The following is a 54,644-nucleotide window of genomic DNA, read 5'->3' on the forward strand; positions in this document are numbered from 1 at the left end:
GAGACGGACACGCGGAAGAACGTCAAGCGCCTGATCGCCCTGGTCGAGCCTGGCATCATCTTGGTCATGGGGCTCGTCGTGGGCTTCATCGTCGTGGCCATGCTCATGGCCATCGTCTCGATCACCGACATCCCGATCTAGCGCGCGGGCGTTGCGGGCGCCTGTCGTGTGTCGCGGTGGAATTGCGGCGTAACTTCGCCGCCGAATGCTAGAGGTAGTATCGCTGCGGCCCACCCACCCCAAGCCCTAGCGGTCGCACGTCGCGTTTCTCCTTACTCGATTGCGAGAATTCCGAAGTAAGCTAAACAGACATTTGTAACCTTAGTATCCTCGCCAACAGGAGGCTCATCACGCACCCGCCACACGGCTGTCCGCGGCCGTCCCGCGATATCCTAGCGAGTCTTGCGGACTGTGAGAGAATCAGTGTTCGAGCGCATCAAGCGAGCCATGATCGCCATGCGACTACGGCTGCCTGCGCGGATCGGGCGGTCTATCTGCGATTTTGGCGCGATGGCTCATGACGGTCCAACAATATCCATGCACGGTAATCATCGCGTCACCATGAGGCGCCTCGCCGGCACAGGGCAATCCCTGAGGTCGAGCCTCCGGGCAATCGGCAGTTCGCGCGGCTTTTCCCTGATCGAGCTGCTCGTGGTGATCATCATCCTGGGCCTGCTGGCCGGCCTCGTGGGCCCGCGCCTCTTTTCCCGCGTGGGCCAGTCCAAGCAGGCCGCCGCCCGCGCGCAGATCGAGCTCTTCAGCGCCGCGCTGGACCAGTACCGACTCGACGTCGGATCATATCCGCCCGCAGGTGCCGGCCTCGAGGCGCTCGTGAGCAACCAGAACGTCCCCAACTGGAACGGTCCTTACCTCAAGAAGAACGTGGTCCCGGTGGACCCCTGGGGCAAGCCCTACCTGTACAAGTGCTGCCCGGGCGATCACGGCGACTTCGACATCTGGAGCCTCGGGGCCGACGGCGCCCCGGGCGGCGACGGGGAAAACGCCGACGTAACCTTGTGGTCGGTGAAATGAAGCGCGGCTTCACCCTCATCGAACTGGCCGTGACGCTTTTCGTCCTGGCTCTCGGGGTCGCCGTGGCCGCCCCTTCGCTTGCGCGCGGCGTGGACACGGTGAGGGCGAGGGCGGAGACGGCGGGGATCGCGACCTTCCTCCGAGCCGCGCGCGAGCAGGCCATCACGCACAACCGCCCCTACGAGGTGCGGGTGAAGACGGAGGAAGGCATCATCGAGTTGCGCACCGGCGAGACAGTGCTGGCGAGCCGACGCCTCGCGCTCGGGGTCCGGGTGATTGCCGACCCGCCGACGAGTCGCACCGTCACCTTCCTGCCCCAGGGTCTCTCGAGCGGCGCCCGGCTCCGCGTGGAGGGGCCTGGGCGCAGGGCGTACCTCGTCACCGTGGATGCGCTGACCGGGCGGGTCGCCACCCGGAGAATCGATACATGAGCCGCCGCGCGGACGCGGGCTTCACGCTCCTCGAGGTGCTGGTGGCCGTGGTCATCTTGAGCGTCACGGTGGTCACGTTGGTCCAGCTCGCCTCGCAGGGGCTCAGGCTGTTGAAACTCTCGAGCGACTACCAGGAGGCCGTGCTCCTGGCCGACCGCGTGACCCGGGCCGGCGATGCGTCCATCGAAGGTGTCGAGACCGGGCAGGAAGGCCGGTTCAACTGGGAGCGCCGGACCAGGGTCGTGGCGGTGCCGGATGACCTGGCGCCGGTTGGGAGCGCGTCCCCTCGCCTCCTCGCTCTCTCAGTGGCCGTGCGCTGGGGCACCGGGCGGACCCTGGAAGTGGCGACGCTGCGCCTGGCACCCGCCACCGTGACGACGCGATGACGCCCTCACGGCAGCGGGGCTTCACCCTGGTGGAGGTGGTCATCGCGCTCACCATAGTGGCCACGCTGCTCGTCGTCATGTTCGGAAGCCTGCGGGTAGGGCTGGCGGCCTGGCAGCGCGGGGACGAGCGCGCCGAGGTCCTCGAGCGCGCGCGGAGCATCACCCAGATCGTCACGCGTACATTGGGAGCCGCGCATCCGTATATGACCGCGCCGCAGGGACGGGAGGCGCCCCGCCTCCTCTTCGAGGGAGCGCCGGATCGAGTGGCCTTCGTCACCGCGGTGCCGCCCTTCCCGACGGCCGCGCCCATTGCCTTCACCGCTGTGACGCTGTCCCAAGATGCCGGGCCGGTGCCGGGGCTTGCCGTGCGTCAGAAGCCGCTGCCGAACGAGGAGCCTTTTGACCGCGGCCTCCAGCCCGCCCTCGTGGACGGGACCGTCAGCGATGTCCGTTTCCGCTATCTGAGAGAATCGGACCGCGTGTGGACAGAACGCTGGGACGCCGCTCAGGAGAAGGCGCTCCCCCTGGCGGTCGAGATAACGCTCACCATCGTCCAGGCGGGGCGGAGCGCCCCGCAGCCGCCGCTCATCGTCTCGCTCCCCGTGAGGACTCCGTGAAGAACGAGCGCGGCTTCGCCCTCCTGGCGGTGATGTTGGTGATGACGCTCCTCGCCATCGTCGTCACCGAGCTCGCCATGTCCATGCGCCTCGAAGCGTCCATGGTCCGCTCCTTCAAGGACGTGACGCTCGCCACCCACCTGGCCGAGGCGGCCGTCCAGCAGGCGATGAGGGAGATCCTGGGGCCGGGCACCATCCAGGGTCTCGACGAGGACGGGACATTGTCATTCTTCCGGATCGTGGGCACCTCCGTCCTGCTGGTCAAGCAGAGCAGGCTGCCGCGCCGGCGCGTGGCGCTGGGGGCCGGCGAGTTCTCCTACCGGATCTCGGACGAGGAGGCGCGGCTGAACCTCAACGCGGCACCTCCAGATCGCGTGGACCGGCTGCTCACCGCCCTCGGCCTCGACAAGCAGGCGCGCGACATCATCAACGACTCGCTGCAGGACTGGAAGGACGCCGACGACCTCTCCCGCATCAACGGCGCCGAGAGCGAGGACTTCTACCTCAAGCTCCCGGTCCCGTACAGGGCGAGGAACGGCGCGCTCCAGGACACGGCCGAGCTGCTCCAGATCCGCGGCATCACGCGAGAGATCTACCGAGGGGAGAAGGGCCACCCCGGCCTCGCCGACCTCGTCACCGTGGTGGGTCGCAACACCGTCAACATGAACACGGCGCCCGGCCCTGTGCTAAAGGCGCTCGGCCTGTCGGACGCCGAGGTCATCGAGATCACCCAGACGCGCACCACGACGCCGTACACGAGCGTGCCCGAGCGCTTCGGGGGGAAGGGGGTCGGCGTCGGCAGCGCGACCTTCCGCATCGAGGCGGAGGGGCTGATCGCGGGCGAGCCGCGGGCGCGCATCGTCGCCATCGTCCAGCGCCGGAGCGGCCCGCCGACGGGCGCCGCGACGCCGCCCCTCGGCGTGACGACGCTCTCCTGGCGCCTGGCTGAGCCATGAAAGCGCGCGCCGGGCTCTTCGTGGACGAGAACAGGCTTGCGCTGGCCGTCCTGTCCGGCCGCGGGACGGTGGAGTGCGTCGCGTTCGACGCGGGCGAGAACCTCGGGCCGCTCGTCGCGGGCGAGCTCGACAGCCGCGGCTACAAGCGGCGCCGGCTGCGCGTGGGCCTCGACCGCGGCCTCGCCGTTGTCAAGGTGCTCGAGCTGCCGCGCGCGGAGGGCAGCAACCTCGGCGAGATGGTTCGCTTCGAGTTGGACCGGCATGTCCCCTTTCCGGCCGAGGACGTCGCCTGGGACTGGCGCCTCAATCCCGGCAGGGCCGACGGCCCGATCCGCGTGCTGGTCGGGGCCTGCGAGCGGCGCCGGGTGGACCAGGCGCTCGGCCTCGTGCGAGAGGCCCGGCGTCGGCCCGCGACGCTCTCGGTGGCCTGCCACGATCTCTGCGGGCTGCTCCCGCGCAAGATCGAGGCCAAGCGCGCCGTCTGGGCGCATCGCCACGACGGCCGTACCGACCTCGTCTTCCTCAGTCGCGGCGTCGTACGCCTGAGCCGGACGGTGCCCGCCGAGACGCCCCACGAGCTCGTGCGCGAGATCCAGCGAAGCCTGGCGCTGCTCCAGTGGCGCGACTGCGAGGCGCTGTGGATCTCGGGCGACGAGACCGAGCGCTTCCTGTCCGCCCCCTCGCTGGCAGAGCTCGGAGCCGCCGTCTCGGCGCCTCCGTATTCGGCGGACGCCCGCGCGCTCGTTGAGTCGCTGCCCGGGGAGCGGCACGGCGCCGCCGTCCTGGCTCTCGCCGTCGCCTTCAGCTCGCGCAGGCCGCGCATCGACTTCCTCCCGCCCGCGCTCAGGCCGCGGCGCGCCTCACCCGGCCAGCTCGTCACCGCCGCGATGCTCGCCATCACGGCGCTCCTCGGCCTGGGAGTCCTGGGCGCCCAGGTCTGGCAGCGCGAGCGCTACGTGACCCGGCTCTCTCAGGAGATCAGGCGGCTCGACCCGGAGGTCAAGGCCGTGGAGCGGCTCGCCGCAGAGGTGGCGCAGAAGAAGCGGCTCGTGGCGGCGCTCCAAGGGGTCCCGGCCCGCGGGCTGCGCCCGCTGCCGTTCATGCGCGATCTGACGGCGCTCGTCCCGCAGGACTCCTGGCTCCAGGCGCTCAACATGGACACCCAGGGCGTGGAGATCATCGGCCAGGCCGGGACGGCGAGCGCGCTGATCCCCACCCTCGAGGCCTCGCCCTGGCTCGAGCGCGTCGAGTTCACCTCGCCCGTGACCAAGGGCCAGGGCAAGGAGCAATTCCGCCTCCGCGCCAGCTGGGAGCGGCACTAGCATGCTGATCCTGAGGCGTCGCGAGCGCACCCTGATCGGGCTGGCCCTGGCCGGGCTTCTGCTTGTCGCCCTGTATCTCTACGTCGTCGAGCCGCTGGTCAACCGGGCCCGCGATCTGACCGAGCTGGCCCCGGCACGCGAGGCCACGCTCGAGTCGCGCCGGCGCCTCGTCGCGCAGCGCGCGCGGCTCACCGAGGAGCTGGCCGAGGCGACGCTGGCCGTCGAGAAGCAGGCGGCGCGACTCCTGCCCGGGCCGACGGCGCCGCTGGCGGCCTCGGAGCTTCAGAAGGTGGTCAAGGAAGTGGCCGCGGGGGCCAACGTGGAGGTGCGCAGCGAGCGCGTCATGCCGCCCGCCGACATGGCCGGGCTCCAGGAAGTGCCGATCGAGCTGACCGTGGCCGGGAGCATCCGCGAGACCGTGGCTCTCCTCTACCAGATCGAGCACACGCCAAGGCTGCTGACCGTCAAGGACGTCAAGGTGCGCGTGGTGGGCATCGGCCAGCCGCGCGGACTGCTGACCACCCTCACCGTCGCGGGCTATCTGCTGCCTGCGCCGGCCGCTGGGAGCAACTAGAGTGTCGCGGCGACTGCTCGTGATCAACGTGGCGCTCGGGATCGTGAGCGTCGTGCTGGCCGTGGGCATATTCCGGACGCTCCTCGCGAAGCGGCCCCTGCCGCCGCCGTCGGCGCCGAGGGCCGTGAGCGCGCCGGCGCCCGCGGTGGCCGCCCAGGCCGGCGACGCCGGGCCGGGCGCGTACTCGGTCGTCGCGGCACGGAACCTCTTCAATCCAAGCCGGAGCGAGACCGCGGCGGTGGCGGCGGCGCCCGTCTCGAAGCCCATCCTCCACGGCGTCGTGATGAACGGGTCCAAGAGCCGGGCCTTCCTCGAGGATCCGACGTTCAAGCGCGTGGCCGGCTACTCGGTGGGCGACACGGTGGGAGGCGGCACGCTCGACAAGATCGCCGACGACCGCGTGGTGATCACGCGCCCCGAGGGCCCGCTCGAGATCCTGCTCCAGGACCCCGCCAAACCGAGGGCAACGCCCACGGCGGCCGCAGCGCCGGCCCAGGTCGGGCCGGCCCAGGTCGGGCCGGCCCAGGTCGGATCGCCGCCGAGCCTGGTTCCTCCCGCTATCCCACAGATGAGGCAGGGCATTCCGCCCCAGAGGCAGCCGGGCCAATGAGCAGTCCAAGACTGACGGCCTCGGTCCTGCTGGCGGCCCTCTTGCTTGCCGCGTGCAACACCGCGACACCAAGCCGTGGGGCGAGCCCGCCCGGCACGGTCGCTTCGTCCCCCACGCGGGTCGAGGTCGGGACGGAGCCGGTCACGCCGCCTGTGGCACCAGCCCCGACGCCTCCGGAGGCTGTGGCGCCGACGCCTGCGCCGACCCCAGGCCCGGCCCCGCTGTCGGTCGGCCCCGTGCGTCCGCCTGAGCCAGCTCCGGAGCCGCGGCCCCCGGCGACCCCGCAACCCCCGGCGCCGCCGACACCGGGCACCCCGGCCGCCGCCAACATCGTCTTCAACTTCGACAGTGCCGACGTCGAGGTGGTGATCCAGGCGGCGGCCGAGATCGTGGGCTTCAACTACGTGCTGGCGCCAGCCGTGCGGGGGCGGAAGGTCACCGTCCAGACCATCGGACGCATCGCCAGCGACGACGTCTTCAACGTGCTCCTGACCATCCTCGACGTCAACGGGCTGGCCGCCGTGCGCTCGGGCAACCTCTACCGCATCATCCCCCGCGAGGGCGCGCCGCAGTCGTCCGTGAGGATCGTGGTCGGACGGGACGTCAGCCCGTTGCGTGCGAGCGACGAGATCGTGACCCAGATCGTGCCGCTCAAGTACATCAGCGCGGCGGACGCGGTCAATCTGCTCCGCCCCTTCGTGGCGCTCCAGGGCGCCGTGACGTCGCACCGCGAGACCAATCTCCTGATCATCACCGACACGGCCTCCAACATCCGGCGCCTGCTCGACATCCTGAAACTGGCCGACGTGCAGGTGGCGCTGGACGAGCTGCAGGTCATCCCGATCAAGAACGCCGATGCCCAGGAGCTGTCCGTGCTCCTCAACCAGATGTTCTCGACGGGCCGCCTGCGCACGGGCGCGGCAGCGCTCGGGCTGCCGGTGGCGGCGCCGGGACCGACCGGGGCGCCCGCGACGCCGCGGCCGGCCGGGACCGATGGGGGCCAGGGCGCCGATCGCGCGCCGCTCATCGTCGCCGAGCGCCGTTCCAATTCGCTCGTGATCCACGCGCGGAAGCAGGAAATAGAGACCATCCTTCAGTTGATCGCCAAGCTTGACGTAGACATCTACGGCGGCCAGCGCGTCTTCATCTACTTTGTCGAGTACAGCAAGGCGAAGGACCTGGCCGCCACGCTCGAGGCCGTCTACGGGCGCGCCGCGGCGCAGGGCACCCGGTCCCCCGGCGCGCCGCCCGGCTCTCTCCCCCTGGGCACCCGGTCGCCGCTGACCTCACAGGCTCCGCCTGCTTTGCCGACTACGACCCCAGGTCTGGGGGGGGTCGGCGGGCTCGAGGGGGAGGGCGGCCAGGCACAGGCCGATCTCCGTTTCATCTCCGACGAAATCACCAACGCCATCATCGTCACGACGCATCCGCGGCGCTGGAAGGAGATCGGGGAGACGATCAAGACACTCGACCGCCTGGCGCGGCAGGTGCTGATCGAGGTACTGGTCGCCGAGGTCGTGCTCAAGGACGATACCAAGCTCGGCATCGAGTGGGCGGTGCGCAACGGTCGCTTCGTGTTCACCGACACCGCGAAAGGCGTGGTGGCGAGCCGCCCGCCGCAGGACCTCATCCCGGGCCCGGGCAGCCTGGGCGGCGGGAACGTGCTCGCCGGCTTCAACATGTTCACCTTCGCGGCCAACGAGTTCATCGCCGCGCTGAACGCGCTCGCCACCGAGAACAGGGTCAATATATTGTCGAACCCGTCCATCATGACCAGCGAGAACAAGAAGGCGGTCATCAACGTCTCGACCTCCGTGCCCATCGTCACCGCCCAGCAGGTGCCCGTGGCGACGGGCGGCACCACCGGATTCTCCATCACGCAGACGGTCGAGTACAAGGACGTGGGCATCATCCTGACGGTCACCCCGCGCATCGGCGAGCACGGCACGGTCTCGCTCGACGTCAAGCAGGAGGTCAACGACGTCCTTCCGCTCACCGGCGTTGGGCCGAACAACTCGCCGAGCTTCAGCAAGCGCGAGGCGGAAACCTCCGTGGTCCTGCTGAACAACCAGACGCTCGTGCTGGGCGGCCTCATCCAGAGCAAGCGCTCCTTCATCCGGAACGGCATCCCCTTCCTCAGCCGAATCCCGGTGCTGGGCTACCTCTTCGGCTCCACCGAGGAGATCATCGATAAGACCGAGCTGCTGCTCCTGATCACCCCCCGCGTGATCGGCACGGCCCTTGACGCAGCCCGTGTGACGGAGCAGATGCGCAAGGTCACGCCGGAGCTCGGGCAGTCCTTCAAGCTGGCCCCCCCGCGGCCGCCGGCGACCGCCACCCCGCCGCCCATACCGCCCCCGTCCCGCTAGAGGCGCGCCGCCCTCCCCCCGCGCCCAACTGATCACAGGCATCTCCGGGTTCGTCGGGAACCACATGGCTGAATACGCGAACTCACAGCTCAACCTTCTCGAGGCGATCCGCGGGCTCACGCTCACAGCGGAGCGCTGTCCGAAGGTTCCCGGCATGAGAGTGGCGCCGGTCCAGGCCGGCTCACCGGATTGTAGTCTTCTCGCTCGGATGGGACCGACGAGCGGCCGGCGCTGATGCGGCGCTTGGCCGACTGACCCTCCGGCGCCATGCCTCGCATCCTGGACCGCTATGTCCTCCGCGAGCTGATCGCGCCCTTGGGGATCAGCGTCGGCGTCTTCACCTTCTTTCTCGTCATCGACCGGGTCTATCAATTGACCGACCTGGTAATCACGAAGCAGGTCCCGTTGCGGCTCGTGCTCCTCTTGCTCGCGTTCCTGCTCCCACCGCTGTTGGCCCTGACGCTGCCCGTCGCGTTGCTCCTCGCCGTCCTGATCTCGTGCGGACGGCTCGCCGGCGACTTCGAAGTCGCCGCGCTCAAGGCGTCGGGCGTGAGCCCCCGCAGGCTGCTTCTGCCGTTTCTGGCCGCGGGTCTCACGGTGAGCCTCCTCGTAGCCTGGTTGACGCTGGTCGTGAACCCGTGGGCGGCCGCGGCATTCCAGAATAACCTCTTCGAGATCTTGCAGAGCCGCGCAGTGACGGGCATACAGGAGCGGACGTTCAACACCGCGTTTGCGCCGATCGTGCTGTATGTCCAAGAGGTGAGTCCATCGCAGGTCGCGCTCCGTGGTGTGCTCGCGTCGGACGAACGAGACCTGGCGCTGTCGCGCGTCATCGTGGCGCGAGAGGGGCGGGTCCTGGCCGACCAGCGGACCCGTCGAGTGACACTCCGCTTCATCGACGGCTCCATCAACGAAACCGACGCGGCAGACCCACGACGGTTCCGGCACACCACATTCGCCCTCTACGACATGAACGTGGAGTTGAGGCCGCCCGGCGCTTCGTCCAAGCAGGACACAAAGCCGGAAACGGAAATGTCGCTCGGTCAGCTCATGGCGGCCGCGAGCCTCCACGCGCGTGACGGAATGATGGCGGCGCCGTATCGCATCGAGATCCACAAGCGTTTTGCCTTGCCGGTCGCAGCGCTCATCTTCGTGCTTGTCGCGTTCCCCCTGGGCATCCACTCCCAACGAGGCGGACGCGGGGTGGCGCTCGCGTCGGGCTTCGCCATCATGATGTCCTACTACACGCTGTCGTCCTCGCTGGACGAGCTGCCCCTCAGCGGGAAGCTGCCGGCCGCGGTCGCGATCTGGCTGCCGAACGCGCTGTTCGGCCTACTCGGCCTGGTGCTGCTCCGCGCAGAGACAGTCGGCATGCCCAAGGGCTGGCTCGAGCTCGCACGGAGCGTGGCGACGCGACTGCGCTGGTCCGCTGTCGGCCGAGCGAGAAAGGCGACCGTGGCGCGGCAGCCGGCCCGGCTCCGCGGGCCCCGAGCGTCGACCTTTGTCGTCGACCGGTATCTCCTGCGCGAGTACCTCCTGCTTCTCGGCATCAGCGTCCTAATCGGGAGCGTCTTGACGGTGGTCGTCGACCTGCTCCAAAGCCTGGACCGCTTCCTCCGGAGCAAGCCGCCGTGGGCCTATATCGCCCAACACTTCCTCTACCTGCTCCCTCGGGAGCTCTACAAGGGCCTCCCGCTGATCGTGCTGGTGTCCACGGTCTTCCTGTTCCTCTCGCTCACCCGCCAGCGCGAACTGGACGCCCTCAAGGCGGCCGGGGTCAGTCTGTACCGGACCTGCGTGCCTGTCCTGGCAATGGCGCTGCTCATCAGCCTGGCGGCCCTCGTATTTCAGGAAATGGCCCTGCCGGAGATCACCGTGAGGGCCGAAGAGGTGGATCGCGTCAAGATCCGCGGCTTCCCCCCGCGCCACCTCCTGCGGCAGGGTCAGATCTGGTACCGATCGTCAGACACGCGTTTTTTGCGGATCGCGCTCCTCGATCCCGCATCAAAGACCCTGGACGGCCTCGTGCTGCTGGATGTCGATGGGGAGTTTCACCTGCTGGACCGGCTGGATGTCGCCAGGGCGCAATGGACTCCGGAGGGCTGGCAGATGTGGGGCGGGATCCTGCGACGGATTAACCCTGCCGGTCGAGTCACGTCGACGACCTTCCAGCACGAGCTGGTCGACATGCCGGAGCACGTCGACGACTTCATCCGGGTCCAGAGACTGCCGGACACGATGAGCTTCCTCGAGCTGCGCGCCTACGTGGCGAAGCTCCGCTCGGGAGGGTACCAGGTGGGCGCCTACCTCGTGCAGCTCCACTCGAAGCTGTCATTCCCGCTCGTCCATGTCATCATGGCGCTCATCGCGATCCCTTTCGCGCTGAGCTCCCCGAGGCGCGGTGGCCGGGCGGTGGGTATCGGCGTGGCTCTCGTCATAGCGGTAGGCTACTGGATGGTCGACGCCGTGGCAGTGGCCTTTGGGCGGGCGGATCTTCTTCCCCCGGTTCTGGCGGCGTGGACGGCGAATATCATCTTTGCCGGGGTTGGGACCGTCCTGCTGCTCAAGGCCAGGACGTAAGGTCGTCGTGCTCGCCGGCAAGGGGATGGCCACCGCTCGTCGCGTGCTCCTGGCGGCGTTTGTCCTGGGTCTCGGGTTCTCCATCACCCTCGCCCAGACTGCGCTCGCCATCCTGACGCTGCTCTGGCTCGGCAGGCTGTGCGGTCGCGAGACTCGCGATGCCGTGCGCTGGCCCCTCTGGCGCCCCGTGCTGGCTTTCGGCGCGGTCAGCGTGATGTCGGCTCTTTTCGCAGCGCATCCGGCCGAAGGCCTGGTCGCCTGCAAGAAGCTCCTGCTCGTTGCGACTCTCTATGTCTCAACTGACGAGCTCGACTCCGCCGAGCGTGCCGAGCGCCTTCTGTCAGCCCTCGCGCTCGTCGTCGCGGCGGCGGCCATGGTAGGACTTCTCCAGGTGAGCTTCTGCCCGGGCCACGAGGCTGACTACGGCTCCCCGGCCTGGCTCTACCACCGCTGCGCCCGTGCCCGCGGATTCTTCAGCAGCTACATGACGCTGGCGGGGGTGCTGAACCTGACGCTGCTGGTGAGCCTGCCGCGGCTGCTTCTGGATACGACGTTTCGCCCGTGGCTCGCGACCGCTTGGTTTGCGAGCCTCGGGGGGCTTGCGGCGACATATACGCGGGGCGCCTGGATCGGCTTCGCCTCCGGCGTCCTTGCCCTCTGGCCTCCGATCCGGCGGCGGCGCTGGCTCCTGGTGGTCGGGTTCCTGGCGATGGGCGTGGCGGTCCTGGCCGGTCCCCAGCACCTACGCGAGCGGGTCCTGACGATGACGGATCCCGACGATGTCACCGTCAAGGAGCGGACCTACATGTGGCGCAGCGGGATCGCCATGTGGCGGGAGCACCCGTGGCTGGGGGTGGGGCCGGGCGGCGTCAAGCGCGAATACCGTAACTACGCGCTGGCCGAGGCCTCGATGAAGCGCACGGGTCACGTGCATAACTCTGCGCTCCAGATCCTCGTGGAGACGGGCGTGGCCGGCTTGCTGGCGTGGCTGTGGCTATGGGCCGCGTTCTACACCGAGGCGGTGCGTCTGTTTCGGCGGCTGCCGGTGGCGGCCATCAGAGAGCGCGCCCTGGTAGCTGGAAGCATCGCGGCCATCACGGGCTTTCTGGTCGCGGGGATGTCGGAGCACAACTTCGGCGATTCCGAGGTGGTCATGCTCGCGTGGATGATCATGGCGCTGCCGTTCACGGTGCGAGGCGCGCGAACGGGCGGCAAGCCCGAAACGCCTTGACGGCGCTGCGGGAAGCCGGCGGACGCGAGCAGCCGGCGCTCATGAGCCGCCTCCCGGGTGGGACTGGTCTTGGGCCTGGGCCAGGCGGGCGAATTCGGCGAGCGAAAGCGTCTCGGCCCGGCGGCGCGCATCGATGCCCGCGGCGTCACACATCGCCCGCGCGCGCTCGGCCCCCAGCCCCAGGCCCGAGGCCAGGGCGTTCGCGAGGCTTTTCCTGCGCTGGCCGAAGGCCGCGAGGACGACAGCGCGCAACCGCGCCGGATCGTCCACCGGGACAGGCGGCGCGCGCCGGACCCGGAGATGTATCACCGCGGAGTCCACCTGGGGCGGCGGGCGGAAAGCGCCGGGCGGCACCGTGAAGGCGAGCCGCGCCTCGCAGGACAGCTGCGTCAGCACCGAGAGGCTTCCGTACGTTTTGCCGCCGGGCCCGGCCGCCACGCGCTCGGCGACTTCCTTCTGGAGCATCAGCGCCATCTCGTCCACGACCGGTCCGGCCTCGACGAGGGCCTGGAGGATAGGCTTGCCCACGCTGTACGGGAGATTCCCCACGACGAGCACGCGCCCGGCCGGATCGGGCTTGAGCGCGGACAGCCCCGTGTAGTTGAAGGAGCAGGCGTCGGCCACGAAGACCTCGACGTGGGGCGCATCCGCGAAGCGCTCGACGAGCGCGGCGGCCATCACCGGGTCCACCTCGAGCGCCAGGAGCCTGCCCGCCGCGCGCGCGAGACGGCCCGTCAGCGCCCCCAGCCCGGGCCCGATCTCGATCACGAGGTCCCGGATCGTCGGCCGGACTTCCCCAATGATCCGCTCGGCCACCGCGTCGTCGCGGAGGAAGTGCTGGCCGAGCGCTCGCGTCTTGCTCGAGGCAGCGTGGCGCTTGGGCCTCGGAGCCAGCGCCCGCGCGTTCTTCCGCGGGCTCATGCAGGCCGCCGGGCCTTGAGCTCGGCCAGGAGCGCGCCGTATACAGTCCGCACCTGGCGCTCGGTGTCCTCGCGCGTGCCCGAGTTGTCGATAACATGGTCCGCGAGCTTCGCCTTCTCGGCGATGGGCATCTGGCTGGCAACCCGCGCCCGCGCGTCGACGTCGCTCAGGCCGTCGCGCTCCATGAGACGCCGGCGCTCGGTCTCCGGGTCGGCGTAGACCACGACCACGCGGTCCATCTTGGCAACGCCGCCTCCCTCGAAGAGGAGCGCCGCGTCCCAGATGACGACGCCCTCGAAGGCCTCCTCGTCGAGGACGGAGAGCATGCGCAGCTGGCGCGCGCCGATGGCCGGGTGGGTGATCTCCTCGAGGCGCTTCAGCGAAGCGGCGTCGGCGAAGACAACGGCGCCCAGCGCCTTGCGATCGAGCGAGCCGTCCTCCTGGACGACCTGGGGACCGAACTCCTCGACGATCCTGGCATAGGCGGGCTGGCCCGGCATGACGACCTCTCGCGCGAGGAGGTCGGCGTCGATGACGCGCGCGCCCAGATGAGCGAACATCCGGCTGACCGTGCTCTTGCCGGTGGCGATGCTGCCGGTGAGACCGACCAGGAGGAAGCGCCTCATGCCTGGGCCCAGTCCGCGCCCGTCTTGATGTCCACCTTGAGCGGGACGTCGAGCGCCATAGCCGATTCCATCACCTCGCGGGCCACACGTTCGAGCCTCGGCACTTCGTCCTCGGGCGACTCGAAGAGAAGCTCGTCGTGGACCTGGAGCAGCATGCGGGTCCGGAAGCCACCCGCGGCCAGGGCGCCGGCCATGCGCACCATGGCGATCTTGATGAGGTCGGCGGCCGTGCCCTGGATGGGCGCGTTGGTCGCCATGCGCTCGGCGAAGCCCCGGAGATTGGGGTTGCCGCTTTGAAGCTCCGGGATGTAGCGGCGCCGGCCGAGGAGCGTCGCCACGAAGCCCCGGTCGCGCCCCTCTTCGATCGTGCGCTCGAGCCAGGCCTTCACCTTCGGGTGCCGCGCGAAGAAGCGGTCGAGGAACTCCTGCGCCTGCTTGGGGGTGATCGCGAGCCCGCGCGAGAGCCCGAAGGCCGTCACACCGTAGATGACGGAGAAATTGGTCGTCTTCGCCACGTCGCGCTGCTGGTCGGTCACCTGCGAGAGCTCGACGCCGAAGACTTCGGCCGCCGTGCGGCGGTGGATGTCCTCTCCGCCGCGGAACGCGGCGATGAGGCTCTCCTCGCCCGAGACGTGAGCCAGGATGCGCAGCTCGATCTGCGAGTAGTCCGCCGCGACGAAGCGCCAGCCGGCCTCGGGCACGAAGGCCGCGCGGATCCGCCGGCCGAGCTCGGTGCGGATGGGAATGTTCTGGAGGTTCGGCGCGGAGGAATTGTGTACGACAATGCCGTCCGCGATGTACTGCTCCCCATCCACCGCGATGTCATACATGGGAACGGGCGGCTCCCAGCCCACACATCGCACCCTCACCTCGAAGTACTGGCCCGACACCGCCTCCCCCAGGAATCGTGGGATCTCCACGCCAGCGGCTTGGACGGCGCTTACGATCCGCTCGGCCCGTGGCAAGGGACAGGTCGTTCGACCGGCAGCAAACCTATGGACGAAGACGTAAAGCGCCTGGGGAGCCTTTCCACTTGATTCCCTTTCGCTGTCGTACAGAACCGACTTGACGCCAAGAATCTCATCGGCAGTCGGGAGAGTCAGGACTTCGGCCGTGCTCTTCACGGTGTGCCTGGTAAGCAGCCGCTCGAGCTGACCCCGCTTCTTGGCGGAGATGAACCCAATCTGGTCGCGGAATCTCGCCTTCGATCTATCCCCTAGAACAGACAAGGTATGTCGGGGTGCATATCCGAGGGGATCGACACCGCCATCGTTGACACGGGACGGAATTCCGAACATGCCGAGCAGATGATGAACCCCCTCCAGCATGTCCCGCGATACCGAACGCACGGAGAGGGCGCTCGCCGTCGTTCCGTCGCCTTCGAAATACCCACGGAGAAACGCCGCCACAGTCTCCTTCGGGGCAAAGAACAGGCTCGGCGGAACTTGGATCACCTTCGAAGTCCCACCGGCACCCAGCTGCTCGATCAGGCCGCACACGTCCACGCTCGACAAGGTCAGGGTCGGGCAAGTTCGTGTCCTTCGGAAGGTCGGTGATTTCCTGAATAGTTTCGTCATGATGCCTGCGAAGTGTCGAGCGAGATCCTCGTCGGGCCAGTCGAATGCCAGGATAAGCTGTGTGGGTTTCCCGTTGTAGTTGCTGTGCGCGATATGCCCATCGGCCATGGCGTAGCCCACGAGCTCAGCAAGGTCCGAGCACCATCCCCCGGGCAGGTCAGGCGTCTTGCGCGTGCGATAGGCTGCGGTCGGCTCCACCTGAAACTCTGAGGACGAGCCGAACAGTCCCTCCGTGAAACTCATGTAGAGGGGGTCGCCGAGCTTGAGATTGGCGGCTTCGATCCATCCGTTGGTGCTTCGGAGCTTATGCTCGGGACTACAGCGGAAGATGATTCCCGTCGACAGCGTGATAGCCAACACAGGCTTTACGGCGGTCCGTTCGGCGGCGAGCACTCGTCGTGGACCACGGCACGTTCGCACGAGGTCACCTTCGCGCACATGCTCAATGCCGACGAGTCCGCTCTGTGTGTTGACCAGCGAGCCGGCAGGGAGACACGAGAGCCTGCCCGTCGCGGTGACGAGCTGGTTAAAGGATGTGTGGATCCGTCCCGTGCCCGGGTTGATCAGGAGTGGCAGGGCGTCGGCGTAGGTGGACTTGAGCTTGGCCAGCGTCCGGTGCTCGATGATCTTCGCCGGTAGCCCGTGGCCCAGCGCCAGCTGCTCGAGGACGTCGGCGTCGGTCGAATACCCCGTCTTGGTCTTCTTGAGCGGCGGGAGCTTGAGCTTGTCGAAGAGGATCCGCGCCATCTGCTTGGGCGAGCCGATGTTGAACTCCTCCCCGGCAATCGCGTAGATCTCGCGCGTGAGCCGCTCGAGGGCCAGGTCGAGCTCCTTGGAGAAGTCCGCGAGACGGATCGGGTCCACGCGGATGCCGTGGCGCTCCATCGCCGCCAGCACCGGCACCAGCGGCCGCTCGAGGTCTTCGTAGAGCGCGTGGAGCCCCACCTCCTTGAGCGCGCGCGGCAGCATCTCCCAGAGCTGCCAGATGAAGCGCGCCCGGCTGCCCGGCGCCGCGAGCCCCGGCCCCTCGCCCAGAAGGTCGGCGCAGACCTCGTCGAGCTTGTAGTTGGTGCGCGCCGGGTTCAGGAGATAGGCGCCGACGGCCGTGTCCTCGAAGGCGGGTGGCCTGCCGCGGCGGGCCAGCCACCACTCGATCAGGTGCTTGACGTCATGGCCGATCAGCTTCCGTCCACCCATGTCCGGCGCGTCGGGCCCGAGAGTCAGAATTGCAGCGCCGGCAGCCGGATGGAAGAGGCCGAGCGCTCCCAGCGCGGGCTCGGGCGGCCCTCCCCCGCCCGCCCAGTCCACGGCCACGGGGTCATCCACCGGGACGGCGGTGAGCCACCGCTGGATCGCCGCGGCTCCCTCCAGGCTCGGCAGCGACTCGGACGTGATCCGGGGCGCTTCCCGTGCGGGGAGCAAGCGAAGCAGCGTGTCGAACTCGAGCTCGGTCCAGAGCGCCCGCAGCCGCTCCCAGTCGGGCTCCTGGCGTCCGAAGGCCTCGAGTCCCTGGTCGATGGGGACCCGCGTACTCACCGTCGCCAGCTCTCGCGACAGGAGCGCCTGCCGGCGATTGGCGGCCAGCGTCTCTCGGACCTTCCCAGGCACGAGCGTGAGGTTCTCGTAGAGCCGCTCGACGCTGCCGAACTGGCTGATGAGCTTGACGGCGGTCTTCTGACCGACGCCAGGCACGCCGGGAATATTGTCGATGCTGTCACCCATCAGCGCGAGGAGGTCGGGAATCTGGCCCGGCGCCACGCCCCACTTTTCGGCGACGGCAGCATCGTCGAACCAGACGGGCTCGCCTCGCGCATTCGTCGAGAGCACCCGTACGCGCGGCCCAACCAGCTGGAGCATGTCCTTGTCGCCCGTGACGAGGACCATCTCGACCGGCTCGGTCCGCATCTTCTCGACCAGCGTGCCGAGCACGTCGTCGGCCTCGAACCCGGGCATCTCCAAGCAAGGCAGCCGGAGCGCCTCGAAGACCCGCTTGACGAGCGCGATCTGGCTCCGGAGATCGTCCGGCATGCTGGGGCGGGTCTCTTTGTACGACGGCAGCTTCTCTTCTCGAAACGTGGGGCCCGGCGGATCCCAGGCCACGGCCGCGTATTCGGGGTTCTCCTCCCGGAGGAGCTTCAAGAGCATCGTGGACACGCCGCGGACCGCATGGGTGGCCTGGCCCTTCGAGTTCGAGAGGTACGGTAGCGCGTGGTAGGCGCGGTAGAGGTAGCCCGGCCCGTCCACAACGAAGAAGCGCGCGCTCATGCCGGCACCACGCGGTCGTAGAGCGCTCGCACCCAGGTGGTGCGCCGCTTGTACTCCTCGAGCAGCTCTTTTCGGGAGGGAAAGCCGAGGCTTTTAGCGAGGCGCGCCGGGATGAGCCCCGCCGGCTCGAGCGTATCGGCGGGCCGCGCGCCGAAGAGCCGTAGGTCGGCCGAGACGCGGCGGAGGAAGCGGTAGTTTCCGGCGAGCACCTCCGCCTCGTCTGCTCGCAGGAGGCCGGCCCGGCCGATCTCGCTGAGCGCAGTTACGGTATGCGGGCTTCTGATTGCCGGTCTCAGCCTCCCGTGCGTCATCTGGATCGCCTGGGTGATGAACTCCACGTCCACCAGTCCCCCGCGGCCGAACTTGACGTGGAGCCGCCCCGGCGTCTCCTTGCCAAGCTCCTTCTCCATCCGCGCGCGCAGCAGGCGCATCTCCTTGAGGTCGGGCGGCGGCGCGTCGGGACCGTAGACGAGGGCCTGGATCTCCCGCCTCACGGCGCGGCCGAGCCGCGGGTCGCCGCACACCAGGCGCGCGCGCGTGAGAGTCTGGCGCTCCCACGGGTCGGCCCACTCGCGGTAGTACTGGCCGACCGCCTCCACGCTCGAGGCGAAGCCGCTGCCCTTCGAGCCCGGGCGGAGCCGGAGGTCCACCGGCAGGACCACGCCGGCCGCCGTCACGTCACCCAGGATCGAGGAGAGCGCCTCCACGGTCCGATCGTAGAACACATGGGCCTCGACGCGCTCGGCTCCGTCGGTCTCGCCTGCCGCGGCATAGACCACGAAGAGGTCGAGGTCGGAGCCTGTCGAGAGCTCGCGCCCGCCGAACTTGCCGAGGCCGATGACGCAGGCGGTGATCATCCGGCCCGCCGCGTCCCGCGGCGCGCCGAAGGTCTCGGCCGTCTCGCCGAGCGCCATCAGCCAGCCGGCCGCCAGCGCCGCTTCGGCGAGCGCCGTCATCTCGCGCGAGAAGCGCTCGGCGTCCGTGACGCCCACGAGCATCCGCCAGGTGATACCGAGCTCCTCGGCCTGCTTGAGCCGGCGCAGGCGGTCCATCCGCTCTGACAGCGCGAGGCGCCCGCCCAGCGCAGGGCCCAAGGCGCGCCTGAAATCCGCGCGGCGGCGGGGCGCGGCGAAGGTCGCGGGGTCCGCGAGACCGTTCAGGAGCTCCGGCTGCGTCACCAGGAGCTGGGTCAGGAGCTCGCCGCGGGCGCAGAGCGTGACGAGGTTCGCGAGGAGGTCCGGCCGCTCCGCCAGCAGCTCGAGGTAGGCGGTGCGCGGCCCGGCGGCGGCGACGAAGCGCTCGAACTGGTTGAGCGCCTCGTCGGGGTCGGGGCTCTGCCACAAGGCATCGAGGAGCACCGGGAAGATCGTCCGGACGGCGCGCCGCATCGGCTCGGCATACGGGACGAGCGGCCGGCCCTCGAGGACGAGGCGCAGGTTCTGGCGCGCGCGGTCGGGATCGGCGAAGCCCGTTGCCTTGAGCGCGGTGTACGTCGGGATGCGCGGCGCGGGCTCAGGCGCTGCCGGCGGAATCGTGAAGAAATCGCTGAAGGCCCTGTGGACGCCTTCGGTGATTCGCTTGTGCTCGCCCTCGAAGCCGCGGCGCGCCGCGGGCGGCGGCAGTGTCGAGCCGAGGCGGCGCGCCAGCCTGCCGAGCGCCGCCGGGTCCTCGGGCAGCGTGTGGGTCTGGAACTCGTCTACGATCTGGAGCCGATGTTCGACAGTGCGGAGAAAGACGAGCGCATCGCCCAGGAAGCGGCCGAGCGACTGCGAGAGATAGCCGCGCTCGGTCAAGCGGAAGATCGCCCGCAGGCTGTTCCGCTCGCGCAGCCAGGGGTCGTCGCCAGAGTAGAGGAGCTGGAGCGCCTGGACGAGGAATTCGACCTCGCGGATACCGCCACGCCCGAGCTTGACGTGGCGACGCTGGGCGCCTTTGCCGCGGAGCGACCGGTCGATCTGCTGCTTCATGGCGCGGACGGCGACGACGATGTCGGGGTCGATGCCCGGCCGGAAGACGAACGGCCGGATCAGCTCGAAGAAGCGCGTGGCCACCTGGGTGTCGCCGGCGCAGAAGCGCGCCTTGATGAGCGCCTGCCGCTCCCACAGCTCCGCGCGCTCGGCCAGATAGGTCCGGTAGCCTTCGAGCGAGAGAGTGATGCCCCCCATCCGACCCTCGGGACGCAGGCGCAGGTCCACGCGGAAGGCATAGCCCTCCTCAGTGACGGACTCGAGCGCCCCGACGATGTCTCGAGCGGCCGAAGCGAAGTAGTCGCCGTTCGGCACGCAGCCATCGGAGCCGCCCGAGGTCTCACCGTCTTCCCCGTAGACGAAGACCAGGTCGATGTCAGACGAGTAGTTGAGCTCGTCGCCGCCCAGCTTGCCCATGCCGATCACAGCGAGCCCCGTGAACGCGCCGTCGGGCCCCTGCGGGATGCCGTAGAGTGGAGTCAGGCGCTCCTCGGCCCAGCGCCACGCCGCCCCGAGGCAGACGTCGGCCAGCCGCGAGAGCTCTTCGGTGGTGACGGTCAGGTCGGCGTCGCCCAGGATGTCGCGGCAACCGATGCGCAGGAGCTGGCGGTACTTGAAGCGGCGGAGCGCGTGCCAGCGCGCGTCGGGACGATCGAAGGCGCGCGCGCTCTGCTCGAGCTCGGCCTCGAGCTCGTCGCCCAGCCACTGGCGCATGGTGCCGGGCTCGAGCAGCCACGGCAGGAGCGTCGGGTGGCGCCTCAGCGTGTCGGCCAGGAACTGGCTCGTGCCCCCGAGCTTGGCGACGAGATGGACGGCGCCGGGATGCGAGCCCAGGAGCCGGAACAGCGCGGCGCGCTCGCCTTGGGCCGCCAGGCGCTCGAGGTTGTTGAGCGCCATGTCGGGGTCCGGCGCCTCCGACACCTCCTTCAAGAGTCTTGGGAGGACCGGCGCGAGAAGCTCGGCGTCTACCGGGTCCGGCGTCAGCGCGTGGAGGTTCGCGAGCGCGCCGCGCGGATCGGCGAATCCCAGCCGCTTGAGCTCGCTGAGCGCCTTCTTGTCGTCGGCCGGGACGGCGAAAAGATGCTTCACGCGGACTAGATCGCCGATTCGCCTTTTTCGCCGGTGCGAATGCGGATGGCCTCACCCATGGGCATGACGAAGACCTTGCCGTCGCCGATCGAGCCCGTGCGCGCGGCGGCCGCGATGGCCGCGACCACCTTGTCCACGATCTGGTCCGCCACGACGAGCTCGATCTTGACCTTGGGCAGGAAATCGATGGTGTACTCGGAGCCGCGGTAGAGCTCCGTGTGCCCCTTCTGTCGCCCGAAGCCGCGCACCTCGGTCACGGTCATCCCGATGACGCCGAGCTCCGTCAGCGCCTCCTTGACGTCGTCGAGCTTGAACGGCTTGATGATCGCTTCGATCTTCTTCATCGCGACCTCCGTGACGGCCTGGCGCCCTGCGGGCGGAGCACCTTCTTGTAGAGCTGCGCGTATTCGCGGGCCGAGGTGTCCCACGAGAAATCCTCGGTCATCGCGTTCTTGACGAGAGCACCCCAGAGCTCCGGCCGGCGGAAGGCGGCCGCCGCGCGCCGGACTGCTTCGAGCAGCGCGTCCGCCGAGAACGCATCGAACAGGAACCCCGTCCCGGTGCGACGGGCCGGATCGAACTCCGTCACCGTGTCCGCCAAGCCGCCGGTGCGCCGCACCACAGGCACGGCGCCGTACCGCAGCGCGATCAGCTGCGCGAGCCCGCACGGCTCGTAGCGGGACGGCATGAGAAAGCAGTCCGCCCCCGCGTACATCCGCGAGGCGAGCTCCGGATCGTAGCCGATGCGCACGGCGACCGTGCCCGGGTGGCGCGCGGCCGCTTGGATCCAGGCTTCCTCGAGGGCGGAGTCGCCCGAGCCGAGGAGCGCGACCCGACACCCGGCGTCCAGCATGCCCGGAAGGCTTTCGAGCGCCAGGTCGAGACCCTTCTGCCCGGCGAGCCGCGTGACCATGGCGACGAGCGGCCCCGGCGCGTCGTTGAGCCCAACGTCGCGGAGCCCCAGCTCGCGGCGCAGGGCCTCGCGGCAGACGACCTTGCCTTCGGGCTCCCCCGCCGAGTACGGGCGCGGCAGCGCGGGGTCCTTCGCCGGGTTCCACTGCTCGTAGTCGATCCCGTTGACCACGCCGTGAAGATCCTGGGCGCGCTCCTCGAGCACGCCCTCGAGCCCGTTGCCGAACTCCGCCGTGCGGATCTCGGCGGCGTACGTGCGGCTGACCGTGGTCAGCAGGTCCGAGAACACGAGCCCGCCCTTCAGGAAGTTGAGCTTGCCGTAGAACTCGAGCCCGGCGGGAGTGAAGACGTCCCAGCCGAGGCCGGTCATGGGCATGTCGTGGTGCCAGAAGACGCCCTGGTAGGCCAGGTTATGGATGGTGAAGACCGTGGCGGCGGCTCTGAGCGCCGGGTGGTCGCGGTAGAGGGTGCGGAGGTAGACGGAGATGAGCCCGGTCTGCCAGTCGTTGGCGTGGATGATCTGCGGGCGCCAGCCGTCCCGGCCCTCTCCGTCGAGGGCGATCAGCGCCTCGAGCGCGCCGCGGCAGAAGAAGACGAAGCGCTCGCAGTTGTCCGAGTAGTCGCCGTCGCCCGTGCCGTAGAGCCCGTCGCGGTCGAAGTACTGGTCTTGCTGGAGGAAGTAGACGGGCACGCCGGCGCTCGTCTCGGTCCCGAGGAGCGCGCTCTCGACCCGCCGGTCGCCCACCGGCACTTCGAGGCGCGGGACGACGGTCCTGATCCCGGAGCCGTGGCGCTCCACGTCGCGGTAGCGCGGCATGAGGATGCGCACGTCGTGCCCGAGCGCGCGCAGCGCCCGCGGCAGGGCGGCGGCGACGTCGCCGAGCCCGCCCGTCTTGCCGAAGGGCGAGACCTCGGAGGCGACCAGGAGCACGCGGAGACGCTGCGCCATGTCCCGGCTCCTCACGCGTCTTCTTCGAGGATCGGAAACACCAGCTGGGAGATGTGCGACGAGATGCGCTTGAGGTTGGTCAGCACGTCCAGGTGGATCTCGGATGTCTCGAGCGACTCGGCCAGCCCCTGGCGGAGCCGCGCCAGGTGGGAGGTGCGGAGCTCGCGCTCGCGCTGGCGGATCGTCGGGCGCTGGTCCAGCACCTCCTGCGCCAGCGTCCGGTCGTTGGCGGCGAAGCCCGCGATCGCGCGCTCGAGGTTCTTCGAGACCATACCGTGGAACTCCAGCAGCTCCGCCTCGCCGGCCTCCGAGAAGCGACGGGCCTGGTAGAGCTTCTTGCGGGCCAGCTCCATCAGGTTCTTGTCCACGATATCGCCGATGTTCTCGAGGTTGCCGATGAAGGAGATGAGCCCGATTTCTTTGCGTAAGAGGTCGGGGGACATGGTCTCCTGCCCCAGGCGCGACAGGAAGAGCTTGATTTCACGCTCGAGGTAGTCGAGCTGGTCGTCGCGCCGCTCAACGTCCTCGAGCAGCTCCTGGTTGTTCGTGTGGAGGACGACCATGGCGTCGCGCAGCATGCCCTGGGCCACGTCGCCCATGCGCAGGGCTTCGCGCGTCGCCTGCCCGAGCGCCAGGGCCGGCTGGTCGAGGTACCGGTCGTCGAGGTAGCGCGTCTTGAAGGGATTGTCGGCCGTCGTCGCGTCGTCCGGCACGAGCATCGTGATCGCGCGCGCCGCCCACGGGGCGAAGGGCAGGAAGAGCGCGCTGATCACCACGTTGAAGAACGTGTGCGTGTTCGCGATCTGCCGCGCGGTGTCGCCCGCGGTGACGGAGACCAGCGCCGTCAGGGGCTGGATGAACGGGAAGACCATGGCAACGCCCAGCACCTTGAAGGCGATGTGCGCCACGGCGACCCGCCGCGCGTCGGCGGAGGACCGCAGGCTCGCCGCCAGCGCCGTCGCGCACGTGCCGATGTTGGCGCCGAGAACCACGGGGATGGCGCCGTCCAGCGGCAGGAGCCCCTGCTGGGCGAGCGAGAGCAGGAGGCCGATCGTCGCGACGGAAGAGGTCATGCCCGCGCTGAAGACCGCTCCCACCAGGAGCCCCAGGCCGGCATTGCCCGAGAGCGCCACCAGCACCTGGCGCGCGAGCGCGCTATCCGCCACCGGCGCCATCGCCTCGGTCATGACGCGCATGCCGAGGAAGACGAACCCGAAGCCCAGCACCGCCTGCCCGAGGCTCTTGACGAGCCCGCGACGGCCCAAGAAGGAGAGCGCGAAGCCCGCCCCCACCATGAGCAGGGCCAGGTCCTGGATCTTGAAGGCCAGGAGCTGCACCGTGAAGGTCGTGCCGATGTCGGCGCCCAGGATCACGCCGACCGACTGGCGGAAGCTGACGAGGCCCGCCGAGACGAAGCCGATCAGCATGAGCGTGGTCGCCGAGGAGGACTGGAGCAGCGCCGTCGCGAGCGCGCCGGAGCACACGGCGGACAGAGGCGTCCGCGTGGCGCTCGTCAGCATGTGCCGGAGGTGCCCGCCCGCCGCGCGCTGGAGCCCCTCGCCGCAGAGCTGCATGCCGTAGAGCAGCAGCGCCAGTCCCCCGAAGAGCGCCAGCAGCAGCATGGCTAGAGCCCGAGCCTCGAGGGCGACAGCGGGGCGCCGCCGCCGAGCCCCGCAAGGTGCCGGGTGCTGTTGACGGAGCGTACGGAGGGCGGCGCGACTTCCGTTATCGAGCAGTTCGACAGCGTCAGGCGCCAGATGGAGGAGAGCGGCAGCCCCAGGCAGTGGGCCAGGTACGCGCTGATGACGCCGCCATGGCAGACGACCAGCACCTGCTGGCCATTGGGATGGGCGGCCGCGATGTCCGCCATGGCGCTCACCACGCGCGCCTGGACTTCGGGCAGCGGCTCGGCGCCCGGCGGGAGGCAGGCGACGGGGTCACGCACCCACTGCTCGTACGGGTCGCCCGGCAGCGCCCGGATCTCCTCCACGGTGCGCCCTTCCCAATCTCCTAGCGACAGCTCGCGCAGATCGTGCACCGGCGTCAGCGGCACGCCGAGGCCCGCGGCGGCGATCTCGGCCGTTCGCCGCGCGCGCTCGAGCGGGCTCGTGTAGACCGCGGCGATGCGCAGCCGGCGGATCGCCTGGCCGAGCGCCTCGGCCTGGCGCGCGCCCAGCTCAGAGAGCGCCACGTCCTGCACGCCCTGGAAGCGGCGCACGGCATTCGACACGGACTGCCCGTGGCGCGCGAGGAGGAGGCGGCTCATCGTTTGGGTCCTAGCGGGGGCTTGGCAGGCTCCACCGCGGCCAGGGCCGCCTTGAGGCGCGCGATCGTCTCGGCCTTGCCGAGGAGCGCGGCCACCTGGAAGACCGGCGGGCTCGCGGTCTTGCCGGTGATCGCGATGCGCGTGAGTTGAGCCAGATCCACGAGCTTGAGTTCCATCTCGGATGCTAATCCCCGGTACAGGCCCTCAAGGCTCTCCGGGTCGAACGCCTCTTGGGCCCCGATGCGCTTGATCAGCACGGCGTACCGCTGGGGCGCCTCGGGCCCCCAGAACTTCGCCGTCGCCTGGGGGTCATAGGCCGCGGGCGGCCTGAAGTAGAAGGCCGCCTGCTCCGCCATCTCGACGAGGGTGCGGGACCGCTCCTTGAGGCTCGCGGCGATCGCCGCGAGTCGCGCCGGGTCGACAGGGGCTGCGCCCAGCGCGCGGGCGAAGAATGGCGCAAGGGCCCCGGCGAGGCACTCGGGCGCGGCCGCCATGATCCACTCGTGGGAGACCCACAGGAGCTTCTCCCGGTCGAAGACGGCGCCCGCCTTGCCCACCTGGGCCAGCGCGAAGTGCTCGACGATCTGCTCGCGCGAGAAGATCTCCTGGTCGCCGTGGGACCACCCGAGCCTCGCCAGGTAGTTGACCAGCGCCTCCGGGAGAATGCCTTGGTCTCTGAACTCCTCGATCGTCGTGGCACCGTGCCGCTTGGACATCTTGCTCCGATCCGGCGCCAGGATCATCGGGATGTGGGCGAAGACCGGTGTCGCGTAGCCCAGCGCCGCGTAGCAGGCGATCTGCTTGGGCGTGTTGTTCAGGTGGTCGTTGCCGCGGATGACGTGGGTGATCTTCATGGTCACGTCGTCCACGACCACGCAGAAGTTGTAGGTGGGCGTGCCATCCGTCCGCACCAGGATCCAGTCGTCCAGCGTGTCGTTGGCGAACGTGACGGTGCCGAGGATGGCGTCCTCGACCACCGTCTGTCCGCCGAGCGGCATCTTGAGTCTCAGTGCGTGCGGCTCGGAGGCCGGCACGCCGGCCTCGCGGCACGTGCCCGGATACCGGAACTGCTCCTTGCGGGCCTTGGCGGCGGCGCGGAGCGCGTCGAGAATCTCCGGCGTGCAGCGGCAGCGGTACGCCCGCCCGTCGAGGAGCAATCGCTCGCCGTGCGCGCGGTAGATCTCGAAGCGCTCGGTCTGGCGATAGCCGGACGCGGGAGGGCCCTCGTCCCAGTCGAGCCCGAGCCAGCGAAGGACGTCGAGGATCTGGACGATGTGCTCCTCGGTCGAGCGCGACCGGTCGGTGTCCTCGATGCGGAGGATGAAGACACCCTTGTGGTGCCGCGCAAAGGCCCAGTTGAAGAGCGCGGTGCGCGCGCCGCCCACGTGGAAGGAGCCCGTGGGGCTGGGAGCAAAGCGGACTCTGACCGTGTCAAACATGGGCATTCATTCTACCCCGGCGCGCCCGCGTGGGCGCGGGACCAAGCGGGGGGATGGCCGGCGGCCGGTACACGCCGAGTCAGTGCGTGATCGGCGCTGCGGATCCTGATGCAGGTCAGCCTGCGCGAAGCACTGGCTTCGGCAGGTTGGACAGGTGCCTCGCCGCCTGAAAAAGGTCGACGGCCTTCTGGGCGTTGAGCCAAAACTCGGGCGAGATCCGAAACGTGGCGCCCAGTTTCAAGGCCATTTCGGCGGTCACGGAGCTGCGGCCATTGACGATGCGGTTGATGACCTTGACATCGCAACCGAGGTGATCTGCCAGTTGCTTTTGAGTCATGCTAAGGGGAATCAAGAATTCCTCGCGAAGGATCTCGCCCGGGGTGGTGGGCTCTCTGCGCCGAGTCAACTCTCTCATCATGGCCCCTCAGTGGTAGTCGCGGATGTCGACCTCGGCGGAACCGGAATCCGTCCAGCGGAAGACGACTCGCCATTGGTTGTTGATGCGGATGCTGTGGAACCCTCTCAGGTTCCCCTTGAGCGCCTCGATTCGATTGCCCGGCGGCGACGCCAGATCCGTGAGCACCGCAGCGTAGTCGAGCATGTCGAGCTTCCTGGCGGCGACCTTCGCACCGTTCGCCCAGCCGACACCCTTCAAGAGCCGCCCCTCCCGGAAGAATCGCGCGACGGCCGGGCTGGCGAAGCTGTGGATCGCCATCCGCGGCATCATACCGTGGCGCGGTATACTCCGTCAAGGTATGCAGGGCAAGGAATCGAACTGGCTACCGACGCCCGCCCAGCCGTTCTCCCTCCCATGCAGGATCCCCTCGCCGTGCAGGCCATCCTCACCCACTTGGCCCGCTCGGGCGCCCCCGCGCCGCCCGGCCCCGCCCCACCTGCCCCCGCCGCACCCCCGTAGCCCGCGGCCCAGTCCCTCTCTCGACGCTGCCCCTGACACGCGCCGGTGCCCCAGGCCCGCCGCCGCACCCCTCCGCCCGCCTCGTGCCCGCGAGCCCGCGGCGACGCAGGATGGCCCGGGGCACAGGGCGATCGCGGTCCTGACGCTCACCTTCGCCCCGGTGACGCGGGCAGTCCCGGGTCTCAGGCTGGGGATCCGCAGGGCAGGCCGCATGCTACCCACCCAGGTCGCGCGGCGAGGGAGCCGAGGTCGCAGCGTTTGTCCGTCCTATGCGCTTCGGGTTCAGCACCCCACGACGCACTTGCCCGAACCGTCGAACTCCATCGTGCGGCCGCTGATGGCGAGGTGCGGCGCGACGCCTTTCAACTGCTTGATGAGTGCGGCCGCGCGCGAAGCGGGCCGGAGCTTGCCGCCTTCGGTCACGGCCTCGTTCGGATGCGAGAGGATCACCGACGAGGGCCGGACGAGCTCGTTCATCGCGTAGGCTTGCGAGGTCACGGTCCCCGCGGTCGGCCCGAGATTCAGCAGCGCAAGATTCGCCTTGTGATATTCATTCACGACCGTTTTCATCTCGGTATGGATGCCGGTATCGCCCGACAGATACGCGGAGAGTCCGTTGCTGAATTTGACGACGAAGCCGGTCGGCGGTCCGAGGACCAGGCTCGTGCCGTCGGGCTCGTGGTTCGCGCGCTGCGTGTCCGACAGCAGGGTGAGCGGCACGTTGTTGGCGTGCGACGCGTAAACGATGGTGATGTCCACGCCTTGCGATGCGCCGGCTACCCTCGCGCTGAATGCGCCTCCGAGATGCGTATTCGAGCGGCACGACGTCGCGACCGGGACGTTGGTCGCACCCGCGGTTTGCGGGCAGACGGTGAGCGGCTTGCCGCCGGTGATTTTCTGGATTTTCGTGCCGATGAAAATACCCATATCGTTCGTCATCACGATCGCCGACTGCTTCGCCGCCGCGATTTCCGCGGTCATGGAGTTCGGGCCGGCCGGCACCGACTCCACCGCGGCGCACGTGCCCGCGCCCGGCGCCTTGAGCTTGCGGTCGCCGATGTGGTCGCCATGCGCGTGGCTCAACAGCACCATATGGATAGCGCCCAGTCGCGGATCGTCGCTGCCGGTGAGGGTGTGGCCCACGTCGTACAGCAACCGGACGCCGGTGGGGTCCTCGAACAGCGTGGCGCGGTCCATCGCGCACAGCTCACCGTCGTGCGAACCGAGCGGCGTGATCTTCACGTTCTGAGCCACGGCCGGAGTTGCAGCCAGAGCGAGTGCGAGCACTGCACCAGCACATGCGATCTTCATCGTTTCCCCCTCTCCGAAAACGCCAGCTTAATCGTAATCAAGCCGGCAGCAGCGCGCTGAGCGTCGCGAGCGCGAAGACGAGTGTGGCCATCGCGATTGCCCTCGCGCCCCGCGTTATCCTCCGCCGCCGCGGGGTCGTAGTCAAGGAGCGAGCGGAGGGGTGGGGCGGCGGGGCCGGGCGGGCGCCGCCGGGTGGCAGGGGCAGCATCGAGAGTAGGAATGAGCTGCGGGCTCCGTAGCCCCTCCTCGGCACGGTCGGGGAAGAGACGGGCACCTAGTCCGTGATACGATTTGCCCCATGGCTGAAGAGACCCGCGCGTCCAACTTCGTCCGCGAGATCGTCGAGGCGCACAACCGCGAAGGCCGCTTCGGCGGCACGGTGATCACGCGCTTCCCCCCCGAGCCGAACGGCTATCTGCACATCGGCCACGCCAAGGCCATCTACCTCGACTTCGGGCTGGCGCAGGACTACGGCGGCCGCTGCCATCTGCGTTTCGACGACACCAACCCGACCAAGGAGAGCCAGGAATACGTGGACGCCATAATGGAAGACGTCCGCTGGCTCGGCTCCGACTGGGGCGCGCACCTCTACTACGCCAGCGACTACTTCGAGCGGCTCTACGAGTGGGCGGAAGAGCTCATCCGCAAGGGCAAGGCGTACGTGGACGATCTCACCGGCGATCAGATTCGCGAGTACCGTGGCACGCTCACCGAGCCGGGGCGGGAATCGCCGTATCGCAATCGCTCCGTGGACGAGAGCCTCGACTTCTTCCGTCGCATGCGCGCCGGTGAGTTTCCCGACGGCACCAAGACGCTGCGAGCGAAGATCGACATGACCTCCGGCAATATCAATCTGCGGGACCCGGTCATGTACCGCATCCGCAAGGCCACGCACCAGCGCACGGGCGATGCGTGGTGCATCTACCCGATGTACGACTGGGCGCACGGCCAGTCCGATTCGATCGAGGGCGTGACGCATTCCATCTGCACGCTGGAGTACGAGGACCACCGCCCGCTCTACGACTGGTATCTCGACACGCTCGGCATCTTCCATCCGCAGCAGATCGAGTTCGCCCGGCTCAACCTGTCGCATACGGTGATGAGCAAGCGCAAGCTGCTGCAGCTCGTCGAGGGCGGGCACGTCAGCGGCTGGGACGATCCGCGCATGCCCACCATCGCGGGCTTGCGCCGCCGCGGCTATACGCCCGCGGCGCTGCGGGACTTCTGCAACCGCATCGGCGTGACCAAGAACGACAATACGGTCGAGCTGGCGCTCCTCGAGCACTGCGTCCGCGACGACCTCAACAAGCGCGCCCTGCGCCGCATGGCCGTCCTGCGCCCGCTCAAGCTCATCGTCGAGAACTATCCTGAGGGCAAGCTTGAGGAAATGGACGCGGTGAATAACCCGGAGGACCCGGCGGCCGGCACGCGCAAGGTGCCGTTCAGCCGCGAGCTCTGGATCGAGCAGGACGATTTCCGGGAGGATGCCCCCAAGAAGTACTTCCGGCTGACGCTCGGCGCCGAGGTCCGCCTCCGCTACGCCTATATCGTCCAGTGCACCGACTTCAAGAAGAACGCCGCCGGCGAGATCATCGAGGTGCGCTGCCGGTACGACCCCGCCACCCTCGGCGGGGACAGCAAGGGGCGAAGCGTCAAGGGCACCATACACTGGGTGTCGGCGGCCCATGCCGCCGAAGCCGAAGTCCGGCTCTACGACACGCTCTTCGCGCAGGCCAAACCGGATGACGCGGAGGATTTCAGGACGGCGCTGAACCCACAGTCGCTGACCATTCTTCCGGGGGCCCGCGTGGAGCCGGCGCTGGCCGCGGCGGCGCCGGGCGCGCTCCTTCAGTTCGAGCGCACCGGCTACTTCTGCGTGGACACGCGCCACGCGGCACCGGGCCGCCCCGTGTTCAACCGCACGGTGGGGCTACGCGACACCTGGGGCAAGATCGAGAAGGCGGCCGGCTAGAACCGCACGCGGCGCATCACGGCGTGGGGGAGGAGGCGGATGGCGAGCATTACCCAGCGCCAGATGGGTGGGACGTAGACGACCGGCGTCCCGTGGTCGATCGCGCGCAGCACGACCCGCGCCACGGCGTCCGGCTCGCCCGCGAACGGCGGCACGGGCAGCCCCGCCGTCATCGCCGTCTTGACGAAGCCCGGCCGCACGCAGACGACGCGCACGCCGCGGTCGGCATACGCCAGGTGGAGCCCCTCGAGGAAGGCCGACAGCCCCGCCTTGGACGCGCCGTAGAGGTAGTTGCTCTGCCGGGCGCGGTCGCCGGCGACCGAGCTGAAGGCGCAGACCGTGCCCCCGCCGCGCCCGGCCAGGCGCTCCGCCGCCTGTTGGCACAAGACCGCCGTCGCCGTGAAGTTGACGTCCAGCAGGCGCCCGAGCCGCGCCGGATCGCGCTCGAGCGACTCCTGAGGGGCGAAGTCGCCCGCCGTCACCACGAGCGTGTCGAAGGCCGCCAGGGCCCGGTCGGCCGCGTCGAGCGCCGCGGCGAACCCCGCGGGCTCGGCCAGGTCCAGGCGCGCTGTCGCGACAACGCCGCGGGCGCCTCGGACGAGGAGGTCGCGGGCCGAGACTTCGAGCTCGGCCGCGTCTCGCCCGAGAAGGACCAGCGCGTCGCCGCGCTCGGCCATGAGCCGGGCCAGCGCGCGGCCCATGCCTCGCGTGGCGCCGACCACGGCGGCCTTCACGGCGTATCTCCCAGCACGCGCACCGACTGGGCCGAGCGGAAGCGGTGCTCCGGATCCCAGCGATCGCGCACCTTCCGCCACTCGGCCAGGCGCGGCACCATGAGCGCGAAGTCCTCCGGGCGGGTGACGGCGTCCTTGGCGAGGTAGACCCGGCCTCCCGCGGCGATCACCGTCGCGTTCAGCTCGTGGACCAGGGCCTCGGTGCGCGCCCCCCGATAGGGAAGGTCGAGCGCCAACGTCGTGCCCTCGAGAGGAAAGGACAGGTAGGCGTCGGACTCAGGCCCGCAGTCCTTGATGACCGCGAGAAAGGAAGCTGTTCCCGCCTCAACGACCCGCTCGAGCAGCTCGGCGACGGCCGGCGCGCCGGCGGCGCGCGGCACCACGCACTGGTACTGGAGGAAGCCGCGCCGGCCATACAGGCGGTTCCAGTCGCCGATCGCATCGAGCGGGTAGAAAAAGCCGTGGTAGGGCACGGGCCGCGCCGCGCCGCGGGTACGCCGCGCGGGGGTCCGGCGCGCGTGGCTCCACCAAGCGTGTTTCCACCACGCGTGTTTCCACCACGCGTGTTTCCAGTAGTACGCGGCGTTGAAGCCGCGCATGAGGACCGGGCTCAGCAGCCACTCGGGAGCGTCGAACGGCACGGCGAGCCGGCGCGGCTCGGGCGGCGGCCCGGCGGGCGCCTCGGCCTGGGAGGCGTGGCGACCGCGCATCAGGATCCCCCGCCCCAGCGCGGCGCCCCGCGCGAGGCAGTCGATCCAGCCGACGGTGTACGGCCAGTCCTTGCCGGCATCCCAAAGGCCGTCGAGCATCGCCCCAAGCCCCGGCACGGGCTCGGTCTCCACGACCATCCACGCGCTCTCCACCGGCTGGAGGCGGAGCGTCACCTCGGTGATGAGCCCGGTCAGCCCCATCCCGCCGATTGTGGCGAGGAACAGCTCCCGCTCGCGCGCGGGGCCGCACTCGACCACGCTGCCGTCGGCGACCTGGAGCACCAGGCGATCGACGAAATGTCCGAAGGAGCCGTCGCGGTGATGATTCTTGCCATGCACGTCGCAGGCGACGCAGCCGCCGACGGTGACGAACTTCGTCCCCGGCGTCACCGGCGGAAACCAGCCGCGCGGTAGGAAGACGCGCAGGATCTCGGCAAGCGAGAGCCCCGCCTCGCAGGTGAGCGTGCCCCGCTCGCGGTCGAAGGCCACCACGCGGTCGGCCCGCGCCGTCTCGAGGATGAGCGCGCCGGGCGCGGCCGGCACGGCCGCGTCGCCGTAGGATCGGCCGAGCCCGCGCGGCAGGACGGGGCGGCCGTCCGGCGGCAGCTGGAGCCGTTCAGGCCGCGCGACGGCTCCCCGCTCGACGGGGTGGCGTCCCCAGCCCGCGACCGGCTCGAGACTCAGCCCGGCCGACTTTAATTCGGCCGACTTTAACTCGGCCATCGGGGGCCGTAGATGATGGCGAGCGTCGTGACTATCCACAGGAAGGCGTCCAGCAAGAGCCCCCGGTCGGTGACCAGGAGGTCCGACGGGTTGCCCCCCAGGTCGCGGCGGTACAGGAGGTAGAGGTAGCGGAAGATGCCGTAGAGCACGAAGGGCAGGGTCAGCGGCAAGAGGCGGGTATGGAACTTGGCCACGGTCTCCGGCGACATGGTGTAGAGCGCGTAGGTGGTCACCGTCGAGGCCGTGACGACCGAGATCATCTGGTCGAGAAAGCCCTCGCTGTACTCGGCCAGGATGGGCCGGTGGGCGGCGGCATTGCCGGTCAGCGAACGGTACTCGTGCCGGCGCTTCCCGAGGGCCAGGAAGAGCGCGATCAGGATGGTGCAGATGAGCAGCCATCCTGAGATTTCGACGTCCACGGCCACGGCGCCCGCCACGGCGCGCAGCACGAAACCCACGGCCACCGTCAGCACGTCGAGGATGACGAGGTGCTTGAGCCATAAGGAATAGGCCGTGAGGAGCACGCCGTAGAAGAGCGCCACGAGCCCGAAGGCCGGCGACAACCTGAATGCGGCGGCCAGACACCCGGCAAGCAGCAGGACGCCGAAGCCGATCGCCGCGCCGATCGGCAGCGCGCCGGACGCGATCGGGCGCCGGCGCTTGGACTCGTGCAGGCGGTCCTTGTCCACGTCCGCGACGTCGTTGAAGAGGTAGATGGCCCCGCTGAGGCCGCAGAAAATGGCGAAGGCGGCGAGAGCCGGCCAGACCCGCGGGGTAAGGAGCTGCTGGGAGAAGATGACGCCGGCGAAGACGAAGAGGTTCTTGACCCACTGGCGCGGGCGGAGCGAGGCGAGGAGGGCCAGGGTCAGGCGCACGTCGGCGCCTCCTACAACCGGATCACATGCGGCTGGGCACCCAACGCTCCGGTCAGGTTGCGTGTGTCGAGGACGAGGCGCGCCTCGCGGCAGAGCCGCGCCGGGTCGAACTCGCGGTGGGCCGTGAGCACCGCCACCAGGTCGTAGGACGCGAGGTCGGCGGTCGCCCAGTCCACGCCGGCGAGCCGCCGGCTGCCTACCGTGAGCGCCGGCACGTGGGGATCGGCGTAGTCCACGCGCGCGCCGCGCAGCAGGAGCGCGTCGATGATCTCCACGGCGGGCGAGTCCCGCACGTCCCCCACCCCGGGTTTGTACGCGACTCCCAGTGCCAAGACGCGCGAGCCCTTCACGGGCTTGCCCTGGTCATTGAGGGCGTCGGTCGCCAGCTGCACGGTGTAGGCGGGCATGCCGCCGTTGATCTCGTCCGCGAAGGCGATGAAGCGCGCCTCGTAGCCCATCATGCGCGCGCGCCACGACAGGTAGTAGGGGTCGCTCGGCAGGCAGTGGCCGCCGATGCCGGGCCCCGGGTAGAACGGCATGAAGCCGAAGGGCTTGGTCGCGGCCGCGTCAATGATCTCCCAGACTGACAGCCCCAGGCGCCGGCACATGATGGCGAGCTCGTTGACGAGGGCGATGTTGACGCTGCGGAAGATGTTCTCGAAGAGCTTGACCATCTCGGCCGTCTGCGGGGACGAGACCGCCACCACGCGCTCGACGATCTGGCCGTAGAGCGCGCAGGCGAGCTGCCGGCAGGCGGGCGTCACGCCGCCCACGATCTTGGGGATGTTGGAGAGGCCGTACGTACGGTTGCCCGGATCGATGCGCTCCGGCGAGAAGGCGAGGAAGAACTGCTCCCCGACGGCGAGCCCGGAGGCGGTGAAGCGGGGCAGCAGCACCTCCTCCGTCGTGCCCGGGTAGGTCGTCGACTCGAGGACCACGAGCTGGCCGGGACGGAGGATCTTGGCGACCTCGTCGGCCGCCGCCACGATGTGCGAGATGTCCGGCTCCTTGGACTTGCCCAAGGGCGTCGGCACGCAGATGATGATCGCGTCGGCGGGGACGAGCCCTCCCACGCTGCCGGCGACCGTCAGCCGCCCGGTCCTGACGAGCGGCGCGAGCTCGTCGCTCGGCACGTCCTCGATCGGGCTCTGGCCGCGCCCGATGAGCGAAACCCGCCCCGCATCCGCGTCCACCCCGATCACGCGCATGCCGGCCTTGGCGAAGGCCACGGCAAGTGGAAGCCCGACGTAGCCGAGCCCGACCACGCCGACCGTCACGTCGCGACGCTCGAGCCGCTGCATGAGATCCGCCCTGACACCGCCGCCTGCTGACACCGCCGTCACGCGAGCCTCTGGATCGCGGCCGTGACCGCGTCGGCCACGCTCCGGACCTCGTCGTCGCTGAGCTCGGGGAAGCACGGCAGGGACACGACCTCGGCGGCCGCGCGCGCGGCGTTGGGGAAGACGCGGTCGACGTCGCGCACGGCGAACATGGGCTGGGCGGGAATGGGGATCGGGTAGTGCACGGCGGTGCCGACACCGGCGTCGGCGAGCGCCCCGACGAGGGCGTCCCGCTTCGGGGTCCTGACCGTGAACTGGTGGTAGATGTGGCGTGCCGGCGCCCGCTCCTGGGCCAGCACCAGCGGCGTGCCCTGCAGCAGCTCGCGGTAGCGCGCGGCGATCTCGCGGCGCCTGTCGTTCCAAGCGGGCAGGTGCCGGAGCTTCACGCGCAGGAACGCCGCCTGAAGCTCGTCGAGCCGGCTCGAGTAGCCGAGCTCCACGTGCTCGTACTTCCGCGGCGAGCCGTGATCGCGGAGCCGCCGGACCGTCTGGGCGACGTCGTCACGGGCCGTCAAGACCATGCCGCCGTCGCCACAGGCGCCGAGGTTCTTCGTCGGGTAGAAGGAGAGGCAGGCGACGTCGCCCCAGGCTCCGGCCGGCCGGCCGGCGTAGCTGGCGCCCACGGCCTGCGCCGCGTCCTCGATGACGGCGAGCCCGCGGGCGCGGGCGATGTCGGTGATCGCGTCCATAGCGGCGGGCTGGCCGTAGAGGTCCACCGCCACGATGGCGCGCGTCCGCGGCGTCACGGCCCGCGCCACCAGCGCGGGGTCGAGGTTGTACGTGACCGGGTCGATGTCGACAAAGACGGGCCGGGCGTCCACCATCAGCACGGCGCTGGCCGACGCCACGAACGAGAACGACGACGTGATGACCTCGTCGCCGGGCTTGACGCCCACCGCCTTGAGGGCGAGCACGAGCGCGTCGGTGCCCGAGTTGACGCCGATGCCGTGACGGGTGCCGCAGAGCGCGGCCAGCTCGGCTTCGAGCGCCGCCACCTCGGGCCCGAGGATGAACCGGCAGGAGGCCAGCACCCGCTCGGCCGCCGCCACCAGCTCGGCGCGGAGCGCCCCGTGCTGCCGCGCGAGATCGATCTGCGGGATCAGAAGCCGAGCCCCCCCGCCGACGTGCTCGCCTGTCCAATGCCCAGGAGGTTGACGGAGAACCGGAACTCGCTGTCCTGGCCGTAGCGGTAGACGTACTCGGTCGTGATCGCCCAGCAGTCGAAGTGAATGTCGAGCCCCCCGCGGACCTCCGTCGCCCGCCCGGCAGTGACGTCCCAGGCACTCTTCACTTTCGCGTCCACGAACCGCGATAGTCGCACCGTCCCGCCCGCCTGTATGAAGCGAAAGCCCTGCTGCTCATTGAAGCGCGGCCCCACGTTCGCGGAGAAGTCCCGGAAGACCGCGCTGATGTCCGCGTTGGCGTCCCGGAGCCCCAGGTCGTAGACATTGTACCGGGCATCCGCGCGGAACCGGAGGTGCTCATTCGGCTGGACGAGGGCCTCGGCCAGGAGGTCCTTGAACTGCGTCCCGACCGGGAGGAAGTTGAAGGTCTGGCTCACCGTCATCCGCGCCATCTCCCAGCGCACCGGCAGCTCGTTGGGCCCCGACGTGGTCCGCGCGTTCAGACGGTTCGTCAGCGAGTACGTCACCTCGTTGGCCTTGTTGACGGCGTCGATGCCCGTCCGCGCCTCGTAACCCGGGTCGATGCGGCTCGTCGGGCCCCCGCCCGGCTCCCACTGCGGGTTGGCCTTCTGGTTGAGGCCGCGGATCTCGAGGAAGTTGGCGCGCGGCTCGATGACGTGCTCGAGCGCGGATATGCCGCCGGCGCCGTCGAGGGTGTACACGCGCGAGGCCCGCGCATCGACGAGCAAACCGCCCTCGATCTGCTGCCGCAGTCGGTCGGTGTTCTTCGTCGCCTCGATGGAGACCGGGGTCGCCGAGACCGGCCCGAGGGAGACCGCCTGTCCCACCACCTCTCGGTTGTAAAAGGTCAGGCGGCCGCCGGCGTAAGGCGTCACCGTGAAGAGCCCCGCCACCGGCACGGGCATATAGAGGCGCGGGTGGAAGTCGGCGCGGACTCCCGCGGAGCCGACCTCGCGGACGAAGTTCACGAAGGACGCCTGCCCCTCGTAGAGCAGGCCCGGGACCCCGGGCAGGGGCTGGCGCAGGCTCGTCAGCTTGATTTCCGGCGCCCGCTGGAGCTCGACCGCGCGGGTCTGCGTCAGGTCCTGGTACCAGTAGACGCGCCCGACCAGGTTGAACGAGTTCCAGCGCTGGGTGACGAAGGCGTTCGTCTCGGCGATCTGCCGGACCCGGTCCGCGGTCGTTACGGCGTAGGTCTTGTAGATGTTGTCGTCGGACGTGACGTTGGAGTCGAGCTTGAAGGACAGGCTCGGCGTCGCCTGCCAGATGTGCTGGAACTTGACGTAGCCGCGGTTCTCGGGCAGCCCTTCCGACTGCGCCGAGTTGAGGAACCTCTCGTTGAATCCGAACGCCGTCAGCTGGCCGCGGGTGTCCCGCGAGAGGATGTAGCGGTAGTCGAGGTCGGCTCCTATCCCCCGCTTGGTGTACACATCGAGGGCAAAGGTCAGATCCTGGCTATCGTTGATGGCCCAGTAGTACGGCGTCCGCGCGAGGAAGCCGTAGCGGGAGTTGGAGCCGAACTCGGGGAAGAGGAACCCCGACTTCCGCACGCGCCCGATGGATGCCGCGAAGAACGGCACCCATGGAATGACCGGGAAGCCCTTGACGAGGAACGAGGTGTCGGTGCCGGTGATCAGGTCTTCGAGGTCGGCCTGGGCCGAGCCGAGGCGGAAGGACCAGGCGGGGTCGTCACCCTCGCACGTGGTGAAGATGCCCTGCCGGACGCTGTAGACGCCCTCGCCCAGCCGGTCCATCCGGTCCGCGGAGAGGCGATAGTAGGGCGGCACGAAGGTCGAGCCCTTGTAGACCACGCCCGTGCCGGTATTGAGGTTGAAATCGATGCGCTCCCCCACGAGCCGGTCCTGGCCGTCGAAGAACACCGCCTTGCCCTGGGCGACGGCCTCGCCGGTGGCGCGGTTGATCTCCACGCGGTCGGCGACGAGCCGGTTTCCTCCGCGGGTGATCTCGACGTTGCCCGTGGCCAACAGGAGATCGGAGTCGCCGCCAACCTGTTGCATCCGGTCGGCGACGATATTGGTCTCACCCCCCGGGCCGCTCAGGGACAAGGGGGACTGCTGCGCCAAGGCCGGCCCGGGACCGGCGAAACCCCAGAGGGCCACGGCGAGGACCGCGGCCCAGCCTCGAGGGGTCAGCCGGCCGCGCGGACAGAGGTCGAGCGCTGATTTCGGGGACACAGACCCATATGGTATCAGCCACGCTGTACGGCTTGGCTAAAAATATCTGTATTTTCAGTGGCTTGGGCGAGAATCTCGCCTATGAGAAAGAGAGAGCCCGCCACACAAACGGTAGGGGTCTCGGCCTCTGAGAGGGCCATCTGTAGGGCCTCGGTGGGAGTAGCCGCCGTATCTACTCTTGTAGTCCCGCCGCCGACGAGGGCGCGAGCCAACTCAGCGAGCGAGGCCGGGGAGGAGGCCCGCGGGTGGTGGGCGGCTGTGCAGATGACCCGCTCGGCCAGCGGCAGGAGCGCGGCCAGGATGCCGGTCCGGTCCTTGTCCTCCGAGGTGCCGACGACGAAGGTGACGCGCCGGCCGGGGAAGTACGCCTCGAGCGAAGCCGCCAGCGCCCGCGCGCCGGCCGGGTTGTGCGCCCCGTCCACGATGACGGGCGGATCGCGGCGGATCAGCTGGAATCGCCCGGGCCAGCGCGCGCGGCCGAGACCCGCGCGGATCGCCGCGTCACCGGCGCCGAGGGCGCGGGCGGCCCCCGCCGCCAAGAGTGCGTTGCCGGGTTGGAAGACGCCCAGGAGACCGCAGCGCACGTCGCCCAGACGCCATCCGGGCCCTTCGAGATCAAACCACTGGCCGTCCAGTGACGCGCCTCGCATCCGCACGCGGAAATCGCGCCCCTCGACGAGGAGCGGCACGCCGACAAGGGTTGCCTGGCGGGCGAGGACGGCCTCGACGGCAGGCTCCTGCCTGGCCGAGAGCGCGACCCCGCTCCTGATGATGGCCGCCTTCTCGCCGGCGATGGCCTCGAGCGTATCGCCCAGATACGCCTGGTGGTCGTAGTCGATGCGCGTGATCACCTCGACGGCGGGACGGCCGACGGAGGTCGAATCGAGCCGCCCGCCGAGACCCGTTTCAAGCACCGCCACCTCGACGCCGTCGCTCGCGAAGTGGTCGAGCGCGAGCGCGGTCAGGGCCTCGAACATGGTCGCGTCGAGCCTTGCCAGGAGCGTGCCGAGGGCCTCCACGCCGTCGGCCAACACGGCCTCCTCGATCGGGCGGCCGTCCACGCGGATGCGCTCGCGCAGGTCCAGCAGGTGGGGCGAGGTGTAAAGGCCGACGCGGCGGCCGGCGGACTCCAGGATGGCCGCGAGCATCGCGGCGACGGAGCCCTTGCCGTTGGTGCCCGCCACCTGCACCAGGGTCATCGCGCGCTCCGGGCTGCCCACAGCCGCAAGGAGCGCCTCGATGCGCTCGAGGCCGGGGCGCATGCCGGCCATTTCTCCGCCCCGCAGCCCGGTGATGCGGGCCACCGCCTCGCGGTACGTCATGGTGCCGGCAGCGACCGGCCCGCGAAGAATCCGAAGATGCGGCGGAGGGTCTCCCGCATCTCGCGCCGCTCCACTACGAGGTCGAGCTGGCCGTGCTCGAGCAGGAACTCCGAGCGCTGGAATCCCTCGGGCAGCGGCTGGCGGATGGTCTCGGCGATCACGCGCGGCCCGGCGAAGCCGATGAGGGCGCGTGGCTCGGCAAGGATGAGATCTCCCAGCATGGCGAAACTGGCCGTGACTCCGCCCGTGGTCGGGTCGGTGAGAAGCGAGACGTAGGGCAGGCGCTCGTCGGCCAGCCGCTTGAGCGCCGCGGCGGTCTTGGCCATCTGCATGAGCGAGAGGATGCCCTCCTGCATGCGCGCCCCGCCGGACGCCGACACGATCAGCAGCGGCAGCCGCTTCTGGATCGCGAGCTCGATGGCCCGCGCGAGCTTCTCGCCCACGACCGAGGCCATGCTGCCGCCGAGAAAGCCGAACTCGAACACGGCGAGGACCACGGGGTGCCCCCCGATGCGCGCGACACCCGTCAGCACCGCCTCCTCGAGACCGGTCTTGCTGCGGGCGGCCTTGACGCGGTCCGTGTACCGCTTGGTGTCCTTGAAGCCGAGCGGGTCCTTGGAGCGCAGCCCCGCCTCGCGCTCCTCGAAGGAGCCTTCGTCCACGATCGAGGCGATGCGCTCGCGCGCGCTGATGCGGAAGGGGTAGCGGCACTTGGGACAGACGCGGCCCGCGCGGTCGACCTCCGCGCGGTAGACGATCTCCTTGCAGGAGTCGCATTTGACCCAGAGGCCCTCGGCGATGTTGACCTTCTTGGGCCTGTCCTCCCCTTCCCCCTTTCCCTTCCAGAACCAGGCGACCATGCTCAGGCCCTCGACTCTTCGCCTACGGGCCTGAGCGGCTCTTTGAGCGACGCGATAAAATCGCCGATCTTCGTCACGAGGTCGGCCTGGCCCGCGTGCTTCTCGACGAGCTGGACGATGGCCGAGCCGACGATGACACCGTCGGCCGCCTGTCCCACGGCCGCGGCCTGGGCCGGAGTGCCGATGCCGAAGCCGACGCAGATCGGCTTCGTGGTGATCCCGCGCAGAGTGCGCAGGTGCTGCGCCAACTCCGCCGGCAGCTCGGCGCGGGCGCCCGTCACGCCCATCAGCGAGACCATGTAGAGAAAGCCGCTGCTGGCCCGCGCGATCTTCCGCATCCGGTCGGGAGTGGACGTCGGCGCGACGAGGTGGATCAGGTCGAGCTCTGCGGAGTTCGCCTCGCCGCGCAGGGGCCCGGATTCCTCGGGCGGCAGGTCCGCGACGATGACGCCGTCCACGCCGCTCTCCACGGCCGTCCCGCAGAAGGCCTTGAGCCCGAAGGCAAGGAGCAGGTTGTAGTACGTGAGGAAGACCAGCGGCACGGCGGTCTCGCCGCGCAGCTCGCGCGCGAGCTCGAGCACGCGGGGCAGCGTCACCCCGGCGTGGAGCGCCCGCTGGGTCGCGCGCTGGATGACGGGGCCGTCGGCCAGCGGGTCCGAGAACGGCACGCCCAGCTCGACGATGTCCGCGCCGCGCCGCGCGGCCTCGACCACCAGCCGGCGCGTGAGCGCCAGCGACGGATCGCCCGCGGTGAAGTAGGGCACGAGCGCCCGCTCGCCGCGCTGTCGAAGCGCCGCGAACGTCGCCGCCAGGCGCCCGGCCGTCGTCACCGCCGGCCTCCGGCCGCCGCGGGCGCGCCGCGACCGGGGACGTCCGCGAGCGCCTCCTCCACCGTGTGGACGTCCTTGTCGCCCCGGCCGGACAGCCCGACCACGATGCTCTGGCTCTTCTTCATGGCGGCGGCAGCCCGCATCGCCCAGGCAACCGCGTGCGCGGACTCGAGCGCGGGCATGATGCCCTCGAGCCGCGTCAGGACCCCGAAGGCGTCCAGGGCCTCGACATCGGTCGCCGACTCGTACTGGAAGCGCCCCATCTCCTTGTAGTAGGCGTGCTCGGGCCCGGAGCCCGGGTAGTCGAGTCCGGCGGAGATCGAGTGAGCTTCGGCGATCTGCCCGTCGTCGTTCTGGAGCACGTAGCTCATGCTGCCGTGCAGCACGCCGACCGCTCCCGCGCCGAGCGAGGCGCCGTGCCTGCCGGTGGAGACGCCGTGGCCGCCGGGCTCGACTCCCACGATCCTGACGCGCGTGTCCTTGATGAAGGGCCAGAAGAGACCGATGGCGTTGGAGCCGCCGCCCACGCAGGCGACCAAGAGGTCGGGCAGCCTCCCCGTGATCTTGCGCGACTGGGCCCTCGCCTCCTCGCCGATAACGCGGTGGAAGTCGCGGACCATCATGGGGTACGGGTGCGGGCCCAGCGCCGATCCGAGGAGGTAGTAGGTGCTCCGCACGTTGGTGACCCAGTCCCGCAGGGCCTCGTTGACGGCATCCTTGAGCGTCTTCGAGCCGCTCTCGACGGGGATGACCGCGGCGCCGAGGAGCTTCATCCGGAAGACGTTGAGCGCCTGGCGCGCGATGTCCACGCTGCCCATGTACACCTGGCACTCGAGCCCCAAGAGCGCCGCCGCGGTCGCCGACGCGACGCCGTGCTGGCCCGCGCCCGTCTCCGCGATGATGCGCCGCTTGCCCATGCGCTCGGCCAGGAGCGCCTGGCCCAGCACGTTGTTGATCTTGTGCGCGCCTGTATGGCAGAGGTCTTCTCGCTTGAGAAAGATTTTGGCCCCGCCGCAATGCTTAGTGAGCCGCTCGGCGAAGTACAGCGGTGTCGGACGTCCGGCGTAACTCGCCAGAAGCCCTCTCAGGCGGCCGGTGAACCGCTTGTCCCGCATCGCCGCCCGGTAGGCCTTCTCGAGTTCGACGAGCGGGGCCATCAGCGTCTCGGGGACGAAGCGCCCGCCGAAGCGACCGAAGTGTCCGGCGGCGTCGGGGAGAGATCCGGGGTCGGGAAGGCGGGAGGTCATGCCGATCGAGCCGCGGCCACGAAGCGCCGCACCTTGTCGGGGTCCTTGGTGCCGGGACTCGCCTCCACCCCCGAGGTCACGTCTACGGCGTAGGGCTTCACGATGCCGATGGCCCGGACCACGTTCTCCGGCGTGAGCCCGCCCGAGAGAATGACTCTCGGCCTCGGCCGGTCGCAGTAGGTCGCAACGATGCGGGCGGCATGGCCCCACTCCAGGGGCTCGCGGGCCTCGCCCTCGCTCCATCGGACCGCTGTGTCGAGGAGCACCGCGGCGGCGACCTTGCTGTAGGACAGCACCTGGAACCCCTCGGTGACCCGGTACGCCGGCAGGCCCTCGATCGTCGACGCCGGCGGCAGCTTGATGGTCTTGATCACCGGCAGGTCGTAGCCGGCGAGGTCCTCGGGTTTCTCCTCGCCATGGAATTGCAGCGCTCCCAGTCCCGCCTCCGCGGCCACCGCCTTGACATGGCCAGGGGCGTGATCCCAGAAGATGCCGACCGTCGTGACGAATGGCGGCAGCTGGGCGATGATCGATGCCGCTGCCGCAGGCTCCACGTACCGCGGCGTCTTCTCCACGAAGATGAAGCCGAGGGCGTCCACGCCGGCGTCGACAGCACAGCGCGCGTCCTCGATATTGGTGATCCCGCAGATCTTCACCCTGATCAACTCAGCACTCGCCTCGCCGGGGATCCACTCAGCTCTCGCCTCATGGCTTCGCCCTTCGGCTCGAACTGCCACGCCTGCGGCTTGTCGGCCCCGTCTCGGCTCGAAAGGCCATCAGCACTCGCCTCATGGCTTCGCCCTTTGGCTCGAACTGCCACAGCCACCGTCCTGGAGCGTGAGCTCCCGCACCTTGGCCGCCACGTCCGCGGCCCGCACGAGACCTTCGCCGACGAGGACGGCGTGCGCCCCCGCCCGGACGACCCGTAGGACGTCGTCCCGCGTGAAGATGCCGCTCTCGCTCACCGCCGTATGCGCGGGCGGGATCCGCGGCAGCAGCGCGAGCGAGGCCTCGAGGCTCGTCTCGAGCGTCTGGAGGTCGCGGTTGTTGACGCCGATGACGGGCGCGCCGAGCGCCACGGCCCTGTCGAGCTCCGCGGCCGTGTGCGCCTCGACGAGGGTGGCCAGGCCGATGCCCTTGGCGGCGTGGTGGAGGTCGCGGAGCCGGGGATCGTCGAGCGCCGCCACGATCAGCAGCACGGCATCGGCGCCCGCGGCGCGCGATTCCCAGAGCTGGTACTCGTCGAGGATGAACTCCTTGCGGAGAAGGGGAAGGTCCACGGCCGCGCGCACGGCGACGAGATCACCGAGCGCGCCGCGGAAGTATTTCTCGTCGGTCAGGACGGAGATCGCCGCCGCGCCCGCCCGCGCGTAGACGCGCGCCTGGGCCACGGGATCGAGTGCGGCGTTCAGCGTGCCCCTGGAGGGAGAGGCCTTCTTCACCTCGGCGATGAGCCGGACGCCGCCCGGGGAGGGCGGTCTCAGCGCGGCCTCGAACTCTCTTGCGGGGCCGAGCCCGCGGCAGGACGCCTCTAGCTCGGCCTGCGGCTGTTCCCCGCGAAGCCGCCGGAGCTCCTCCCGCTTGTTCGCGAGAATCTCGTCGAGCGCGCCCATCCCATGACCTAATAGTCGCCGCGCAGCCCGTGCTCGTGCGCCGGGGCGAGATCGATGCGCGCCATCTGCTCGAGCACGTGCTCGCGCAGCGTCCGCGGCGGTGGCAGGTCGCGCACGATCTTCCCCCTCGCGATCAGCGGTTTGAGCAGCGCCTCCGCCGGTCTGCCGCCGGCGTCCACCGGCGCCGGCTTCGCGGCGGACAGCACCACGTTCGTCACCGTGCCGGGCAGGCGCCACACCTGCTTGGCGCCGGAGCGCTTGCCGCGCTTGGCCATGGGCCGACCTTCGATCTCCATGATGTCGAGCGCGAAGGACAGCACGGGCGCGTTCGCGATGGAGGTGCCGACGCCGTACCCGTCTACGAGGGGGTTGAGCTTGAGGATCTCGTACTCATCGATCCCGCCCGAGGCGAAGATCTTCACGTGCTCGAAGCCGCGGATGTCGAGCTCCCAGCGGACCTCCTCGAGGATGCGGAAGAAGTCACCGCGCCGCGACGACGGCGTGTCGAGCCGCACGGCGTACAGGTCCTTGCCGAGCGCCTCGGCGACGCGAATCGCCTCGAACTTCTCGTCCTGGAGGGTATCGATGAGGGCGACCCGCCTGACCTTCGGATCGATGACCTCGTGGAAGGCCTTCAAGGCCTCGACCGTGTCACCAAACATCAGCACGAGGGCGTGGGGGATCGTGCCCGTGGGGTCGGCGTCGATCAGCTCGGCGGCCTTGGTGACGGCCACGCCGTCGCAGCCGCCGACGAAGGCGTTGCGCTCGATCATCGGCGCGAGCGCGGGGTGCATCCGCCGCGCCCCGAACGAGATGACCGCGCGGTCGCCCGCGGCGCGCTTGCAGCGGGCGGCCTTGGTCGCGATGCCCGAGGCCTGGCAGAGGAGGCCGAGCAGCGCCGTCTCGTACTCTGCCCACTCGACGTACGTGCCCTCGATGACCAGCACCGGCTCGTGGGGACCGAAGATCGTCCCCTCGTCCATGGCCCACGCGTTCACCGGCAGCCCTTCCAGGAGCGCCGCCGCCTCCTCGATGCCGGCCAGGATGCCGAAGTTCCAGTCGGCCTGGGGGAAGCTCTTGAGCCGGATCTCTGCCTTGACGCGCTTGGTGAGGCCCTTGGCCTTGAGGATCTGTATGGTCCGCTGGAAGTAGACGTCCGACACCTGGCCCGCTTTGATCTCGGGCTCGGACGCGATGTGGAAGGCACGCTTCGGCTGGTTCGCCATGCTGGTAGAGGGCGAGTAGGACCGGCCCTCAAGTGGGCGGATTGTCCCAGAAACGCTCCGTGAAGTCAAACGGCTGCGGCTCCCTTCCGCAGCCGCAAGTCCCTGCCCTACAAGGACTTCCGGCTAGAGGTCGAGGCTCTTGAGGTAGGCGCGGAAGGCGTCGGCCAAATCGGGGCGCGAGAGCGCGAACTCGACCGTGGCCTTGAGGAAGCCGAGCTTTTCGCCCGTGTCGTGACGTTTCCCCTCGAACTCGACGGCGTAGATGGGACGGCGGCCGCGAAGGGTCCTGAGCCCATTGGTCAGCTGGATTTCGCCGCGGGAGTCGGGCGGGGTCTCGGCCAGGATCGGGAAGATATCGGGCGTGAGCACGTAGCGGCCGATGATGGCCAGGTCGGACGGCGCGTCCTTGGGGTCCGGCTTCTCGACCAGGTCCAGCACCTCGAACACGTTGCCGCCGAGCCCGCGGGGCACGATGACGCCGTAGCGGCCGATCTCGTCCTTGGGGATGCGCATCACGGCGAGCACGGGGCCGTTGTGCCGCTCGAAGACGTCGAGCAGCTGCCGCATGCATGGCACCCGCGAGACGATGATGTCGTCGCCCAGGAAGACGCCGAAAGGCTCCTCGCCGACGAGCGGCCGGGCGCAGAGGATGGCGTGGCCTAGGCCGAGCGGCTCCTTCTGGCGGACGTAGGAGACCGAAGCCATCTCCGAGATCGTCTTGATCTGCGCCAGCTCCTCGAGCTTGCCGCGATCCTGCAGGTAGTACTCGAGCTCGAAGGCCGCGTCGAAGTGGTCCTCGATGGCGCGCTTGTTGCGGCCCGTGACGAGGATGATCTCGTCGAGCCCCGAAGCGACCGCCTCCTCCACGACGTACTGGATGGTGGGCTTGTCGACGAGCGGCAGCATCTCCTTCGGCTGGGCCTTGGTGGCGGGCAGGAACCGGGTGCCGAGTCCGGCGGCAGGGAAGACGGCTTTTCTCACCCTCATCGTGGCGCCCGCTCCTGACCATACACGACGCACTCGGGAAACGGAATGCCCGCGTTATCGAAGTTCTCCTCGAGCCGCCACCCGCGAGCCGAAGTCAGGACGCTCATGCAGGCTCGATCTCGTCCTCCGCCCCCCGCACCGGGATCTTCAACTTCTTGACCCGGTACCAGAGGCTCCGCTCCGAGATGCCAAGGGGCCTGGCGGCTCGCGCCTGGATCCCGCTGGCCTTCGCGAGGGCATCGAGGATCATGCGTCGCTCCCAGTCCGCCAGGGTCTCGTCGAGCGACCCTCCCGCGGCGGCGAGAGGCAGCGCCGCGCCCGCCGGCGCCGCGGCCCTACTCCGAAGAGAAGGCGGGAGGTGCTCGGCCAGAATGACCTCGTCGGAGAATACCATGGCCGCCTCGAGCACGTGCTGGAGCTCGCGGATATTGCCGGGCCACGCGTAGGTCCAGAGGCAGGACAGCGCCGTTGGAGAAGATCAGCCGCTCCGTCGCGGCGGCATCCAACGTGGCGGCCTCGAGCGCCACGAGCCGGGTCAGGATCCGCAGGACGGGCGGCAGCCCCGCCTGGAGGTGGACCCCGCTGGCGTGACGTTCGGCCGCCAGCTTCAGGATCTCGTCGAGCTCGCTCACTCGCGGATCCTCCTCGCGCCTGCTCCGGGATTCACGCCTCGCGCACGGCACGCTAGCGGGGACCGCCCGCGCGCGTCAAGCCTCGGGCCTGTCCGGCGTTGGTTTCTCTGGTCGCCGCATGCGCTAGAATGCGCCCACCGGCAAGCACAGGATGCCGTCTTACTGGATCGAGGAACCGATGCTGCGGCGCAAACGGAGGGTCACGGCATGACGAGAGTCGACTGGAGCTACCACCGCAACGGCTGACAGACCTGCGCGAGAACGCAAGGGTTCCTTGCGAAGCGCGGGATCAGCGCGGCCACCCAGGTGGACGCGAAGAAGCAGACGATCACGGGCGGGCACGCCCTCGGTGTGCTCGCCAAGGTGGACGAGCTCTACGTCGTCAGGGGCAAGCGCGTCGTCCACATGGATCTCAGCAAGGACAAGCCGGACAGGGCCACGCTGCTGGGCCTCTTGCTGGGGCCCACCGGCAACCTGCGGGCGCCCACGCTCAGGAAGGGGCGGACGCTCCTCGTGGGCTTCGACGAGGCGACGTACAGACAGGTGCTGGGCTAGCGTCACCCAGGCCGCCTTCCTTGACAGCCCGGGGGCGCGGTGCCTATCATCCGCTGCCCAGATCCTCGTCATGAACCGCACGTTACTGCCCGGCACCCTCGTCGCCCTGCTCGTGGCCATCGCGGCCGGAGCGGGGTACGTGCTGCACGGCGTCGTCCCGATGCCGGGTGAACGCGGCGCGACCGCCTCGCGGCCCGCCGCAGGCCTGACGCCCGCCGAGGGCCTGCAGGCGGGTTTCGCCGGCGTCGCCGAGCACGTGCGCCCCGCGGTGGTCAACCTCGGCACCATCCAGAAGGCCCGCGCTCCGCGCTCCCCGGGCCCGCCGCCCGGGCGCGAGGACCCCTTCTTCCAGGATTTCTTCAAGCAGTTCTTCGGCCCCGAGGGGCCGGGCGGCGGCTCGGAGTTTCGCCGTCCAGGTCTGGGGTCGGGCGTGATCTTCGACAAGCGCGGCCTCGTCCTCACCAACTTCCACGTCATCAAGGGCGCCGACGAGATCACGGTGAAGCTGTCAGACAAGCGCGAGTACCGCGGCCAGATCCTGGGCACCGATCCGAAGACGGATCTGGCGGTGATCCGCTTCCAGCCCGACCACGAGCTGACGATCGCCGCCCTCGGCAACTCGGACGCGCTCCGCGTGGGGGAATGGGCCATCGCCATCGGCAACCCCTTCGGGCTGGACCAGACCGTCACGGTGGGCGTCATCAGCGCCACGGGACGCTCGGACGTTGGCGTCGCCACGTACGAAAACTTCATCCAGACGGACGCCTCCATCAACCCGGGCAACTCCGGCGGGCCGCTCCTGAACGTCAAGGGCGAGGTCATCGGCATCAACACGGCGATCTTCTCGCAGAGCGGCGGATCCATCGGCATCGGCTTCGCCATCCCCATCAACATGGTCAGGCGCGTCGTGGACCAGCTCGTCGACAAGGGCAGGGTGGTGCGCGGATGGCTGGGTGTGTCGCTCCAGCCGCTGTCACCCGAGCTGGCCGAGTCACTCGGGGTTACGGAGAAGCAGGGGGCCCTGGTCGCCTCTACCGTGCCGGGCGGCCCGGCAGCGGCGGCCGGGCTCCAGCAGAACGACGTCATCCTCGCCTACGACCAGATGCGCGTCGAGGATTACCACCACGTCCAGCGGTTGACGGCGGAAACCAAGGCGGGCACCAAGGTCGTCCTGCAGGTGCTGCGCAAAAAGCAGAAGGTCGCGGTCACCGTCATCGTCGCCGAGGCGCCGGACGACGGCCCCCGGCGCCCGGCCGGCCCGACCCCGAAGAGCTAGCCCCGCCCCTAGGCTACGAAAGGTGGGATCGGCGGTATGTCCACCTGCTGGGTCTTGACCTCGCGCACGCCCCGGACCGAGCGCGCCACCTCCACCGCTTCATCCATCGCCGCCGTGCCCTCGAGGGTGACCAGCCCGCTCTTGGCCTCGACCGTGATGCGGTACCTCCGGGTCTCCGGGTTCGTGGCGAGCGCCACCTGGACCTGCGAGGCCAGGGACCGGTCGGCGACGAGCTGCTGCCCCGCGGGCGTCGTCTGGAGCTCCGGCCGCTGGAGCGCGCCGGCGACGAGCTCCACGGCGGCGTCGATCGACAGCTTCTCCGTGTTGAGCACGATGTCGTAGAGGGAGGGATCGCGCAGGTCCATCTCGTACAGGTAGCGCCCGCGCCCGAGCTTCTCCGTGTCGTCCCGCCGCGCCATGTCCTGCACCGTGCGGGGATTGGTGTGCTCGCCCATCTGCCCGGAGAGCTTCTTGGCGAGGCGCTTGACGCGCAGGTCGAAGGGCGCCATCACGCGGACGCGTACCACGTGCGGGATGCCCCGCAGCAGCCACTGCCCGGCGCGGCCCATCAGCACCACGCGGTCCTTCTCGGCGAACTCGAAGAGCGCCGTCTGCAGTATCGTGATGGTGCGCCGGGTCTCGGCGTCGAAGCGCTCGAAGAGCGAGGGCTTGGACTCGTCGAGGCTCGAGAGCTTCTCCTCCTGGACACCGTAACGCAGCGCGGCGTCCGAGATGAGCTCCTGGTCCACGTAGTGCAGGCCCAGCCGCTCGGCCACCTTCTGGCCGATCTCGGGGCCGCCCGCGCCGATCTCGTGGGAGACGGAGAGAATGCTCATGGCTGGTCACTCCTTCCGGTATTTGTTCCGGAGCGCGGCGGGCGCGATGGCGATGCGCTTGCCGCTGACGTCGTCCAGGACGTAGACCTCGTCGGCCAGGGTGCCGCTGGCGAAGACCTCGAAGACCTCCAAGGCCTCTTCCAGGGTCGTGCCCGCGGGCCGCCCCGCCATCATCGCTTCCACAGCCTCGCGCTTGAGTCGCATAGGAGTGGGCCACTCAGTACCAGGAAAGCCCCCCGAACGCAAGCGCCTCTGGCCGGGATCAGGCCTTGGCGAACGAGACAAAGAAGGAGCCGAACTCGACGGGCTCGAAGCAGTCCGGGATCTCTCCGTGCTTCCACGCGCCGGGGATCTTGACGACCCGGAACCCAGGCTTGCCGCCCCAGCGCCGCCGGAGGTCGGCCTCGCTGAAGACCCGGCAGTGGTCGGCGTAGCCGTGCACCGGACGGTAGTCGGGGATCGGGCCGCGGGCGCGAAACTCGTGCATCGGGACGACAAAACAGAAGCGCCCACCCGGCCGCAGGACGGTCAGGATGGAGCGGACGGTCGCGGCCACGTCGCGGACGTGCTCGAGGACCGCGAACGAGTACGCCAGGTCGAAGCGGCCGGGCTCGAAGTACTCGTGGACCTCCTCGGCCAGGCCCTGGCGGAACGACGCTGTCTTCCAGCGGTTGAGCTGCCGGGCGATCCGGACGTTGGTGAAGGACACCTCGACGCCGTCCACTTCGAGCGCCGGGTGGCGCGCGCAGAGGGCCATCGCCACGCCGCCCTCGCCGCTGCCGGCGTCGAGCACGCGCCGCGGCTTCACGGCGTCGACCTCGCGCTCGAGCTCCTGGAACTCCGGGTCGCGGCCGCGTCGCTCGATCATCTTGCGGGTCTTCTTCCCGGACAGCATGCGGATCCGCTTCTCCAGGAGCTTGAACCCCAGCTTCCAGCGGAGCCCCTTGTACTGCTGCTCCTGGGCAAGGACGTAGGCCTCGCGGCTTTGCAGGTGGCCGAGCCACGAGCGGATCCGCGCCGCCTGCTCGGCGTAGCGCGGGTCGGGTCTGGCGGCGTGCGCCGCCTCGACGATCTCCAGGGCGCCGTAGATGTTCTCGCGGTAGAGCTCGAAGCGCACGCTTTGGATGACGCCGTCCACGTCTGCGGCGTCGGGGACCGGCGCGGACCCGGCGGACTCGCTCATGGTCTGGGCGCTCCTTCGGCAATCATCATATCACTCCCCGCCCGGCCGGTCGGCGCCCCGCGGCTCGGCTGACGGATCGAGGCCGAAGGCCTCGGCCAGGAGCTGATAGGAGCGCAGGCGCGCTTTGAAGTCGAATGTGATGGCCACGATCATGAGCTCGGCCGCCCCGTACGCGCCCGCCAGGGCGAGGAGCCGGTCGCGCACCTGTTCGGGCGCGCCCGCGATGGTGCGCCGCCTCGCGTGGTGGACGATGGCCAACTCCTGCTCCGTGTACGGGTACGTCTCGGCCTCCTCGACCGACGGGAACGCGCCGGGGCGGCCCGTGTAGAGGCGTGTGATCCACAGGTCGCGGCTCTTCGCGAGCCGCTGCGCCTCGGCTTCGGTGTCGGCGGCCAGCGCGAAGACGGCGACGCTCGCCCGCGGCGCCTCGAGTACCCCGGGACGGAAGCGCGCGGCGTATGCGCGGGTCACCTCGGCGCCTCCCTCGTCGCTGATGAAGTGGGCAAAGGCGAACGCCGTGCCGAAGTGGGCCGCGAGCGCCGCCCCCTCGTCGCTCGAGCCGAGCAGCCACAGCTCGGGCATGGTCGGGCCGTCGGGCATGGCGCGGATACCGCGGAAGGGATGGCCCTGCGGCAGGTCGCCTCGCAGGAAGCCGAGGAGATCGCTGATCTGGGCCGGAAAGTGCTCGATGCCGAGCGCGCCGGGCCCGTGGGCGAGCGCTCGCGCCGTCCGCGGGTCACTGCCGGGCGCGCGCCCAATCCCCAGGTCGATGCGCCCGGGGTAGAGCGTCTCCAGCATCCGGAAGTTTTCCGCCACTTTCAACGCGCTGTAGTGGCTGAGCATGACACCGCCCGAGCCCACACGGATGCGCGAGGTGCGCGCGGCCACGTGCGCCACGAGCACCTCCGGGGTCGAGCCGGCGAGGCCGCGGCTTGCATGGTGCTCCGCGAGCCAGTAGCGATGGTAGCCCCAGCGCTCGCAGGCTTGCGCCAGCTCGAGCGTTTCCGCGACGGCCTCGGCGGCGGTGCCGCCGGTGCGAATGGGCGACTGGTCGAGCACGCTGAGGAGAAGCACGGGGCCCGCGCCGTCAGGCAGTCGGTAGGCGGCGGGCGAGAACCTTGGCGAGGCTCTCGGGCGCGAAGCCCAGCTGCAGGAGCGCCACGCCCGTGTCCGCGTACTCGCGGTAGGCGCGGATGCGCCCGCCCTCGAGGTCCCCGCCGTCGAGATCCCCGCCGTCGAGATTGAAGACGCTCATGCCGGAAAACCGGACGCGGCGCCCCTCGCTTCGCGGCACGGCCGCCGTCGCCGTGTAGCTGAAGGTCCACTCGGCGGCGGCGCGGTGCGCATCCATCACGACAGAGTTCATCTGCCAGCGGTAGTCGCGGCCCTCGCGGAACATGCGCTCGAACATGCCGCGGAGAGCCGCGTGCCCGGTGTGCGGGCCATAGAAGAGGTCTCCGTAGGTCGCGTCCTCGGTGAAGCAGGCGAGGAGACCATCGACGTCGCACCGGTTGAACGCCTCCGCGAACCGCTCGACCAGATTCACGCCGGCTTCCGAACTCCGGCTCCCTCGACCTCGATCCGCATCTTGTAGAAGGAGCGCCACACGAAGATCACGGACACGACGAAGAATACCACCGCCAGGCTGCGGGTGAATAGGGCGCCGCGCTCGACCGTGAGCGACACGGCGAGCTCCACGGCCAGCAGGCCGAAGAGGGTCGTGAACTTGATGATGGGATTCATGGCGACGGACGACGTGTCCTTGAACGGATCGCCCACCGTGTCGCCGATCACGGCTGCGGCGTGGAGCGGGGTGCCCTTTTCCTTGAGGTCGACCTCGACGACTTTCTTGGCGTTGTCCCAGGCGCCGCCGGCGTTGGCCATGAACACCGCCTGGTAGAGGCCGAAGAGCGCGATGGAGATCAGGTAACCGATGAAGAAGTACGGCTCGAGGAAGGCGAATGCGAGCGTCGCGAAGAACACGGCCAGGAAGATATTGAACATGCCCTTCTGGGCGTACTGCGTGCAGATCTCGACGACCTTCTTGCTGTCGGTGACCGAGGCCTTGGTAACGCCCTCGAGCTTGATATTGGCCTTGATGAACTCCACCGCCCGGTAGGCGCCCGTCGTGACCGCCTGGATGGAGGCGCCGGTGAACCAGTAGATCATCGCCCCGCCCGTGATGAGGCCGAGGAGGAAGGGCGGATGGAGGAGCGAGAGCTTGTCGAGGTTCTCCGTCAGGCGGTGCGTGAGCACCACGATGATCGAGAAGATCATGGTCGTGGCGCCGACGACGGCCGTGCCGATCAGCACGGGCTTGGCCGTCGCCTTGAACGTGTTGCCGGCGCCGTCGTTCTCTTCGAGCATGTGCTTGGCCGATTCGAAGTTGACGTCGAAACCGTGGTCCTTGCGGAGCTCGGCCTTGATGCCGGGGATCTGCTCGATGAGGGAGAGCTCGAATACCGACTGCGCGTTGTCCGTGACGGGGCCGTAGGAGTCCACGGCTATCGTGACGGGTCCCATGCCGAGGAAGCCGAAGGCGACGAGGCCGAAGGCGAAGACGGCAGGGGCGACCATCAGGGCAGCCATGCCCTCCCGGCTGACCAGATACGCGGTGCCCATGAGCCCCACGACCACCATTCCGAGCCAATAGGCGCTGAAGTTCCCCGCCACGAGCCCCGACAGGATGTCCAGCGACGCGCCGCCCTCGCGCGCCGAGGTCACGACCTCGCGCACGTGGGCCGAGTTCGTCGAGGTGAAGACCTTCACGAACTCGGGGATGATGGCGCCGGCGAGCGTGCCGCACGTGATCACCGTCGCCAGCTTCCACCAGAGCGTGCCGTCTCCCAGCCCGGGGATCAGCCACCAGGAGACCAGGTACGTCAGCGCCACCGACACGATGGAGGTAATCCATACGAGGCTGGTCAAGGGATGCTCGAAGTTCATCTTGGTGGCGTGCGCGTAGCGACCGCGCGCCATCGCGTCGTTGATGAAGTACGAGGCGCCGCTGGCGACGATCATCATGACGCGCATCACGAAGATCCAGACCAGGAGCTGGACCTGGACCATCTCCTTCGGTACCGCCAGCAGGATGAAGGAGATGAGCGCCACGCCCGTGACGCCGTAGGTCTCGAAGCCGTCGGCGCTGGGGCCGACCGAGTCACCCGCGTTGTCGCCCGTGCAGTCCGCGATGACGCCGGGGTTGCGCGCGTCGTCTTCCTTGATGTTGAAGACGATCTTCATCAGGTCCGAGCCGATGTCGGCGATCTTGGTGAAGATGCCGCCCGCGATCCGGAGCGCCGAAGCGCCGAGCGACTCACCGATGGCGAACCCAATGAAGCAGGCGCCCGCGTAGTCCCGGGGGACATAGAGCAGGATGCAGAGCATGATCAGCAGCTCCACGCTGATCAGCAGCATGCCCACGCTCATGCCGGCGCGCAGCGGGATGGCGTAGACGGGGAACGCCAGCCCCCGGAGGCTGGCGAAGGCGGTGCGCGAGTTGGCGAAGGTGTTGATGCGCATGCCGAACCAGGCCACGCCGTAGCTGCCCCCGATGCCGACCAGGCTGAAGAACAGGATGATCGAGACCTGCTGGCCCGTGAAGTGCTGGAGCACGCCGAAGTAGAACGTCACGATGACCGCGATGAAGACCCACAGGATCATCAGGAACTTGCCCTGCTGGATCAGGTACGTCTTGCAGGTCTCGTAGATCAGCTCCGAGATCTCGAGCATGGACTGGTGCACCGGCAGAACCCTGAGCTGCTTGAAGATCACCATGCCGAACCCGAGACCGAGGAGGCAGACGAGCAGGCCCCACTGAAGCAGCGAGCGGCCGGTCATGCCGCCGAAGCTGACCTGGGAGAGGTCAGGGATCTTGAGATTGGCCTCGCCGCCGCCCTGGTGCTGGGCGGGGGCGGCTACGCCCTGGGCCCAGGCGGCGTCGAGCGCCGGACCGGCCATCGCGGCCAGGAGGACCAGGGCCAGGAGCACCGGCAAGACCCAGACGGCGCGCCGGTGCGTTTCGTGGGTTCCGTTCA

46 protein-coding genes and 1 pseudogene are annotated in these 54,644 nt (G+C 69.4%); 14 read left to right on the plus strand and 33 right to left on the minus strand.

Annotation, left to right across the window (positions count from 1 at the left end):
* The first annotated feature begins 561 nt into the window (after window positions 1-561).
* From gspG to VGV06_15765, 11 genes are all read left to right on the plus strand, one after another.
* A complete protein-coding gene (gene gspG / locus VGV06_15715) occupies window positions 562-1,032 on the plus strand; it encodes a type II secretion system major pseudopilin GspG (GenBank protein HEV2056591.1) in 471 nt (156 codons plus the stop codon).
* Window positions 1,029-1,463 carry a GspH/FimT family pseudopilin gene (locus tag VGV06_15720; GenBank protein ID HEV2056592.1) on the plus strand — a complete coding sequence of 145 codons (435 nt, stop codon included), beginning with the start codon at window positions 1,029-1,031 and terminating at the stop codon, window positions 1,461-1,463. Before gspG ends, VGV06_15720 begins: the two co-directional genes overlap by 4 nt.
* Complete coding sequence (locus tag VGV06_15725) at window positions 1,460-1,849, plus strand: prepilin-type N-terminal cleavage/methylation domain-containing protein (protein HEV2056593.1); 390 nt, start codon at window positions 1,460-1,462, stop codon at window positions 1,847-1,849. Before VGV06_15720 ends, VGV06_15725 begins: the two co-directional genes overlap by 4 nt.
* Window positions 1,846-2,466, plus strand: coding sequence for a prepilin-type N-terminal cleavage/methylation domain-containing protein (locus VGV06_15730; protein ID HEV2056594.1), 621 nt, complete (start codon window positions 1,846-1,848; stop codon window positions 2,464-2,466). Before VGV06_15725 ends, VGV06_15730 begins: the two co-directional genes overlap by 4 nt.
* The gene (locus VGV06_15735; protein HEV2056595.1) at window positions 2,463-3,422 is read left to right on the plus strand and encodes a hypothetical protein; all 960 of its coding nucleotides are present in this window, start codon (window positions 2,463-2,465) and stop codon (window positions 3,420-3,422) included. The genes VGV06_15730 and VGV06_15735 overlap by 4 nt, the downstream gene beginning before the upstream one ends.
* On the plus strand, window positions 3,419-4,744 hold the full coding sequence (locus tag VGV06_15740) for a PilN domain-containing protein (GenBank protein HEV2056596.1): 1,326 nt from the start codon (window positions 3,419-3,421) through the stop codon (window positions 4,742-4,744). The genes VGV06_15735 and VGV06_15740 overlap by 4 nt, the downstream gene beginning before the upstream one ends.
* A gap of 1 nt (window position 4,745) precedes the next feature.
* On the plus strand, window positions 4,746-5,318 hold the full coding sequence (gene gspM / locus VGV06_15745; GenBank protein ID HEV2056597.1) for a type II secretion system protein GspM: 573 nt from the start codon (window positions 4,746-4,748) through the stop codon (window positions 5,316-5,318).
* 1 nt (window position 5,319) lies between these two features.
* Complete coding sequence (locus tag VGV06_15750; GenBank protein HEV2056598.1) at window positions 5,320-5,928, plus strand: type II secretion system protein N; 609 nt, start codon at window positions 5,320-5,322, stop codon at window positions 5,926-5,928.
* 236 nt (window positions 5,929-6,164) lie between these two features.
* On the plus strand, window positions 6,165-8,297 hold the full coding sequence (gene gspD / locus VGV06_15755) for a type II secretion system secretin GspD (protein HEV2056599.1): 2,133 nt from the start codon (window positions 6,165-6,167) through the stop codon (window positions 8,295-8,297).
* 267 nt (window positions 8,298-8,564) lie between these two features.
* Window positions 8,565-10,877, plus strand: coding sequence for an LPS export ABC transporter permease LptF (gene lptF / locus VGV06_15760; GenBank protein ID HEV2056600.1), 2,313 nt, complete (start codon window positions 8,565-8,567; stop codon window positions 10,875-10,877).
* Between the two features lie 7 nt (window positions 10,878-10,884).
* Window positions 10,885-12,108 carry an O-antigen ligase family protein gene (locus VGV06_15765; GenBank protein ID HEV2056601.1) on the plus strand — a complete coding sequence of 408 codons (1,224 nt, stop codon included), beginning with the start codon at window positions 10,885-10,887 and terminating at the stop codon, window positions 12,106-12,108.
* A gap of 39 nt (window positions 12,109-12,147) precedes the next feature.
* On the opposite strand, the gene rsmA is transcribed toward VGV06_15765, so the two are convergent.
* From rsmA to VGV06_15825, 12 genes are all read right to left on the minus strand, one after another.
* Window positions 12,148-13,029, minus strand: coding sequence for a 16S rRNA (adenine(1518)-N(6)/adenine(1519)-N(6))-dimethyltransferase RsmA (gene rsmA / locus VGV06_15770; GenBank protein HEV2056602.1), 882 nt, complete (start codon window positions 13,027-13,029; stop codon window positions 12,148-12,150).
* Window positions 13,026-13,655: a dephospho-CoA kinase gene (coaE, locus tag VGV06_15775; protein HEV2056603.1), complete on the minus strand. Its 630-nt coding sequence runs from the start codon at window positions 13,653-13,655 to the stop codon at window positions 13,026-13,028. Before coaE ends, rsmA begins: the two co-directional genes overlap by 4 nt.
* A complete protein-coding gene (locus VGV06_15780; GenBank protein ID HEV2056604.1) occupies window positions 13,652-17,497 on the minus strand; it encodes a DNA polymerase in 3,846 nt (1,281 codons plus the stop codon). The genes coaE and VGV06_15780 overlap by 4 nt, the downstream gene beginning before the upstream one ends.
* Window positions 17,494-20,553, minus strand: a complete 3,060-nt coding sequence (gene glnE / locus VGV06_15785) for a bifunctional [glutamate--ammonia ligase]-adenylyl-L-tyrosine phosphorylase/[glutamate--ammonia-ligase] adenylyltransferase (protein ID HEV2056605.1) — start codon at window positions 20,551-20,553, stop codon at window positions 17,494-17,496. The genes VGV06_15780 and glnE overlap by 4 nt, the downstream gene beginning before the upstream one ends.
* A gap of 5 nt (window positions 20,554-20,558) precedes the next feature.
* Window positions 20,559-20,897, minus strand: coding sequence for a P-II family nitrogen regulator (locus VGV06_15790; GenBank protein ID HEV2056606.1), 339 nt, complete (start codon window positions 20,895-20,897; stop codon window positions 20,559-20,561).
* Window positions 20,894-22,414 carry a glycogen synthase GlgA gene (gene glgA / locus VGV06_15795; GenBank protein ID HEV2056607.1) on the minus strand — a complete coding sequence of 507 codons (1,521 nt, stop codon included), beginning with the start codon at window positions 22,412-22,414 and terminating at the stop codon, window positions 20,894-20,896. The genes VGV06_15790 and glgA overlap by 4 nt, the downstream gene beginning before the upstream one ends.
* Before the next feature lie 11 nt (window positions 22,415-22,425).
* Window positions 22,426-24,036, minus strand: coding sequence for a Na/Pi cotransporter family protein (locus tag VGV06_15800; protein ID HEV2056608.1), 1,611 nt, complete (start codon window positions 24,034-24,036; stop codon window positions 22,426-22,428).
* Between the two features lie 2 nt (window positions 24,037-24,038).
* Window positions 24,039-24,680, minus strand: coding sequence for a histidine phosphatase family protein (locus tag VGV06_15805; protein ID HEV2056609.1), 642 nt, complete (start codon window positions 24,678-24,680; stop codon window positions 24,039-24,041).
* Window positions 24,677-26,119, minus strand: coding sequence for a glutamate--tRNA ligase (gltX, locus tag VGV06_15810; protein HEV2056610.1), 1,443 nt, complete (start codon window positions 26,117-26,119; stop codon window positions 24,677-24,679). The genes VGV06_15805 and gltX overlap by 4 nt, the downstream gene beginning before the upstream one ends.
* A gap of 115 nt (window positions 26,120-26,234) precedes the next feature.
* The gene (locus tag VGV06_15815; GenBank protein HEV2056611.1) at window positions 26,235-26,537 is read right to left on the minus strand and encodes a HigA family addiction module antitoxin; all 303 of its coding nucleotides are present in this window, start codon (window positions 26,535-26,537) and stop codon (window positions 26,235-26,237) included.
* A gap of 6 nt (window positions 26,538-26,543) precedes the next feature.
* Window positions 26,544-26,834 (minus strand): type II toxin-antitoxin system RelE/ParE family toxin, encoded by a 291-nt coding sequence (locus tag VGV06_15820; GenBank protein HEV2056612.1) that lies wholly within the window; start codon window positions 26,832-26,834, stop codon window positions 26,544-26,546.
* Window positions 26,835-27,317: 483 nt separating this feature from the next.
* Entirely contained in the window at window positions 27,318-28,346 is a 1,029-nt protein-coding gene (locus tag VGV06_15825) for an MBL fold metallo-hydrolase (protein HEV2056613.1), read from the minus strand.
* A 298-nt stretch (window positions 28,347-28,644) separates the two neighbouring features.
* Between VGV06_15825 and VGV06_15830 the strand changes: the two genes are divergently transcribed.
* On the plus strand, window positions 28,645-30,318 hold the full coding sequence (locus tag VGV06_15830) for a glutamine--tRNA ligase/YqeY domain fusion protein (protein HEV2056614.1): 1,674 nt from the start codon (window positions 28,645-28,647) through the stop codon (window positions 30,316-30,318).
* Here VGV06_15830 and VGV06_15835 read toward each other — a convergent pair.
* From VGV06_15835 to VGV06_15905, 15 genes are all read right to left on the minus strand, one after another.
* Complete coding sequence (locus VGV06_15835) at window positions 30,315-31,052, minus strand: SDR family NAD(P)-dependent oxidoreductase (GenBank protein ID HEV2056615.1); 738 nt, start codon at window positions 31,050-31,052, stop codon at window positions 30,315-30,317. The two genes, VGV06_15830 and VGV06_15835, sit on opposite strands and share 4 nt — an antisense overlap.
* Window positions 31,049-32,485, minus strand: a complete 1,437-nt coding sequence (locus VGV06_15840) for an FAD-binding oxidoreductase (GenBank protein ID HEV2056616.1) — start codon at window positions 32,483-32,485, stop codon at window positions 31,049-31,051. Before VGV06_15840 ends, VGV06_15835 begins: the two co-directional genes overlap by 4 nt.
* Window positions 32,473-33,360, minus strand: coding sequence for a decaprenyl-phosphate phosphoribosyltransferase (locus VGV06_15845; protein ID HEV2056617.1), 888 nt, complete (start codon window positions 33,358-33,360; stop codon window positions 32,473-32,475). The genes VGV06_15840 and VGV06_15845 overlap by 13 nt, the downstream gene beginning before the upstream one ends.
* Before the next feature lie 11 nt (window positions 33,361-33,371).
* Window positions 33,372-34,703, minus strand: a complete 1,332-nt coding sequence (locus VGV06_15850; GenBank protein ID HEV2056618.1) for a nucleotide sugar dehydrogenase — start codon at window positions 34,701-34,703, stop codon at window positions 33,372-33,374.
* Window positions 34,700-35,749, minus strand: a complete 1,050-nt coding sequence (locus VGV06_15855; GenBank protein ID HEV2056619.1) for a DegT/DnrJ/EryC1/StrS family aminotransferase — start codon at window positions 35,747-35,749, stop codon at window positions 34,700-34,702. The genes VGV06_15850 and VGV06_15855 overlap by 4 nt, the downstream gene beginning before the upstream one ends.
* Window positions 35,750-35,799: 50 nt before the next feature.
* Window positions 35,800-37,911 (minus strand): LPS assembly protein LptD, encoded by a 2,112-nt coding sequence (gene lptD / locus VGV06_15860; GenBank protein ID HEV2056620.1) that lies wholly within the window; start codon window positions 37,909-37,911, stop codon window positions 35,800-35,802.
* Window positions 37,912-38,054: 143 nt separating this feature from the next.
* Window positions 38,055-39,362: a folylpolyglutamate synthase/dihydrofolate synthase family protein gene (locus VGV06_15865; GenBank protein ID HEV2056621.1), complete on the minus strand. Its 1,308-nt coding sequence runs from the start codon at window positions 39,360-39,362 to the stop codon at window positions 38,055-38,057.
* Window positions 39,359-40,222: an acetyl-CoA carboxylase, carboxyltransferase subunit beta gene (gene accD, locus VGV06_15870; protein HEV2056622.1), complete on the minus strand. Its 864-nt coding sequence runs from the start codon at window positions 40,220-40,222 to the stop codon at window positions 39,359-39,361. Before accD ends, VGV06_15865 begins: the two co-directional genes overlap by 4 nt.
* Window positions 40,223-40,224: 2 nt before the next feature.
* On the minus strand, window positions 40,225-41,052 hold the full coding sequence (trpA, locus tag VGV06_15875; protein ID HEV2056623.1) for a tryptophan synthase subunit alpha: 828 nt from the start codon (window positions 41,050-41,052) through the stop codon (window positions 40,225-40,227).
* The gene (gene trpB, locus VGV06_15880; GenBank protein ID HEV2056624.1) at window positions 41,049-42,299 is read right to left on the minus strand and encodes a tryptophan synthase subunit beta; all 1,251 of its coding nucleotides are present in this window, start codon (window positions 42,297-42,299) and stop codon (window positions 41,049-41,051) included. The genes trpA and trpB overlap by 4 nt, the downstream gene beginning before the upstream one ends.
* A complete protein-coding gene (locus VGV06_15885) occupies window positions 42,296-42,955 on the minus strand; it encodes a phosphoribosylanthranilate isomerase (protein ID HEV2056625.1) in 660 nt (219 codons plus the stop codon). Before VGV06_15885 ends, trpB begins: the two co-directional genes overlap by 4 nt.
* 132 nt (window positions 42,956-43,087) lie before the next feature.
* On the minus strand, window positions 43,088-43,912 hold the full coding sequence (trpC, locus tag VGV06_15890) for an indole-3-glycerol phosphate synthase TrpC (protein HEV2056626.1): 825 nt from the start codon (window positions 43,910-43,912) through the stop codon (window positions 43,088-43,090).
* A gap of 8 nt (window positions 43,913-43,920) precedes the next feature.
* Complete coding sequence (locus VGV06_15895) at window positions 43,921-45,138, minus strand: nicotinate phosphoribosyltransferase (protein HEV2056627.1); 1,218 nt, start codon at window positions 45,136-45,138, stop codon at window positions 43,921-43,923.
* Between the two features lie 123 nt (window positions 45,139-45,261).
* Window positions 45,262-46,125 (minus strand): UTP--glucose-1-phosphate uridylyltransferase GalU, encoded by an 864-nt coding sequence (gene galU / locus VGV06_15900; GenBank protein ID HEV2056628.1) that lies wholly within the window; start codon window positions 46,123-46,125, stop codon window positions 45,262-45,264.
* A gap of 103 nt (window positions 46,126-46,228) precedes the next feature.
* On the minus strand, window positions 46,229-46,519 hold the full coding sequence (locus tag VGV06_15905) for a helix-turn-helix domain-containing protein (protein ID HEV2056629.1): 291 nt from the start codon (window positions 46,517-46,519) through the stop codon (window positions 46,229-46,231).
* Between the two features lie 496 nt (window positions 46,520-47,015).
* Here VGV06_15905 and VGV06_15910 point away from each other — a divergent pair.
* Together VGV06_15910 and VGV06_15915 are read left to right on the plus strand one after the other, a co-directional pair.
* A pseudogene (locus tag VGV06_15910) lies at window positions 47,016-47,312 on the plus strand (ArsC family (seleno)protein).
* Between the two features lie 70 nt (window positions 47,313-47,382).
* Complete coding sequence (locus VGV06_15915; protein ID HEV2056630.1) at window positions 47,383-48,588, plus strand: Do family serine endopeptidase; 1,206 nt, start codon at window positions 47,383-47,385, stop codon at window positions 48,586-48,588.
* An 8-nt stretch (window positions 48,589-48,596) separates the two neighbouring features.
* On the opposite strand, the gene VGV06_15920 is transcribed toward VGV06_15915, so the two are convergent.
* From VGV06_15920 to VGV06_15945, 6 genes are read right to left on the minus strand one after another with little or no spacing between them, the layout of a single operon-like run.
* Window positions 48,597-49,424, minus strand: a complete 828-nt coding sequence (locus tag VGV06_15920) for a cytidylate kinase family protein (protein HEV2056631.1) — start codon at window positions 49,422-49,424, stop codon at window positions 48,597-48,599.
* Between the two features lie 6 nt (window positions 49,425-49,430).
* The gene (locus VGV06_15925; protein ID HEV2056632.1) at window positions 49,431-49,628 is read right to left on the minus strand and encodes a hypothetical protein; all 198 of its coding nucleotides are present in this window, start codon (window positions 49,626-49,628) and stop codon (window positions 49,431-49,433) included.
* Between the two features lie 58 nt (window positions 49,629-49,686).
* Window positions 49,687-50,607, minus strand: coding sequence for a class I SAM-dependent methyltransferase (locus VGV06_15930; protein ID HEV2056633.1), 921 nt, complete (start codon window positions 50,605-50,607; stop codon window positions 49,687-49,689).
* A gap of 30 nt (window positions 50,608-50,637) precedes the next feature.
* Window positions 50,638-51,681 (minus strand): LLM class flavin-dependent oxidoreductase, encoded by a 1,044-nt coding sequence (locus VGV06_15935; GenBank protein ID HEV2056634.1) that lies wholly within the window; start codon window positions 51,679-51,681, stop codon window positions 50,638-50,640.
* 13 nt (window positions 51,682-51,694) lie between these two features.
* Entirely contained in the window at window positions 51,695-52,153 is a 459-nt protein-coding gene (locus VGV06_15940; GenBank protein HEV2056635.1) for a nuclear transport factor 2 family protein, read from the minus strand.
* Window positions 52,150-54,567 carry a sodium-translocating pyrophosphatase gene (locus tag VGV06_15945; protein HEV2056636.1) on the minus strand — a complete coding sequence of 806 codons (2,418 nt, stop codon included), beginning with the start codon at window positions 54,565-54,567 and terminating at the stop codon, window positions 52,150-52,152. Before VGV06_15945 ends, VGV06_15940 begins: the two co-directional genes overlap by 4 nt.
* Between the last annotated feature and the right edge of the window lie 77 nt (window positions 54,568-54,644).

The sequence above is a fragment of the Candidatus Methylomirabilota bacterium genome (genome assembly GCA_035936835.1).
Classification (GTDB): domain Bacteria; phylum Methylomirabilota; class Methylomirabilia; order Rokubacteriales; family CSP1-6; genus AR37.

Bases quoted from the DNA above. Each gene is read 5' to 3' on its own strand.
- gspG (HEV2056591.1), top strand. From the start codon at position 562: ATGAGGCGCCTCGCCGGCACAGGGCAATCCCTGAGGTCGAGCCTCCGG.
- VGV06_15720 (HEV2056592.1), top strand. From the start codon at position 1,029: ATGAAGCGCGGCTTCACCCTCATCGAACTGGCCGTGACGCTTTTCGTC.
- VGV06_15725 (HEV2056593.1), top strand. From the start codon at position 1,460: ATGAGCCGCCGCGCGGACGCGGGCTTCACGCTCCTCGAGGTGCTGGTG.
- VGV06_15730 (HEV2056594.1), top strand. From the start codon at position 1,846: ATGACGCCCTCACGGCAGCGGGGCTTCACCCTGGTGGAGGTGGTCATC.
- VGV06_15740 (HEV2056596.1), top strand. From the start codon at position 3,419: ATGAAAGCGCGCGCCGGGCTCTTCGTGGACGAGAACAGGCTTGCGCTG.
- gspM (HEV2056597.1), top strand. From the start codon at position 4,746: ATGCTGATCCTGAGGCGTCGCGAGCGCACCCTGATCGGGCTGGCCCTG.
- lptF (HEV2056600.1), top strand. From the start codon at position 8,565: ATGCCTCGCATCCTGGACCGCTATGTCCTCCGCGAGCTGATCGCGCCC.
- rsmA (HEV2056602.1), bottom strand. From the start codon at position 13,029: ATGAGCCCGCGGAAGAACGCGCGGGCGCTGGCTCCGAGGCCCAAGCGC.
- coaE (HEV2056603.1), bottom strand. From the start codon at position 13,655: ATGAGGCGCTTCCTCCTGGTCGGTCTCACCGGCAGCATCGCCACCGGC.
- VGV06_15780 (HEV2056604.1), bottom strand. From the start codon at position 17,497: ATGAGCGCGCGCTTCTTCGTTGTGGACGGGCCGGGCTACCTCTACCGC.
- VGV06_15790 (HEV2056606.1), bottom strand. From the start codon at position 20,897: ATGAAGAAGATCGAAGCGATCATCAAGCCGTTCAAGCTCGACGACGTC.
- glgA (HEV2056607.1), bottom strand. From the start codon at position 22,414: ATGGCGCAGCGTCTCCGCGTGCTCCTGGTCGCCTCCGAGGTCTCGCCC.
- VGV06_15800 (HEV2056608.1), bottom strand. From the start codon at position 24,036: ATGCTGCTGCTGGCGCTCTTCGGGGGACTGGCGCTGCTGCTCTACGGC.
- VGV06_15805 (HEV2056609.1), bottom strand. From the start codon at position 24,680: ATGAGCCGCCTCCTCCTCGCGCGCCACGGGCAGTCCGTGTCGAATGCC.
- gltX (HEV2056610.1), bottom strand. From the start codon at position 26,119: ATGTTTGACACGGTCAGAGTCCGCTTTGCTCCCAGCCCCACGGGCTCC.
- VGV06_15815 (HEV2056611.1), bottom strand. From the start codon at position 26,537: ATGATGAGAGAGTTGACTCGGCGCAGAGAGCCCACCACCCCGGGCGAG.
- VGV06_15820 (HEV2056612.1), bottom strand. From the start codon at position 26,834: ATGGCGATCCACAGCTTCGCCAGCCCGGCCGTCGCGCGATTCTTCCGG.
- VGV06_15825 (HEV2056613.1), bottom strand. From the start codon at position 28,346: ATGAAGATCGCATGTGCTGGTGCAGTGCTCGCACTCGCTCTGGCTGCA.
- VGV06_15830 (HEV2056614.1), top strand. From the start codon at position 28,645: ATGGCTGAAGAGACCCGCGCGTCCAACTTCGTCCGCGAGATCGTCGAG.
- VGV06_15840 (HEV2056616.1), bottom strand. From the start codon at position 32,485: ATGGCCGAGTTAAAGTCGGCCGAATTAAAGTCGGCCGGGCTGAGTCTC.
- VGV06_15865 (HEV2056621.1), bottom strand. From the start codon at position 39,362: ATGACGTACCGCGAGGCGGTGGCCCGCATCACCGGGCTGCGGGGCGGA.
- accD (HEV2056622.1), bottom strand. From the start codon at position 40,222: ATGGTCGCCTGGTTCTGGAAGGGAAAGGGGGAAGGGGAGGACAGGCCC.
- trpB (HEV2056624.1), bottom strand. From the start codon at position 42,299: ATGACCTCCCGCCTTCCCGACCCCGGATCTCTCCCCGACGCCGCCGGA.
- trpC (HEV2056626.1), bottom strand. From the start codon at position 43,912: ATGGGCGCGCTCGACGAGATTCTCGCGAACAAGCGGGAGGAGCTCCGG.
- VGV06_15895 (HEV2056627.1), bottom strand. From the start codon at position 45,138: ATGGCGAACCAGCCGAAGCGTGCCTTCCACATCGCGTCCGAGCCCGAG.
- galU (HEV2056628.1), bottom strand. From the start codon at position 46,125: ATGAGGGTGAGAAAAGCCGTCTTCCCTGCCGCCGGACTCGGCACCCGG.
- VGV06_15905 (HEV2056629.1), bottom strand. From the start codon at position 46,519: ATGGTATTCTCCGACGAGGTCATTCTGGCCGAGCACCTCCCGCCTTCT.
- VGV06_15915 (HEV2056630.1), top strand. From the start codon at position 47,383: ATGAACCGCACGTTACTGCCCGGCACCCTCGTCGCCCTGCTCGTGGCC.
- VGV06_15920 (HEV2056631.1), bottom strand. From the start codon at position 49,424: ATGAGCATTCTCTCCGTCTCCCACGAGATCGGCGCGGGCGGCCCCGAG.
- VGV06_15925 (HEV2056632.1), bottom strand. From the start codon at position 49,628: ATGCGACTCAAGCGCGAGGCTGTGGAAGCGATGATGGCGGGGCGGCCC.
- VGV06_15930 (HEV2056633.1), bottom strand. From the start codon at position 50,607: ATGAGCGAGTCCGCCGGGTCCGCGCCGGTCCCCGACGCCGCAGACGTG.
- VGV06_15945 (HEV2056636.1), bottom strand. From the start codon at position 54,567: ATGGCCGGTCCGGCGCTCGACGCCGCCTGGGCCCAGGGCGTAGCCGCC.